The sequence below is a fragment of the Falsiroseomonas sp. HC035 genome (assembly GCF_050563525.1).
GTDB lineage: Bacteria > Pseudomonadota > Alphaproteobacteria > Acetobacterales > Acetobacteraceae > Falsiroseomonas.
This window is the reverse complement of record NZ_JBNXUN010000003.1, coordinates 1-54157: the sequence shown is the minus strand read 5'-3', so window position 1 is coordinate 54157 and position 54157 is coordinate 1. Positions and strand designations below refer to the sequence as shown.

Below are 54157 nucleotides of genomic sequence, written 5' to 3'. Positions count from 1 at the left end.
GCCCACCGCCCAGGATGCCGATGGTGGAGCCTGGCGGCAGCATCGCGCTCAAGCGGGCCGCTCCGCCACCGCATCGGTCTGCGACTGCCGCAGCACGGCCAGGCGCTGGCCCAGCGCCGGATCGGCCAGCGCCAGGATGGCGGCGGCCAGCAGCCCGGCATTGATGGCGCCGGCGCGGCCGATGGCCAGCGTGCCGACTGGGATGCCGCCCGGCATCTGGACGATGGACATCAGGCTGTCCATGCCCTTCAGCGCATGGCTTTCGACCGGCACCCCGAGTACCGGCAGCGGGGTGAGGGAGGCGACCATCCCCGGCAGCGCCGCGGCCCCCCCGGCGCCGGCGATCAGCACCTGCAACCCGCGCCCGGCGGCCGCCTGGGCGTAATCGTACATCCGCCCCGGCGTCCGGTGCGCGGAGACGATGCGGCATTCATGCGCCACGCCGAGCTTGTCCAGGACTTCCGCGGCGTGCCGCATGGTCTCCCAGTCCGACTGGCTGCCCATGATGACGCCGACGCGCGGCATGGCTTCGGGCGCCATCAGGCGATGATGTCCGGGACCAACTGGCTCTCCAGCCAGGCGATCTCGTCCTTCAGCTTCAGCTTGCGTTTCTTGAGCCGCTGCAACTGCAGCGCATCGGTGCCGGCCTCGTCGAGGCGAGCGATCACCGTGTCGAGGTCCCGATGCTCGCTGCGCAATTCGTGCAGGCGGCGGAGAAGGCTGTCGCGGTCGGCCTGCATGCGCCCCCGGGATGTTACGGTGAGGTGTCTCAAACTTGGCGCTGGAAAGCGCCACCCAGCCGCATAACATGACAAGGGCGGGTGCAGAAGGGACGGTTGCGCGCCCGGGGTCGGTTCAGCCGCCTGTCGATGTCCTGCGGCGCCCGCCCCGGCGTGGATCGTGCCGCCGCTGCCCCGCAAGGCAACGGACAAGGATGATTGCGCATGGCCGAGGCTGCCCGTATCCGCTCCCTTGAGGCGCGGCACGCGACGCTCGAGACGCGACTGGCCGAGGAGGCCGGACGCCCCCGCCCCGACGATCTGGAAGTCATCCGCCTGAAACGTGAGAAGCTTCGACTGAAGGAAGAGATGGAGAAGCTGCGCAGCCGCCCGAACTAGCGGCACCGCGACGAAGTCCGGCGTGGGGGGGCAGACCCCCCCGCCACCTCAAGCCGCCCGACCTTCAGGCTGCCGCATCATCCCGCGGCTGCGCCTGGGCCGCAGAGCCTCCCCCCTGGCGATCATTCGCCGTTCCCACCGCTTCATTCAGTGCCGTCTGGGTGCACAGCCCCAGCGTGACAGGGTCGCGCGGCTTGATGTTCGCCGTGTTCGGATGCGTCTTGTCCCGCACCTTGGCAATGGTCTCCTTGGTGGTCGCCAGCAGCTTGACGATCTGCGGGTCCGACAACTGCGGGTAGTTGCGCAACAGCCAGGCGATGGCATCGGGCCGCTCCGTCCGCTTCGCCACCGGGATATAGCGCGCGCCCTTGCTGCGCTGCTTCGGCAGGGGGATGGAGCGTTCCGTCAGCACCAGGCGGGCGGCCGGATCTGCCTCGCATCGGGCGATCTCCTCCCGCGTCAACTGGTCGTTGGCGACCGGGTCATAGCCGACGATGCCCTGCGCCACCTCGCCATCGGCGATGGCCTGGACCTCGAGCGGGTGCATCCCGACGAAATCGGCGACCTGCTCGAAGCTGAGCGAGGTCTTTTCGATCAGCCACACGGCGGTGGCCTTCGGCATCAGGGGCGTCTTCATCATGGACCCTTTGGTGGTTCGGGCCGCGGCCCGAGCAAGCACGCCTGCTCACCGGGGCGCCCGCGCCTCGTCATGATCGGATATAGAGAGCGCACCGGGTCGGGTCAAAGCCCCAGGCCGGGTCGGCAAATGATGGAGGAGTGCATGGAGGAGGAGGGTCCACGCCCGAAGGGGCATTTCCAGCCGGCGGTGCTGGACCGCTGGGACGTGACGGATCTGCGCGCCTACATCGCCCAGCTTCGGGCCGAGATAGCCCGGGCCGAGGCCGAGATCGGCAAGCGAGACGCGCATCGCAGCGCGGCGGACGCATTCTTCCGCAAGGCTGAATAACGGAAGGGCCGGCGGATCGCTCCGCCGGCCCAGTCGATCGTGCGTCAGGCCGCCTGGGCCTGCGGCGCCTCGTTCTCCAGCACCTTCTGGCCCTGACCCTGGGCCGCCTGGATCGCGATGCGGCGCGGCTTCAGCGCCTCCGGCACCTGCCGGCGCAGCGCCACGTGCAGCAGGCCGTGCTCGAGCTGCGCACCCTCGATGACGATGTGGTCGGCGAGGACGAAGCGACGCTCGAAGGCCCGTCCGGCGATGCCGCGATACAGCACGCGGCCATTCTCGGCCGGGGCCGGGGCGGCCTTGCCGGACACGGTCAGCGTGTTGTCATGCGCCGTGACCTCGATGTCGTCCGGGCCGAAGCCGGCAACGGCCATGGTCAGGACGTAGTTGTCCTCGCCGGTCTTCTCGATGTTGTAGGGCGGGTAGCTGGGCCCATCGGCCGCCGCCCGGGCGGTTTCCACCAGGCGGGCCATGCGGTCGAAGCCGATGGCGGAGCGGAACAAGGGCGAGAAATCAAGCGCGTTCATGAAGACCTCCTGCGATAGCAAGGTCGATTGTGCCGCGGATGCCCGGTCCGGTGCCCCCGCGAACGGGCGGCATCTTCTCGGCCTCCGCGCCTCCGGCCCCGATCGGGCACCGTTGGCAACGCAGCAGTTAGTCAGCGCCGAAGCGCGCTTCAAGAGGGCCCGAACAACGCAAAAAGCGCGCTTCCGGCAACCCGGAAACGCGCCCTGCGACCCACGATCCGGACGGGATCAGGCGGCCGGCTTGCGCACGCCGAGACCGGCGAACTTCTTGTTGAACTTGGCGATCTGGCCGCCAGTGTCCATCACGCGCTGCTGGCCGGTCCAGGCCGGGTGCGACTTCGGGTCGATGTCGAGGCGCATGGTGTCGCCTTCCTTGCCGTAGCAGGACCGGGTGGTGAAGGTCGTACCATCCGTCATGATGATGTTGATGGTGTGGTATTCCGGGTGGATGTCGGGCTTCATCGCAGGGTGCTCGCGCAAAGGGCCCGCCGACAGCGACCGGCAGGCGCGGGAAGGCGGGCTATAGAGGACGCACCCCGCACACGCAACCGGCGCTTCAGGGCGGCGGCAGGGACAGGAACTCCCGCAACGCAACGTCGTCGGTCAGGCTCAGCGCCGTGCTGAGCGCCAACTCGGCCTCCGCGGCTTGGCCTTCGGCGCGAAGCAGGCGTGCAAGGGCGACCCAGTAGGGCTGGTAGCCCGCCATGTCCTGGCCCTCCAGCGCATCCAGCGCAACCCGCGCCGCCGCCGCATCGCCCGCTTCCAGCAGCAGTGCCGCGCGCGCCACCAGCACGCCGAGGCTGGGCTCATGCGCCGCCAGCAGGTCATACAGCAGCCGCAGCGCGCGGTAGTCCGTGCGGCCGGTGACCGGGCGCTGGATGTGGACGGACTGGATGGCCGCCTCGCACAGGTAGCGGCCGAAGCGCCCGGCGCGCGCACCCACGGCCAGCAGCGCCTCGGCCTCCGCGATCATGGCGCCGGACCACAACCTGGCATCCTGGCGCGCCAGCGGTACGAAGCGGCCGGCGGCATCGCGCCGGGCCTCCCGCCGCGCTTCGCAATACAGCATCAGGGCGAGCAGGCCGCGCGCCTCGGGCTCGGCCGGCAGCAATTCCACCACCAGCCGGCCCAGGTAGATTGCCTCCTCCGCCAGCCCGACCTGCCGGGCCTCCCACCCCGTGCCATAGGCGGCGTAGATGGCGGCCAGCACCTCGGCCAAGCGGCCCGGCATGTCTTCCGGCTCCGGCACCGCGAAGCGCAGGCCGGCGTCGCGGATCTTCGCCTTCGCCCGCACCAGGCGCTGGCCCATCGCGGCGGGCGCGACGAGGAAGGCCGCGGCGATCCGGGCGGCATCGAGGCCCAGCACCGCCTGCAGCATCAGTGGCGTGCGCACCGCGGCATCGATGGCCGGGTGCGCGCAGACGAACAGCAGCTTCAGGCGCTCGTCCGGGAAGCTTGCATCGCGCGCCTCGCGCTCCGCCTGCCGCCGTTCGATTTCGGCGGCGGCCGCGTCGCGCACCCGGCGGTGACGGCCGGCGTTCGTCTGTGCGTTGCGCGCCGCGGTCAGCAGCCAAGCCTCCGGCGCGGTCGGCACGCCACGCTCCGGCCAGGTGCGGAGCGCGGCGGCGAAGGCCTCCGCCAGGGCGTCCTCGGCGCCGGCGATGTCGCGCGACCGCGCGGCGAGCCGTGCGACGAGCCGGCCGTAGCAGCTTCGTGCCGCCAGCTCCGCCGCGCGGATGGCCGCCTGCCGCGCGCCGTCCATCACTTCGGCATGGGTGGCAGCACCGGCCGGACCTCGACAGAGCCGCAGAGCGCGGAGGGCGAGCGCGCCGCCCAGGCCAGCGCCGTATCGAGGTCCGGCACGTCGATGATGAAGTAGCCGCCGAGTTGTTCCTTGCTGTCGGCAAAGGGCCCGTCCTGCACCACCGGACGGCCGTCGCGGATCCGGACCGTCGTTGCCGTGTGCGGCGGCTGCAGCCCATCGCCATTCACGATGATGCCGGCCTGCCGCATGGCACCGATGAAGGAGGTCCAGCCACCCCAATAGGCGCCGGCCTTCTCCGGTTGGTCCCGGGATGCGAATTCGGCCTCGGTCTCGGTCATGATGAGCATGTACTGCATCGGGCTGTCCTTTCTCGTCGGGCAGATGACCTGCCCGGTACGATGACACCCCACGCCCCGTCATTTCGACCGGCTTCCGAAAAAATCTACCTCTTCCAGACCCGGTCCAGCGGCATCAGCCGGTTGACCAGCACCAGCAGCGCCACCGTCACCAGGATGAAGATGGTGCTGATGGCATTCACCGTGTTCTCCAGGCTGAAAGTTGCCTCCGCGTAGATCCGCACTGGCAGGGTCTGCAGCCGCGCCGTGGTCAGGAAGGCGGTGACAGTGACCTCGCCGAAGGACAGCAGGAAGCCAATGACGCAGGCCACCGCGATGCCCGGCGCCAACTGCGGCAGGATGACGCGCCGGAACACGCGCGTGGGGGTTGCGCCGAGGCCCTGCGCCGCTTCCTCCAGCCCGCGGTCGAGTTGTGCGACGGAGGCGCGCAGCAGCGCCAGCATGAAGGGCGCCACCAGCACCACATGCACCGCGAGCACGCCCAGGAAGGGCGGCACCTGGTTGAACCATTGCAGCAGCCGCAGCATGCCGAGCCCGACGGCAATGCCCGGCAGCGCCAGCGGCAGCATCAGGAAGGCACCCAGCGTCTCCTTCCCCCGGAACCCTGCTCGCACCAGGGCAAAGGCCGCCGGCAAGGCCAGGGAAAGGGAGATCACTACGCAGCACAGCGCCAGTTGCAGGCTGGTCCATGCGTCGGAGAGGTACCGCTCGTTCTGCAGGACCGCGGCGTACCATTTCCAGGTGAAGCCGATGAACTGCGCGACCGTCGCCTGCGGGCTGTCGTTCACGGAGGCGACGGCGACCAGCAGCAGCGGGAACATCAGGATGCCGATGCCGGCCGCCAGCAGCACCGGGTAGACCACCGGCGCCGAAGCCTCCGCCAGCCAGACCAGGGCGCGGCGCAGGGCGGGCGGCAGCGCCGGCATCCGGCTTGGCGCCCGCGCCAGGACCCACGGCGTGAAGGCGCCGATGACCCGGGCGAAGACGAAGGTGACAACGATGGAAATCACCAGCATCAGCACCGCGAGCGCTGAGGCGAGGGGGTAGTTCAGGTTTTCCAGACCCTCTCGCAGCACCAGCATGCCGGTGACCAGCACCTGCCGCCCGCCGACCAGCATGGCGGAGACATAGGCGGTGGAGGCAAGCAGGAAGACCAGCGTCAGCCCGCCGCGCAGCCCGGGCAGGGACAGCGGAAACGTCACCCGCCAGAAGCGCATTGCCGGACCCGCGCCGAGCCCCGCCGCGGCTTCCTCCAGCCGCTTTTCCTGCGATTCCAGCACGTCGTACAGCGCCAGCACCATGAAGGGCAGGAATACCTGCACCAGCGCGAGCCCGACCGCGAACCAGCTGAACAGAAGGTTGACCGGCGGGAAGCCGAGCGATTGGGCGATGCCGGACACCACACCGCGCGGCGCCAGCAGCAGAATGATGCCGAGTGAGCGCACCACCACGTTGGTCAGCAGCGGCACCAGGATTATGGCGAAGCCGAAGGGCTTGGCACCCGGCGAAAGCCGGGTCAGCCACAGCGCCATGGGATAGCCGAGCAGCGTTGCCGCGGCCGCGACGCCGAGGCCGAGCAGCGTGGTGTTCAGCAGCAGCCGCCGGAAGAAGGCGTCGCCGAGAATCTCCTGGTACTGCGTGCCGGCCGGCAGCAGCGACAGCGGCGCGAACATCTCGCTGCTGTCCTGCACGGACAGCAGCAGCACGGCCCCCAGCGGTGCGGCGAAGGCCGCCAGCAGCCACAGCACGTAGGGCGCGGCAAGGAAGCCCGCGCCAGGTCGGAACCTCACCCGGCGATCTCGCGCGTGAAGCGGCTGGACCAGCGCGGCTGGTTGCGGATCACCACATCCCAGTCGAAGTCGATCAGCTTCTCCACCGCCGCCTCGCCCATGATGAGCTTCGCGGCCAGCTCCGGCGGCAGCGTGAGGTTGCGGATGGTCGGGCTGTAGTAGGTGCGCTCGGCATAGGCCTGCTGGCATTCCGGGCTGAGGTGCAGGTTGACGAAGGCCTCGGCCAGCGCCTGGTTGCGGGTGCCGGCGGTGATGCAGGCGAAGTTGGCGGCGACGGCCTGGCCTTCCTCGGGCTCCGCGATGACGATGTTCGGGTTGCGGGTCTCGGCATAGGTGCGGGTGAAACTGCCGAATTCGATGGAAGCCGCGCCGACCTGCTGGTCGAACATGCCGTAGAGCTGGTCCTGGCTGCCCTGGATCGCGGCGAAGGGCTTCAACTCGGCGATCTTGCTGAAGGCCGGGTCGATGTTGTTCTCGGACCCGCCCCAGACCTTGGCCGACATCAGCAGCCCCGCGGTGCCCTGCGCGCCCGGATAGGTCGGCCAGATCACCTTGCCCTTCAGATCCTCGCGCCAGAAATGCTTCCAGGAGGTCATCGGCGCCGCGACCATCCGCCGGTCATAGACGATGGTGACGGGATTGAACGCCACGGCGTAGCCGCCGATGCGGGCCAGCGGATACAGGTTGGCGAAGTTCGGCACGTTGGCGGTTGGCGCCTGCGTGACGCTGTCCTTCACCGCCTGCCGGCTTTCGAAGATGTTCAGGTACAGCAGGTCGAAAGACGGGCGGCCGCGTTCGGCATAGGCGCGGGCTCGGCGTTCCGGCGTGCCGCCCAGAACGTAGTTGATCTTCACGCCATGCTGGCGCTCCAGCGGCGTCGCGCAGAATTCCCGCGTGATACGTTCCTGCAGCCCGCCCCAGATGCCGACGGTCAGCTCGTCGCCGCGGCGGATCTGCGCCACGGCATCGCGGCCCCAGATGGCCGGTACGGCAAGTGCGGCGCCGGCCAGTAGGCCACGGCGGGTGGTGGTGATCGTCATGGCAGGGCTCCGGTTGCGGCTGAGAAATCTTCGATCCAGGCGATGGCATCGGGCGGCGCGGCCAGGGTCACGGGCGTGCCGGGGGCGAAGGCCGGCTCGGCGCTCGGCCGGTGCACGCGCAGGCGATGCGGGCCGACCGAGACCTCGTAGTGGATGCTGTCGTCGAGCCGGGTCGCGGCCTCGACCATGGCGGGCAGCGTCAAACCTGCCCCGCCACTGCCGGCCGGCCCCAGTACGAGGCGGGCGGCGCGCAGCACCAGGTGGCTCGGCCGCGCCGGCGCATCGGCGGGCAATGGCAACGCCAGGCCCTCCGCCTGGAAAACCCCGCCCTCGACCCGCCCGGCGATGACGCTGCGGGCGCCGAGGAAGCCGGCCGTGAACAGGTGGCGCGGCCGTTCCGTCAGCTCCCCCGGCGCGGCGCATTCGACGATGCGGCCGCGGTCCATCACCGCCACGCGGTCGGCCAGCGCCAGCGCTTCCTCCTGGTCATGCGTCACGAACAGGGTGGTGATGCCGGCGGCATCGCGCAGGCGCGCGATCTCCTCCCGCATCTCGACGCGCAGCCCGGCGTCGAGGTTGGACAGCGGCTCGTCCAGCAGCAGCAGGTCGGGGCGGATCACCAGCGCGCGGGCCAGGGCCACGCGCTGCTGCTGCCCGCCGGACATGCGCGCGGGGTAGCGGTCCGCCAGGTGGCCGAGGCCCACCATCGCCAGCGCCTCCGCCACCCGGCGGTCGCGCTCGGCCCGGCCGACGTCGCGCATCTCAAGCCCGAAGGCGACGTTGCCGCCGGCGGTCAGATGCGGGAACAGCGCGTAGTTCTGGAACACCATGCCGATCTTCCGGCGGTGCGGCGGCGCCCGCTCGATCGCGACGCCATCCAGCAGGATGCGGCCCTCATCGGGCAGGATGAAGCCGGCAACCAGCCGCAGCGTCGTGGTCTTGCCGCAGCCGGAGGGGCCGAGCAGGGCGATGCATTCGCCGCGCGCCACCGCCAGCGAAACGCCATCCACTGCGGTCTGCGCGCCATAGCGCTTGCTGAGCCGGTCGAGGAGCAGGTGGGGGGAGGATGTGTCGGGCACGGAAGCAGTCTAGGCAAAGCCGGTGCCACCGCGCCAGGACGGGGCGGGCCTCCGACAGCGCCTGCCAGGCAACAGGCGGCCGGGGAATTGCCTGTTTGCTGTGCGGGTGCCTAAAAGACGCGCCGGAAGGGATGCTGGCCGCGATTCGAAATTCGCGCCGGGGCTGGCACGACCCTTGCTGAGTTTGGGGCATTGCCCTGATAGGGTGGCATCGCGGCCAGAGTGCCGCCGGCAAGGGACGAGGGGGGATCAGGCGCATGCGCACGCGGTATCGGATGGAGCGGCGGACTCTGCTGACGGGCGGCACGGCCCTGGTGTTGTCCGCGGTGGCAGGCGCGCGGGTGCCGCTGGCGCAGACGCTGGACAAGGTTTCATTCCAGACCAACTGGCGCGCCCAAGCCGAACATGGCGGCTACTACCAGGCGGTCGCAGCCGGCATCTACCGCCGCCACGGGATCGAGTGCGAGGTCCGCATGGGCGGCCCCCAGCAGAACCCGGCGCAACTCCTGCTGGCCGGCCGCGTGGACTTCATCATGTCCAACGGCTTCCAGGCACTGAACTACGTGCGGGAGAACCTGCCCTTCCTCACCATAGGCGCCATCATGCAGAAGGACCCGCAAGTCCTGATGACGCATGAGGGCAACGGCATCAATTCCTTCGAGGACATGAAGGGCCGCCCGATCCTGATCGGCGCCGCCGGCCGCGTCACCTACTGGCCGTTCCTGCGCGCGAAGTTCGGCTTCACGGATGAACAGATCCGGCCCTACACCTTCAATGTCGGCCCCTTCATGGCGGATCGCATGGCGATCCAGCAGGGTTTCATCAGCTCCGAGCCCTACGCGGCCGAACAGGCCGGCGCGAAGCCGAAGGTGTTCCTGATCGCCGATGCCGGCTACCAGAACTACCAGACCACCATCGACGTCTCCCGCCGCATGGTGACGGAGAAGAAGGAGGTTGTGCAGCGCTTCATCAACGCGACGATGGAAGGCTGGACCGCCTACATGAAGGGCGAGGATGTCGGCGCCGCGAATGCCGCCATCAAGCGTGACAACCCGGAGATGGACGACGCCAAGATCGCCTACGCCGTGCGGGTGCTGAACTCGGCCGGCATCGTGACCTCCGGCGATGCGCAGCAGCTCGGCATCGGCGCGATGACCGATGCGCGCTGGCAGTCCTTCTACGAGAGCATGCGCGATGTCAGCCTGTATCCCGCGGGCCTCGACTTCAAGCGCGCCTACAGCCTGGAGTTCGTCAACAAGCGCGTCGGTCTTGCCTGAGGGCATGGTCGGCCAGGCCGTCGTCGCGCTCGCGGGCGTCACCAAGCGCTACGCGAACGGGACGCTGGCGGTGCGCGGCGTGGACCTCGTGGTCGGGCAGGGGGATTTCGTCTCCCTGCTCGGGCCGTCGGGCTGCGGCAAATCCACCGTGCTGCGGATGATGGCGGGCCTGATCCCGCCGAGTTCGGGGCGCATCGAGATGGCCGGTGGCAGCGCGACCGGCGATGTCGGCTTCGTCTTCCAGGAACCGACGCTGGCGCCATGGTCCAACGCGCTGCGCAACGTGATGCTGCCGCTGCGGCTCGCCGGCGTGGCGAAGGCCGAGGCCGAGCAGCGCGCCGCCGCGGCGCTGGCGTCCGTCGGCCTGGCGGGCTTCGAGAAATCCTATCCCCGCGGGCTGTCCGGCGGCATGAAGATGCGGGTTTCCATCGCCCGCGCCCTGGTGACGAAACCGCGGCTGCTGCTGATGGACGAGCCCTTCGCGGCGCTCGATGAGATCACCCGCCACAAGCTGAACAACGATTTGCTGACGCTGTGGGAGGCGGAACGCTTCACCGCCATCTTCGTCACCCATTCGGTGTTTGAGAGCGTCTACCTGTCCCGCCGCATCGTCGTCATGGCTGCCCGCCCCGGGCGGGTGGTGGAGGACCTGCCGGTCGACGCGCCCTATCCCCGCGGCGAGGTCTTCCGTACCTCCGCCGACTATGCGGCGCATTGCCGCGACATCTCGGCCGCGCTGACGAGGGCGATGGAATGAGCGTCACGCTATCCGCCAACGAAGCCGCCGATGCGCCGGAGGAGAACCGGGAGGCGCGCTATGCCGGGCTGACCGCCGAATCCTGGCTGCGCATCCTGGCGCCTACCATCATCGGCATCCTGGCACTCGGCGCATGGGAAGCCGTGGTGCGGATCAACGAGATCCCGCCCTACCTGCTGCCCGGCCCGGTCACCGTGTTCCAGACACTGATCCGCGAATGGTCCAGCCTCTCGGTCTCGCTGCTCATCACCCTGCAGATCACCTTCGCCGCACTGTTCGTGGCGGCGGGGCTGGGCCTGCTGCTTTCGGTGCTGTTCGCGCAGTCGCGCATCATCGAACTGTCGCTGTTTCCCTACGCCGTGATCCTGCAGGTCACGCCCGTTGTCGCCATCGCGCCGCTGATCATCATCTGGGTCGACGATATCCGCATCGCGCTGCTGATCTGCGCCTGGATCGTCGCCTTCTTCCCGATCCTGTCGAATACCACCCTCGGCCTGAACAGCGCCGACAGCAACCTGGTGGACCTGTTCCGCCTGTATCGCGCCAGCCGCTGGCAGGTGCTGCGCTACCTGCGCCTGCCGACGGCGATGCCCTATTTCCTCGCCGGCCTGCGCATCTCCGGCGGCCTCGCGCTGATCGGCGCCATCGTCGCGGAATTCGTCGCCGGCACAGGCGGGCGGGCGTCCGGCCTCGCCTACCGCATTCTGGAAGCCGGCTACCAGTTGCAGATCCCGAAGATGTTCGCGGCCCTGGTGCTGGTCTCCCTGACCGGCATCGCGATCTTCCTGGCGATGAGCCTGATCTCTCACCTCGCGCTGCGCCACTGGCATGAATCCGCCATGAAGGAACGTCGATGACGCCTGCCCTCGCCGCCGCCGGTCCCGACTACTGGCTGCGCAACGCCCGCAGCCCGGCGGCCCTGGTGCAGGGCCTGGACGCGGCGCCGGATCTCGAGGGGCTGGTGCGGCTCGACCTGCGCGTCTCCCACGGCCAGATCGCGGCCATCGCTCCTGCGGGCACGGCGCCCGAGGGCATCGACCTGCGCGGCGGGCAGGTATGGCCAGGCTTCCTCGATGCCCACACGCATCTCGACAAGGGTCACATCTGGCCGCGCACCCGCAATCCGACCGGCGACTTCGCCGGCGCCATCACCGCCGTGATGGGCGACCGCGGCGCCGCCTGGTCCGAGGCCGATATCGCCGCCCGCGCCGACTTCGCCCTGCGTTGTGCCTACGCCCACGGCACCGTCGCCATCCGAACCCACCTCGACACCTACCTGCCGCATGGCCTGACAACCTGGCGGGTGTTCCGCCGACTGCGGGAGGCATGGGCCGGGCGCATCACGCTGCAGATGTCCTCGATCTGCCCGCTGGATCGCCTGACGGGACCCGATGGAGAGACGCTGGCCAATGCGGTGGCGGAGGCCGGCGGGGTGCTCGGCATGGTCACCCGCCACACCGGCGGCATCCATGATGCGCTGCCCGCCAGCTTCCAGGCCGAACTCGACCATTTCTTCGGCCTCGCCGAAGCGCGCGGGCTCGACCTGGACCTGCATGTGGATGAATCGGGCGAATCCGGAGCCCGCGCCCTGCGCGAGATCGCGCTGACGGCGCTGAAGCGCGGCTTCAAGGGAAAGATCCAGTGCGGCCATTGCTGCTCGCTGTCGATCCAGCCGGAGGAATTCGCCAAGGAGACCACCGCCCGCGTCGCCGAGGCCGGCATCGACATCGTCGTCCTGCCAATGTGCAACATGTACCTCCAGGACCGCGTCGCCGGCCGCACGCCCCGCTGGCGCGGCGTGACGCTGGTGCATGAGATGCGCGCGGCCGGCATCCGCGTCTCGCTCGCTTCCGACAACACGCGGGACCCGTTCTACGCCTATGGCGACCTCGACATGGCCGAGGTGTTCCGGGAGTCCGCGCGCATCCTGCACCTCGACCATCCCTTCGGTGCCTGGCCCGCCGCGGTGGGCGCGACGCCGGCGGAGGCGATGGGGGTGGCGGACCGGCACGGCACCATCCGCGTCGGCGCCAGTGGGGACCTCGTTCTGTTCTCCGCCCGCTTCATGACGGAACTGCTGTCCCGCCCGCAGTCGGATCGCATCGTACTGCGCGCCGGGAAGGTGCTGGACGCGGCGCTGCCGGACTATCGCGAATTGGACGCGACGGTGGGGGTCGCCGGCTAGGTCCTGATCCCAGCACGCTGCACCACCTCCCGCCACTGCGGCACCTCCGCGGCCAGGCGCTCTGTCAGGCGCGCGGGTCCGTCCAGCAGCAGCGTCGCGCCGCTTTCCTCCATCCGCGTGGCCAGCGCATTGCCGCGGGCAAGCGGCGCCACCTCCCGCGCCAGGCGCGCCACCACCTCCGGCGGCGTGCCGCGAGGGCCGAACATGGCGTACCAGATCGTCATGGCATAGCCGGGCACGGCCTCCGCGATGGCGGGCGTATCTGGCAGCGCCGGGGTTCGTTCGGCGCCGGTCACGGCGATGGCCTTCAGCCGGCGCTCCCGCACATGGGTCAGCGCCTCGATCGTGCCGGTCACCAGAAGGTCGGTATCCCCCGCATACAGCGCTGTCACCGCCTGCCCGGCGCCGCGATAGGGCACGTGCAGCAACTCGATGCCCGCCCGCACGCCAAGCAAGGCGCCGCCCAAATGTGTGGTGGAGCCAACGCCGGAGGTGCCGTAGGTGATGCCGCCGGGCCGCGCCTTGGCGCGCGCGATCAGATCCGCCAGGTCGCGGATCGGGTTGTCCGGCTTGGCCAGGATCACCATTGGCGCCTCGCTGACCATGGTGATCGGTACCAGATCGCGGAACGGGTCGTAGCCCGGGTTCTCCATGAGCGCCGGCAGGATGGCGACAGAGGAGGTGGTGACCAGCAGCGTGTGCGGGTCGTTCGCCTGCACCACCGCCTGGACGCCGAGCGATCCGCCGGCGCCCGGCCGCGGTTCCACCACCACCGGCTGGCCCAGCTTCTGGCCCAGCGCCTCCGCGATGAAGCGGGCCGGAACCTCGACGGGGCCACCGGCGGCGAAGGGGACGATGAAGCGGATGGGCCGGTTGGGCCAAGGCGTCTGGGCGCGTGCGGGAAGAGCCAGCAGGCCGGCACCGAGCAAGGTGCCGCGGCGGGTGATGCGCATGTTCCTGGTCTCCATCCCTTACCGTTGACAGCATCAACCATCCGCGCCCACAAGCGCAAGCACGGGATGAGGGAGACGAGATGAAGCCGCTCGAGGGCCTGCGCATCCTGGACCTGTCCCGCGTCCTGGCCTGCCCCTTCGCCACCATGCTGCTGGCGGAATTGGGTGCGGAGGTGGTGAAGGTGGAACAACCCGGCGCGGGGGACGAAACGCGCGGCTTCGAGCCGTTCTTCGATTTCGGCGTCAGCGGCTATTTCCTGGCCTGCAACCGCGCCAAGCGCAGCATCACGGTGGATTTGCGCAAGCCCGGCGGCCGCCAGGTGATACGCGACCTGGCGGCCCGGTCCGATGCGCTGGTGGAGAATTTCCCGACCGGCGCCCTGGCCCGCCGTGGACTGGATTTCGCGGCCCTGCGCCAGGTGAACCCGCGCCTGGTCTACCTGTCCTGCACCGGCTTCGGGCAGACCGGGCCCTATGCCGGCCGCAAGGGCTACGACACGGTGTTCCAGGCGATGGGCGGGCTGATGGGCCTGACCGGGGAGCGTGGCGGCGGGCCGGTGAAGCCGGGGCTGCCGGTGGCGGACCTCACCAGCGGGCTCTGGGTCGCCATCGCCCTGCTGGCGGCGCTGCGCGGGCGGGATGCCACGGGGCAGGGCGCACATGTCGATTTCAGCATGCTGGACGGGCAGGTGGCGCTGCTGACCATCGCGGCCGCCCGGCTTTTCGCGCTGGGGGAGGTGCCGCCGCGCCTCGGCACCGAACATCCCGGTCGCGTGCCCACCGCCAGTTTCCGCTGCGCCGATGGCCGCTTCCTGCACATCACGGCGAGCGACCAGCACTGGGCGCCGCTGTGCCGGGCGCTGGGCCTCGGCGAGTTGGCCGCGCTGTGCACCAACGCCGCGCGGCTGGACCAGCGCGACCGCATCATGGCGGCGATGACGGCTGCCCTGGGCGGTATGACCCGCGCCCAGGCCGTCGCCGTGCTGGATGCGGCCGATGTGCCGAACGGCCCCGTGCTGGCGCTGGACGAGGTGGTGGCGGACCCGCATGTGCAGGCGCGCGGCTGCGTCGCGGAGGTCGCGCATGGCGAGTCCCGCCATCCGGCCCTGCGCCTGCCCTTCCGCTTCGAGGGCCTCGCCGACCCGGCTCCGCTGCCGGCCCCAGTACTCGGTGCGGATACGGATACGGTGCTGGCCAGCCTGGGCTACAACTCGGAAAAAATTGCCGCGTTGCGGGAGGAGGGCGCGATATGACCGAGCCACTGCTGTATGCCGAGGCCGATGGCCTGGTGACGCTGACGCTGAACCGCCCGCAGGCGCGCAACGCGCTGAACATCGCCCTCGCCGAGGCGCTGGCCGCCGCCTGCCGCCGCGCCGTGGCCGAAGCGGCGCGTTGCGTCGTGATCCGCGCCAACGGCCCGGTGTTCTGCGCCGGCGCGGACCTCAAGGAACGCCAGGGCATGGATGACGACGCGGTGCGCGCCCGCCGCGTGAAGGGCTTCTGGGCCTATGAGTCCATCGAGCGCCTGCCGATGCCGAGCATCGCCCTCGTCGAGGGACCCGCGGTGGGTTCCGGTGTGGAGATCGCCGCGGCCTGCGACCTGATCCTTGCAACGCCTGCGGCCAGTTTCCGGACGCCGGAGGCGCTTTGGGGCACCGTCGGCGCAACGCAACGCCTGCCACGCATCCTCGGCAAGCGGCTGGCGAAAGACATGATGTTCACCGGCCGCACCCTGTCCGCCGAGGAAGCGCTTTCCGCCGGGCTGGTGGCGCGGCTGGTGCCGGCGGAGGCGCTGGAGGCGACGCTGGACGCCATGCTCGCCCCGCTTCTCAAGGCCCCGGCCACCGCGCTGGCGCTGGCGAAGCGCTGCATCGACGAGGGGCTAGAACGCGACCCGCGCGGCGCGCTGGCCACCGAATTGCTGGCCATCGAGGAAAGCCTCGCCGCTGCCGATTGGAAGCGTGCCATGTCGGGGTTTGGCGCATGAGTTGGACCACGCGCCTCGCCGACCTGCTCGATGCCAATGCCAGCGCGCGCCCGGACGCCGAGGCGCTGGTGGCGGAAGGCGCGCGTCTCACCCATGCGCAGCTGCGGGACGAAGCGCGCGGCGTGGCGCGCAGCCTGCTGGCGCTCGGCATAGGCCGCGGCGATTTCGTCGGGCTGCTGATGGGCAACGACGCGAACTGGGTCGCCAGCTTCTACGGCGCGGCGCTGATTGGTGCCGTCACCGTGCCGATCAACACGCGCTTCAAGCCGCCCGAGATCGCCTTCGCCCTGGCCCGTGCCCGCTGCAAGTCAGTGCTGCTGGCGGGCCGGTTCCTCGGCATCGACTTCGCCGGGGCGGTGGCGGAGGTGCGGGACGGACTGCCGGATCTGCTTCATGTGGTCGTCGCCGGCGAGCCGTCCTGGGACGAATTCCGCGCCAGGCAGGCGAGCGAGGCGGCGCTGGAGGCGGCCATGGCGACCGTCACGGCGGAGGACATCCTGCTGGTGCAGTACACCTCCGGCACCACGGCGCATCCCAAGGGGGTGCTGCTGACCCACCACAACATGCTACGCAACGCGACGGCCTGCGCCGGCAAGCTGGGCGTGCGGCCGGAAGATCGCTACCTGAACTGCCGGCCCTTCTTCCATGTCGCGGGCTCCACCCTGTCTCTGCTGGTCTGCCTTGCCACCGGCGCCACGATGGTGACGCCGCCCACCTTCGAGGCCGGCGCGGCGCTGGACCTGCTGGAGCGGGAGCGCTGCACGCTGACCTCGGGCAATGACGCAATCTTCCAGTTGATGCTGTCGCACCCCGCCTTCGACCGGGCGCGGCTGCATCTGCGCGGCGGCTGGGCGGCGGCGGGGCCGGAGACGATGCGGCGGATCGTCGAGGAGATGGGCGTGCCGGACCTCTGCTGGGCCTATGGCCTGTCGGAAGCCTCGCCCAACGTCGCGCTGTCCGACCACCGGGAGCCGGTGGCCGACCGCATCGCCGGCGGCGCCGTGCCACATGCGGGGCTGCAGGTGCGCATCGCCGACCCCGCCAGCAACGCCCCGCTGCCTCCCGGCGCATCCGGTGAGATCCAGCTTCGCGGCTGGTCCATCATGCGCGGCTATCTCAACGACCCGGAGACGACGGCGAAGACGTTCACGCCGGATGGCTTCCTGCGCACCGGCGACCTCGGCACGCTGGATCCGGCGGGCCGGCTGCGCATGGTCGGCCGGATCAAGGACGTGATCCGCGTCGGCGGCGAAAACGTGGCGCCGGCCGAGGTGGAGGAAGTGCTGTCCGCGCATCCCGCCATCGCGCTGGCCCAGGTGGTCGGCGTGCCGGATGCGCGGCTCGGCGAGGTCTGCGCCGCCTTCGTGCAGTTGCGGGAGGGTGCGGCGGTGACGGAGGCGGAGCTGCTGGCCTGGCTGAAGCCGCGAATCGCAAATTTCCGCCTGCCGCGCCACCTGCGAATCGTGCCGGGCTTCGACGCCATCGGCATGACGGCCAGCGGCAAGGTGCAGAAGGTGAAGCTGCGGGCCCACGCGCTGGAATCGCTGGGCCTGCCGGGCTGAACCCTCCATCAGACGACCAGTTGTCTAGGCAAATTAAGCCCGGATCAAGAAAGTGCCTTTCCATTCCCGGCGCGTTTGTCCATCACCATGGGCATGAAATTCCGGGGTCGGTTCCTCCGCCTCGCCAGATTCGGAAACGGGCGCAGGATGCCGGATGGCAATGTGGCGGGTGCTGTTCGGGGGCAGGGCAACCTGCGCCGGCAATGCGCCGCCCTGCCGCTGACCGGCACCGGCCCGGCGCTGCGCGTCGTGCTCGTCACCAGCCGGGAGACGCGGCGCTGGGTGATCCCGAAGGGCTGGATCGAGCCGGGCGAGGCGCCGCACCGCAGCGCCGCCCGCGAGGCCTTCGAGGAAGCCGGCATCGTCGGCGAGGCCGACCCGGACCCGATCGGCCGCTTCGCCTACACCAAGCGAAAATCCGGCGGCGTGCTGCTGCCCTGCGATGTGCTGGTGTATCGCCTGCGCGTGGTGCGCCTGCTGCATGACTGGCCGGAACGCCGCGAACGCGACCGGCGCCTGGTCACGCCCGCCACCGCGGCCGGGTTGGTGGCGGAGCCGGAACTGGCGGCACTGCTACGGGCGATCTCGGCCTAGAGCCTGTTAGGCGCTGATAGAAGCGCAAGACAGACTCTAGCTTATTTTGTTCGTGCGATTCACGTCTTTCGGCGAATCCACCTCGGACGATCACACTCTAGGTCTCGTCGACACCCATACCAGATCTCAATGATCGTGGCCGATCACAGGCCTTGATCGCCGGCGGCGGCACCCGCCGGCTGGCTGCGCGCCACCTGGCACGGCGGCCATTCAGCAGCCCGCCCGCCCTCGCGGGGCGCAGGTTTCAACAACGGGATTTCGTAGTGCCTGCGCCATGCGACCGTCGCGGCGATGACAACCGGGACGCTCTTTGGCGCCGGAATGCTCGGCCATGAGCCATTCGAGCGCGTGCTGTCGGACGACAAGGCCAGTCGGGAGGACCCTGCCGAACCAAAATATGTTACGGTATCGAACACTAAGCTCTGGCTCGCACCGCAAGGAAAGTGCTCGATGGATGTCAAAGACAACGGACAGGACTGGGGCGGATTCCGCGCCCGCGGCTTCGAGGAGCGCGACATGGCCACCCCACTCGGCCGCATGCGCTGCAGGGTGGCGGGGGAAGGCCCGCCCATGCTGTTCATCCATGGCATCGGAGGCGGCGCATCGGGTCAGGCCTTTGCCCGACTTGCGCCCACCTTCACCTCCAGCCACCGCGTCATCGTGCCCGACCTGGTCGGCTGGGGGCTGTCCGAGCATCCGGCGCGGATGATCCTGTTCGATGACTACGTGGCGATGATCGTAGCCCTGCTCGATGCCTTCCCAGGTGATTCGGTCGTGGTGGCGCAGTCGCTCGCCGCGGGCTTCTGCATGGCGGCTGCTGAGCAGCGGCCGGGCGGGTGGGGCGCTTGATCCTGACCAATCCGACCGGGCTGAAGGATTTCGGCGAGAATTCCTTCCCGCTGCTCGCCCGGGCAATCCTCAAGCCGCTGACGGAGACGCCAGGGCTGCGGCTCGCCTTCTACCGCGCACTGTTCCATCGCCGCGGCTTCATCGCCAACTGGTACCGGCAGCAAGGCTTTGCCGACCCCGGCGCGGTGCCGGAGGAGGTGATCGATGGCGCGCTGTACTCGGCCACCAGGCCCAACGCCGCCTATTCGGCCCTGCCCTTCCTGACCGGTGCGCTGCACTACGACATCGTGCCGCTGCTGCGCCGCGTGGCTGTGCCAACGCGCCTGATCCTGGGCGGCGATCCGCGCTTCGTGGGGGTGGCCAATGCGCGGCGCCTCGCGCAACTCCGCGCCGATATTGCCACCATCACGATCGAAGGCGCCAAGGCCTGCCCGGAACTCGAGCAACCAGAAGCGGTGCGTCAAGCGATCGAGGCGGCGCTCGCGCCTTGAGGCGTGTCGGCCTTTACCGTCCCGTCGTCGCTTGCGTCGCCGCCGTCCTCTGACTCAGCGCCGGTCCGCCGCCGTGTTGGCATAGGCCCGGCCGTAGCGCTTCTCCAACTGGCGCTGCACCATGTCCCACACCGTCGTCATCACCAGGTACCAGAAGGCTGCGGCGAGGAACAATTCCAGCACCAGGAATTTCTCCTGGATCAGGATCTGCGTCCGTCGCAGCAATTCCTCCATGGAAATCACACTGGCGACGGAGGTGGTCTTCAACAGCCCGTTCACCGAATTGCCCAGCGGCGGGATGATGATGCGGAAGGCCTGCGGCCAGGTGATGTTGCGAAACACCTGGATCTTCTTCAGGCCAAGTGCCAGCCCGGCCTCCCGCTGCCCCGGCCCCACGGCGGAGATGCCGGACCGCACGATCTCGCTCAGATAGGCCGCCTCGTTCAGCGACAGGCCGAGCAGCGCCGCTTCCGTCACGCCGAGTCGGATGCCGAACAGCGGCAGGCCAGTATAGATCAGCAGCAACTGCACCAGCAGCGGCGTGCCGCGGAAGATCCAGCAATAGAAGCCGGCGACGCCCGCCAGCCACCGGTTGCCCGACAGCCGCAGCAGCGCCACCAGCACGCCGAGCACCAGGCCGAAGAACAGGGAGGCGGCGGTCAGCCACAGCGTGGTGACCGCGCCTTCCAGCAGAAAGGGATTGAACAGGTATTCGAAGAACCCCTGCCAGGACCAGATGTGCATTCAAAGGCCCTCAAACGCCGGGCGCGGCCTCCGGCCGCTTGGCTTCGCGCCGTGCACTTGTGTGCCTGGCAAGACGGATGGTCTGGGCGCGGACCGCATTCGCGGCCTCGGCCCGCGCAAGATGCGCGGGCCGCCAGAACGTCCAGGCGACTATTGCGGGCCGACGACCTCGAACCCGGCCTCGTACTTGCTGACGCCGTAGCGGTCGAACAGGCGGTCGTAGGTCCCGTCCGCCTTCATCTCGGTCAGCACCTTGGCGACTTCCTGCGCCAGAACGCGGGACCGCAGGGCGAGGCTGGCCGGCGTCGGGAACAGGCCGTGCAGCACGCGCGGGAAATCACCGCGCTGGTCGTATTCGGCGGCGACGGCGTCCACGCTGGTCACCGCCTCCACCTGGCCGACCCGCAGCGCCTGGAAGGCGACGGCGAAGTTGTCGAAGGTGCGGATGTTGATCGGCGCCTTGCCGCGCGCGACCAGGTCGGCGCTGAGTGCGCGGGTGCGACCTTCCTCGAAGCCACCGATCTCGACGCCCACGGTGCGGCCGGCGAGGTCGTCCACGCCGCGGATGTTCAGCGGGTTGCCGCGCGCGGCGGAAAACGCCACGGCGGCGTTCTCATACCGCAGCATCTGCATGATCTCGGCGCGCGCCGGGGTGAAGAAGGTGCCGCTGTTGATCATGTCCCAGCGCCGCGCCGCGAGGCCCGGGATCATCGCGCTGAACTCGATCCGCACCCATTCCGGCGTCAGGCACAGCCGCTTCGCGATCTCGACGCCGAGATCGAAGCGCAGTCCCTGCAACTGGCCCTGCGCGTTGACGAACTGCAGCGGCGGCAGGGTCGGGTTGATCGACATCACCAGCGTGCCGGGCTTGACCAGCTCGCTGTTGGCCACGCGCGGCGTGCAGCCGGCTGGTGATTGCGCAAAGGCCGGCGAGGCGACCGCGGCAAGCACCGCGGCAAGCAGAAGACGACGCATGTTTGAAACTCCCTGTTTGTTGAGGCAGAACTCAGGCGGCCTGGCGCGCACCCTCGGACAGCAGGCCCAGGCCTTGCAGCACGGCGGCAAGTTGCGGCACGTCCGTGCCCGGCAATGGCAGGCGCGGCGGCCGCGGGTCGCCCATCGGCATGCCCATCAGCTTGAACCCCGCCTTGGTGCCGGAGACGTAGCGCGGTCCGCCGACGAAGGGCAGCAGCGGCATCAGCCGGTGGTACAGCGGCAGCGCGCGGTCCATGTCGCGGTCGAAGGCCGCCGCATGGAACATGTCCGTCGACAGCTTCGGTGCCAGGTTCGAACACACCGCGACCCAGCCGATGGCGCCGAGCCAGGCGCTTTCGTAGCCCAGCACGCCCGCGAAGACCTCCATCCGGTCGCCGCAGAGATCGATGATGTCGCGAACCCGCGTCACCTCCAGCGTGCTCTCCTTCACGTAGAGGCAGCTTTCGATGGTGGCGAGCCGCGCCAGGATCTTCGGCGTCAGGTCGACATTCGCGGTGGCGGGATTGTTGTAGACCATGACCGGGATGCCGATGGCATCCGCCACGGTCTTGTAGTGCAGGTACAGCTCGTCCTCGGTCGGCACGGAATAGAAGGGCGGGATGATCATCACGCCATCCGCACCGAGCGCCTCCGCCTCCCGCGAGGTACGCACCACCTCCCGCGTATCCTCCGCACCAGTGCCGATCAACACCGGCACGCGGCCGCGCGCGGTGTTGACCACCGTCTCCACGATGGCCGTCCGCTCCTCCGGCGACACGGACAAGAATTCGCCGGTGGAGCCGAGCGGGATCAGGCCGCGTATACCCTCCCGGATCTGGAATTCCACCAGGCGTTCCAGCGCCTTCAGATCCACCGCCTCGCCGCCTTCGGTGAAGGGCGTGATCAGTACCGTGTAGCAGCCGCGGAATTTCTCGCCGGCCATCGACTTGCCCCCATGTCACGAACCGTCATCATCCATGCGCCTTTCCCTGAAAGCATCAAGCCCACCCCATGCGCCTGACCCATGCCGCCATCCATCCGAGTGCCGAACCGGTGGGCATCACCTTCGATGGCCGCCCGATTTCCGCGCTGCCCGGGGAAACCCTGGCAGCCGCGCTGACCGCGTCCGGTGAGATGGTGCTGCGGCACACGCGCAGCGGCGCGCCGCGCGGCCTGCACTGCGGCATGGGCGCCTGCTTCGATTGCCTGGTGACGATCGATGGCCGCCCGAACCAGCGCGCCTGCCTCGCCAAGGTCATGCCCGGCATGGTGGTGGAAAGCGCGGTGCCGGCGCAGCCCGCGCCGCTGGCCGCGCCGCCGCCGGCCCAGGCGGAGGAAGTCGCCTGCGACGTGCTGGTGGTGGGTGCCGGTCCCGCGGGGCTTTCGGCTGCCATCGCGGCGGCGGAGGCCGGATGCTCCGTCGTCGCGCTCGATGAGCGCGACGCGCCAGGTGGGCAATACCTGAAACCGCTCGCCACCAGCCACGCCCATGCGGCGCCGGACCGGCAGTTCCGCCAGGGCGCGGAGCTGCGTCAACGCGCCCTGGCCGCCGGCGTGCGCTTCCGCTTCGGCGCCACCGTCTGGGGCGGGTTCGCGGCGGATGAGATCGCGGCGCTGGTCGAAGGCGCCAATGTGGTGTTCCGGCCGCGACGCCTGGTGATTGCGGCAGGGTCCCACGAACGCCCGGTGCCGATTCCCGGCTGGACGCTGCCGGGCGTGATGACCACCGGCTGCCTGCAGACGCTGGCCCGCGCCAATCGCGTCTCGCCGGGCCAGCGTGTGGTGATCGCCGGAAACGGGCCGCTGAACCTGCAACTGGCCTGCGAGCTGGTGGAAGGCGGCGTGCAGGTGGCGGCGGTGCTGGAGGCCGCACCGAACCCCGGTTTCGCCGGGCTGCGCCAGGCCCTGCGCCTGGCCGCCGCCGCGCCGGACCTCGCCTGGGACGGGGCGCGCTACCTGGCGGTGCTGCGGCGCGCCGCGGTGCCGGTGATGTGGGGCACCCGGCCGCTTGCGGCGGAAGGCGAGGGCCGCTTCGCCGCGCTGCGGGCCAGCACGCCGCGCGGCGAAATCCGAATCGAGGCCGACGCGCTGGCGCTGAACCTCGGCTTTCAGCCGGAGACCGGGCTGGCCCGTGCGCTCGGCTGCGCCCACCGCTTCGTCGATTCGGGCCTGGGGCGGCTGGAGACGGTAACGGAGGCCGATGGCCGCACCAGCCTGCCCACCGTCTTCGCCGTGGGCGACGGGGCTCAGGTGGGCGGCGCGCGCATCGCCTTCGCGCGCGGGCGGCTGGCGGGGCTGGCGGCGGCGCGGGATCTGCACCCGGGTCTGCCCGACGATACCGCGACGCGCCGCGCCCTGGCGCGGGCGGTGGGCTTCCAGGACGCGCTGTGGCGCTTCTTCGCCGTGCCGGAATTCGACGCCTCAGCCATCGCCGATGCCACCATCGTCTGCCGCTGCGAGGAAGTGACGGCCGGCACGCTGCGCGGCGCGCTGGCGGAGGGGGCCGGCTCGCTAGGCGCAGTCAAGAAGGCGACGCGCGCCGGCATGGGCCGCTGCCAGGGCCGCATGTGCGGCGCGACCGTCGCCCGCATCACCGGCGCCTCGGAGGAAGCCGGCTGGGCCGCGCCGCGCGCGCCGCTGAAGCCGGTGCCCGCGCTGGCGCTGGCAATGGAAAAGCCGGAATGGGCGGAAGGCCCCGCCGCCGATCCCCGCCCGGTGCTGCCCACCACCCGCCGCCCGGCCCATGGCCCGGCCGAGACCTGCGACGTGCTGGTTGTCGGCGGCGGCGCGCTCGGCCTGTCCACCGCGCTGTACTGCGCGCGGGAGGGTCTTTCGGTGATCCTGGCGGAGCGCGGCGAGCCGGGGCAGGGCGCCACCACCGCCAATGCCGGCAGCCTGCATGTGCAACTCCACGCCTATGACAGCGCCGGCGCGGAGGAGGGGCCGGACAGCGCCGCGGCACAGGTGCTGGCGATCGGCCCGGCCTCCATCGCGCTGTGGCGCGAGATCGCGGCCGAGGCCGGCGAAAGCCTCGGCATCCGCACCGAGGGCGGCATCATGCTGGCCGAGACCGCGGAGCAGATGGAACGCCTGGCCGCCAAGACCGCCATGGAGCGTGATTTCGGCGTCGACAGTCGCATGCTCGGCGCCAATGAGTTGATGGACGTCGCGCCCTACCTCGCGCCGGGCTTCGCGGGGGCGGCGTTCTGCGCGGCGGAAGGCCAGATGGACCCGCTGCGCGGCCTGTCCGCGCTGCTGGCGCTGGTGCGGCGCGCCGGCGCCTCGGTACGCGGCGGCACGACCATCGCGGCGGTGGCGCGGGACGGCACCGGCTTCCGGGCGGAGACGGCGGCGGGCGGCGTGATCCGCGCCGGCCATGTGGTCAACGCCTGCGGCCCCTGGGCGGGCGAATTCGCAAAAATGCTTGGCGCGCCGCTCCCGGTGCGCGCCGCCGTGCAGCAGGTGATGACGACGGAGGCGGCCGGCGGTGAAATCATGCGCCACTTGGTTCTGCATTCCGGCCGGCACCTCTCGGTGAAGCAGGGGGAGGCCGGGCACCTTGTCCTCGGCGGCGCCTGGCCCGGGGTGCTGGATGCGGAGGGCCGCCCGCGCAACCTGCGCGCCTCGATCGAGGGCAATCTGTTCGTCGCCGGCACGGTGCTGCCGGCGCTGGCCGGCCTGCACGTGATCCGCGCCTGGACCGGGCTGAACGTGCAGGTGCCGGGGCCGATCCTCGGCGCTGATGCGCGGGTGCCGGGGCTGCACCATGCGGTGACGTTCAACGGGTGGACGCTGGGTCCGGTGGCGGGGCGGCTGGTGGCGGATGGCATCCGGGGGCGGGCCGGAGCGAATGCGGCCTTTGCCGCGGCACGGTTCTGAAGGAGCTTCGCGCGCGCCTTGGCGTGTGCCGGCGGCCCAATGTTACGCCACCAACCATCGCTGGACGTGTTCCGGTGGGCACGCGCAGGCTCGGACCAGGAGAGGGAGAAGCGCCATGCTCTTTGCCAATCGCCGGGCCCGGCCCGCCTTGCAGGCGGAAGCCGTATCGCCGACCCGCCGCGGCCTGTTCGCCCTGGGCTGCGCCTGCTGCCTGGGCCTGCTGCCGATCAGCCCCGCCGCCGCGCAATCGCCCGAGGTCGCGGGCCACCTGGCCGCCGCGCGCGCAGCCGCCGGCGAGGACCTGCGCCCCTGGCTCGCCCTTGGCAACGCCGCGACGCCCAGCAGCGGGGCCTCGACCCCCATCGAGGCGCTGATGGCGCAGCCGGCGCCGCCGCCCGCCAAGGCCTTCGACAACCTGGCCTTCGTCGGCGCCAAATGGGTCAGCGCCTGGGCCCTCACGACCAGCGACGGCATTATCCTGCTCGACGCGCTGAACAACGAGGAGGAGGCGGAGCGCCTGATCGAGGGTGGCTTGCGCCAACTCGGCCTCGACCCGGCACAGGTCCGCCACATCGTCGTCACCCACGGCCATGGCGACCACTATGGCGGCGCCGCTTTCCTGAAGCAGCGCCACGGCGCCCAGGTGGAGATGAGCGCAGCCGACTGGAACATGCTGGAGACCGGGCTGGAATTCGATGTCCCGCAATGGGGCCGTCCGCCGCAGCGCGACGTGGTGGTGGAGGACGGAGACACCGTCCGCCTCGGCAGCACCCAGGTGAAAATCCTGTCGACGCCAGGCCACAGCCCCGGGACGATCTCGCTGCTGTTCGACGTGAGCCAGGGTGCGCAGACGCATCGCGCCCTGCTGTGGGGCGGCACTGCCTTCAATTTCGGCCGGCGCCCGGACCGCATGCAGCGCATCGAATCCTACATCGCCGGCACCCGCCGCGCGAAGGAGGTCGCGGCGCGGGAGAACGTCACGGTGCTGCTCTCCAACCACTCGGGCTATGACGAGGCCGACAAGAAGTTGCAGTCGGTGCAGGGTGCGGCGACCAACCCCTTCGTGATCGGCCAGCAGGCCGTGCAGCGCGCGCTGACGGTCATCGAGGAATGCGCACTGGCGACCCAGGCGGCCTGGCGGGCCTGACGGCCCCCCCCCCCTCAATGCAGCCGCGGCGCCTTCAGGAACTTGCTCCGGTCCCCGCTCACCACCGGCAGCACAAGCCGGCGCCCGTCCCGCTCCGCCGCCACATTCACGCTCACGCCCGCAGCCCCGCGTGACCACAGGCTGCGCCACAGCCCCGCCAGGTCCTGCGCCTCGCTGTCGTCCAGCCCGATAATGCGGTCGCCCGGCTTGATCCCGGCCCGGTCGGCCGGCCCTTTCGCCGCGACGGAGGCCACCACCACGCCCTCATCCTGGTCCGCGCAGTACAGCCCGAGCCACGGCCGCGGCGGCTTGTTGACGCGGCCGTAGCTCAGCAGGTCGTCCAGGATCGGGTGCAGCAGCCCCACCGGCACCACCAGGTTCAGGTCCAGCTTGCGCCCCTTCGAATCCCGGTGCTGCAGCACCAGCGACCCGATGCCAAGCAGCGTCCCGTCCGGCCCGATCAACCCTGCGCCGCCCCATGAAGGGTGCGCGGGCGCGGTGAACAGCGCCTCCTCCAGCAGGTATTCCCAGTAGCCCGCGAAAGGCTCCTTCGCGACCACGGAACAGGCCAGCGCGCCGCCGCCTGCCGCCGCGCGGCCGGGTTGCGGGGCCGCGGCCAGGATGGTCTGCACACCGGCATCCGGCAGCGCCGCATCGGCCAGTTGCATCGCCGGCGCCTCCAGCCGGCCCAGCGCCTGCACCAAGCCGAACCCGGTCTCGAAATCATAGGCCAGCGCATGGCCCGGCACGACGCGTCCCGCCGCCGTCTTGATCCAGATGCTGTCGGCTTCCCCGATCAGGTAGCCGATGGTCAGCACCAGCCCGTCCTCCCGGATCACCACCCCGCTGCCCTCGCGCTCCGTGCCGAGCGTGCGGGCGGAAAAGGCATCCGACGGCACGCGGGACTTGAGGCTGACCACGGAGGCCAGGGCGCGCGTCAGGTCGAAGCTGTAGTCGGCCGGGTCGGGCCGCATGTCCTCGGGGATGTTCCAGTCCTCGTCCGCCATCAATCCACCCTGCCTGATGGATGAAGTCTAGAAGGTCTCCGCGGTTCCGGAAACGCCGCCTGCCGAGGGAAGGCTGCCGCGGCCACCGGCCGGGCGAGCCTCCGGCAGCGGCGCCAGGAAGGGCATGGCCGCGCCGGCCACGGCGGTAGGCTCTGCCCGCGGGCAGCGGAAGGCGATGGTGTAGTCCCGCGCGCCGATGTCGCTGCGCGTCACCTCGAAATCACGCCCCATCGCCGTGCAATGCTGCTGCGCCCGCGCCACCCCGAGCCGGGCCGCCGCCGCCGGCGTGTTGCCATGCGCGGTCAGGCCGAAAACGTCCGGCGCCAGTTCCGCCACGGTGCTTGAGGTGGAGCACCCGGCGAGACACAGCAGCAGCAGGGCGACAAGGCGGGTCAGGGACGCAACCTCCGGGATGGTTCCGCCAGACTAATCCGCCTGACGGTTCCATGCCAACTCAGGAAGCGGCCTTGGCTTCGCGGCGGCGGCGGTGCAGCACGAATTCGGTGTAGCCGTTCGGCTGCGCCGCCCCCTCGAACACCAGGTCGCAGGCCGCCTTGAAGGCGGGGCCGTCAAAGCCCGGTGCCATCGGCGTGTAGGCCGGGTCGCCGGCATTCTGGCCATCCACCACCGCGGCCATGCGCCGCATCGTCTCCTCCACCTGGTCCCGGGAAACGATGCCGTGCCGCAGCCAGTTGGCGATGTGCTGGGCGGAGATCCGCAGCGTGGCGCGGTCTTCCATCAGCCCGACATTGCTGATGTCCGGCACCTTGGAGCAGCCGACCCCCTGGTCCACCCAGCGCACGACATAGCCCAGGATACCCTGTGCGTTGTTGTCGAGCTCCGCCTGCACATCCTTCGGCTCCCAGTTGGTGTCCTGGGCCAGCGGGATGGTCAGGATGTCGTCCAGCTTGCCGCGACGCCCCTCGGCCGCGATCTCCACCTGGCGCGCCGCCACATCCACCTGGTGGTAGTGCAGCGCGTGCAGTGTCGCGGCGGTGGGGGAGGGGACCCAGGCGGTGTTGGCGCCGGCCTTCGGGTGGCCCACCTTCTGTTCCAGCATCGCCGCCATCAGGTCCGGCATCGCCCACATGCCCTTGCCGATCTGCGCCCGGCCGCGCAGCCCGCACAGCAGGCCGACATCGACGTTCCAGGCCTCGTAGGCGCCGATCCAGGGCAGCGCCTTCATGTCGTTCTTGCGCACCACCGCGCCGGCTTCCATCGCGGTGTGGATCTCGTCGCCGGTGCGGTCCAGGAAGCCGGTGTTGATGAACACGACGCGGTCGCGGGCGGCCTTGATGCAGGCCTTGAGGTTCACCGTGGTGCGGCGCTCCTCGTCCATGATGCCCATCTTCACCGTGGCGCGCGGCAGGCCGAGTGCATCCTCCACCCGCGCGAACAGCGCATCGGCGGCGGCGACTTCCTCCGGCCCGTGCATCTTCGGCTTCACGATGTAGACGCTGCCGGTGCGGGAATTCATCCGCTTGCCGCGGCCCGGCGGCTGGATGTCGTGCAGCGCGATCGCCACCGTCACCATCGCGTCCAGCGCGGTTTCCGGCACCTCCGCCCCGTCCAGCGTCACCACATCCGTCATCATGTGGTGGCCGACATTGCGCACCAGCATCACGGACCGGCCATGCAGCGTCACGGCAGACCCCGCCGGGGTCTTCCAGATGCGGTCCGGGTTCAGCCGGCGAGTGATGGTGCGCCCGCCCTTCTCCAGCGCCGCCGTCAGGTCGCCCTTCATCAGGCCGAGCCAGTTGCGGTAGACGTCGATCTTGTCGGCGGCGTCCACCGCCGCGACGCTGTCCTCGCAGTCCATGATGGTGGTCAGCGCCGCTTCCATCACCAGGTCGGACACGCCGGCGCCATCCGCGCGGCCGATGGCGCTGGTGCGGTCGATGTGAAGTTCCATGTGCAGGCCGTTGTTGACCAGCAGGATGGCGGTGGGCGCCCAGGGCTCGCCCTGGAAGCCGACGCACTGCCCGGGGCGCGCGAGGCCGACCTTGCGGCCATCCGCCAGCGTCACCACCAGCGTGCCGCCCTCGATCACGTAGCCGGTGGACCCGGCATGGCTGGCGCCACCGGCCAGCGGCGCCGCCTGGTCCAGCACGCGGCGGGCGAAGGCAATCACCTTGGCGCCGCGCTTCGGGTTGTAGCCGCGGCCCCGCTCGGCGCCATCCGCCTCGTCGATCGCGTCGGTGCCGTACAGCGCATCGTACAGGCTGCCCCAGCGGGCATTGGCGGCATTCAGCGCGTAGCGGGCGTTGGAAACCGGGACCACGAGCTGCGGGCCGGCCATCTGGCCGATCTCGGCATCCACATCGGTGGTGCCGACACTGAAATCCTCCGGCTCCGGCAGCAGGTAGCCGATCTCGGCCAGGTGCGCCTTGTAGGCGGCGAGGTCGATCGGCCGTGCCGGGTTGGCGCGGTGCCAGGCATCGATCTTCGCCTGAAGCTCGTCCCGCTTTGCCAACAGCGCCGCGTTGCGGGGCGACCAGTCGCGCAGCAGGGCCTCGAGGCTCGACCAGAAGCGGCCCGGCTCGACCCCGGTGCCGGGCAGCGCCTCGGCTTCGATGAAGTGGCGGAAGGCCGCGTCCACGCCAAGTCCACCGATTCGCGCCGTGTCTGCCACCATCCGACTCCCCAAGGTACTGGTTGCGGGCCGGCAAACAACGCCCCGGCGGCCCGCGCCGGCTCCTTAGGCGTAATCCGCCGGGCGTCCAAGGGGGGGCGTCCAAGGGGGGACCGGCAAAGGGGGCGGGGGGTACTCCGCCTGCGATCGCGACTCATCTATCTTTATGGACAGACGAAATGATCCTACAACCGTATGCTCTCTCACAGGGCTGCCGAATGTGAACGCCATGACCGCAGAGGCCAACGAACCGCCCGTGCCTGAGGATCCGTACCTGGAACCACGACGCCTCGCCCAGGTACATCCCCGCACCATGGTCGAACAGGCGGCGGAGGCCGTGGTCGCGGCCGCGGCGCGCGGCGTGTTCCTGCCCGGCGACCGCCTGGTGGAGGCCGAGATCGCCCGCGAACTCGGCATCAGCCGGGTTCCGGTGCGGGAGGCGCTGCGTCTGCTGGAAAGCCAGGGCATCGTTGTCAGCACGCCCTACAAGGGCATGCGGCTGATGCAGGTAACCAACCGCATGGTTGCCGAGTTGATGCGGGTGCGCACCGCCCTGGAATCCCTGGCGCTGAAGGAAATCCTGGCGGACGGGGCGCTCTCGCCGGAGCGTCTGATGCCGTTGCGCCGCGCCGCGCAGCGCTACGAGGAAGCCGCCGAGGGCCGCGATACGGCGGTCCTGGTCGCGGCCGATGAATCCTTCCACGGCGAATTGTGCCGCCTGTCCGGCAACCGGGTGTTGCACGGCCTGTGGCTCAGCGTGGCGCGGCAGCTTTCGGTGGTCTGGGGCCTGGGCCACGACGTGCGGCCGAAATCCCGCACCGGCGGGGAACATCGCGAACTGATCGAATGCCTCGCGCAGGGTGACGAGCCGGGGGCGCAGGACGCGCTGAACCGGCACCTCGACTGGCATGGCGAGCTGGATTTCGAGGCGGCGGTGGAAAAGCGGCGGCAGGCGAAGCAGCGCGTCTGACGCGGCCAGGCGGGCTTGCGGCCCGGCGCGGCTGGTCCGATCCTCCGGGCAACCGGAGACCGATGCATGACCTACCAGCCCGCCGACCACACCAGCCAGCATTGGCAGGTCACCAAGCCCGCCGCCTCTGGGCGCCGTGGCATGGTCGCCAGCCAATCCCGCGCCGCCGCCGAGGCCGGACTTGCCATCCTGGACGCAGGCGGCAGCGCGGCGGATGCGGCGGTCGGCGCCGCCTTCGCCCTGGCGGTGACGGAGCCCTGGAACAGCGGCCTCGGCGGCATCGGCTTCACCCAGGTGGCGAAGCCGGGCGGCGCGGCAGAGACCTTTGATTTCGGCCCGGTCTCCCCCGCCGGCCTGGACCCCGCGGATTTCCCGACCACCGGCCGCTGGAAGCAGGACCTGTTCGCCTGGCCGGAGGTCGTGGGCGACCGCAACATCCATGGCCCGATGAGCTTCGCCATCCCGTCCTCCGTCGCCGGCTACGCGCTGCTGCATGAACGGCACGGAAGGCTGCCGGTGCGCGATGTGCTGGCGCCTGCCGTGGCGCTGGCCAATCGCGGACTGGCGCAGGATTGGTACACGCTGCTGAAGGTGGCCAATGCGGCCTCCACCCTGCGGCTTTATCCTGAATCGGCCTGCATCTACCTGCCGAACGGCCTGCCGCCCGTGCCGCCCTACCAGGGCAAGCCCGGCTTCTTCCGCCAGGGCAACCTGTCGGCAACGCTGGAACGGCTGCAGCATGCCGGCTTCCGCGACTTCTACGAGGGCGACGTCGCCGCCGCCATCGCGGCGGATGTGAAGGAAGCCGGCGGCATCCTGTCCGCCAAGGACCTTGCGAATTGCCGGGCGCGGGTCGTGCCGGCGGTCTCCGTGCCCTGGCGCGGGCGCACGCTGCATCTCTCGGCCGGCCTGACCGCGGCGCCGACCTTCCGGCGTGTCATGGCCCTTATGGAATCCGCCGACTGGTCCGGCGACGCGCCCGGCACCGCCTGGCATCTGGCCTTCGCGAAGGCGATGCAGGAAGCCTATGCCGAGCGCCTCGCAGGCCTCGGCGACGCCGAACCCGCCGGGGCCGATACCTGCACGACCCACCTGAATGTCTGTGACGCGGACGGCATGATGGTCTCGATGACCACCACGCTGCTGTCCTCCATGGGCTCGCGGGTCGTCCTGCCGCGCTCCGGCGTGCTGATGAACAACGGCGTCATGTGGTTCGATCCACAGCCGGGCAGCGCCAATGCGATCGGCCCGAACAAGCGGCCGCTGACCAACATGTCCCCGGTCATCGTCGCCGATGCGGCCGGCACGCCGGAAATGGCGCTGGGTGCCTCCGGCGGCCGGCGCATCCTCGCAGCGGTGTTCCAGATGCTGTCGCTGGTCTCGGGCTTCGGCCTGTCGCCGGAGGATGCCGCGCATTTCCCGCGCATCGACGTCAGCGGGCCGGAAGGCGCCACCGCGGATCGCCGCCTGCCGCAGGCGACGCTCGATGGGCTGGCGGCGGCCGGCAAGCTGGAGGTTGTCGAACACGCGGTGCTGCCGGTGAACTTCGCCTGCCCGAACCTGATCCTGATCGGCCCGGACGGTACGCGCACCGGCATTACCGATGTCATGTCACCCTGGTCCGCCGCCCTCGCGCAGGCCTGAGCGTGCCATGACGGCGCTGACGCTGGCCGAGGAGATCGTGCTCCTCGCGCTCGATGACGAAAGCGGCCGGCCCGTCGGCCGCACCGGCATGGCGCCGGACCGCGCGCTGGCCGGCGCGCTGCTGATGCAGCTCGCGCTGTCCGGGCGCGTGGATACAGACCGGGACCACCTGATGGTGGTCGACCCCACGCCCACCGGCGACCCGACCCTTGATGCCGCGCTGGCCCGGCTCGCCGCGCCCGGCGCCCCTGCCGATGCCCGCGGCGCCATTCCGCTGCTGGCGCGCGATGCGCCGGAAGCCCGCGCCGTGATCCTGGAACGGCTGGTAGCGCGCGGCATCCTCCGCCGGGTCGAAGACCGGCTGCTGTGGATCCTGCCCGACCGTCGCTATCCGAAGCCCGCCGGCCGTCCCGAGGCCACCGAGGCCCGCGCCCGCCTGCGCGCCCTGCTGCTGGAGGAAGACATCCCCAGCCCGCATGACGCCCTGCTGCTCGGCCTGGTGCGCGCCGCCGGGCTGCTGCCGCTGATCCTCTCGGCGGAGGAGCTTGCCCGGGTGCAGGCCTGGCTTGCCGTGGTGACGCGGATCGAAAGCCTGAACCGGTCGCTCGGCGTCGCGGTTGCCGATATCCGCGGCGTCGGCCTGGGTACCGCCAGCCGCGAGACCTGATCGCCCGGCACGCCGTTTGCCTATTCCATGGCCAGAGGGCGCAAGGCGCGCCTCCGGCCACGGCATATGCCCAAGGCTTGTGCGCCTGTCGCCCGGAACACGAACCGGGAGCGTAGGAATGTTGCAACGTCGCCACCTGCTGGGCCTGACCGCCGCCACCATTGGCGGCTTGGCCGCGCCTTCGCTCGTGCGGGCGCAGCCCGCCTGGCCGAACCGCTCGATCCGCCTTGTCGCCCAGTTCCCGCCAGGCGGACTGGTGGACACCGTCGCCCGCCTGATGGCGCCGATGATGGCGCAGGTGCTGGGCCAGTCCGTCGTGGTCGAGAACCGCGCCGGGGCTGGTGGCATCATCGGCACCGATGTCGTCGCCAAGGCGCCGGCGGATGGCTACACGCTGCTGGTCAGCCATGCCTCCGTGCATGTCTTCTCGACCGCAACGCGTCCGACACTGCCCTTCGACCCGATCAACGACTTCACCCATATGATGCACCTGGTGGAGGCGCCGAACATCATCCTGGTGCGCGCCGATTCGCCCTACCAGACCCTGGAACAGTTGCTGACGGCCGCACGCACCCGCCCGGTGCGCTACGGCTCCTCCGGCATCGGTTCCGCGCCGCACCTGCTCGGCGCGATGCTGTCCTCCGAGGCGCAGGCGCCGAACCTCGACCACATCCCCTACGCCGGCAGCGCGCCGGCCATGCAGGACCTGCTGGCGCGGAACATCGAATCCATGGTGGACCCGATCACCACCAACGTGCAGCAGATGCGCGACGGATCGCTGAAGGCGCTCGCCGTCTCCACGCCGCAGCGCCTGGCGGCCTTCCCGAACGTGCCGACCTTCGCCGAACTCGGCTTCCCCAAGCTGACCTCGGCGCAGTGGCTCGGCCTGTCGGCGCCGAAGGGCTTGCCAGCGCCGATCGCGGAGCGTCTCACCGCCATCATGCCGACGATCCTGGCGCGGCCCGAGTTGGCGGCCCGCTTCACGGACCTGCAGACCATGCCGCGCAACCCGCCGCCGGCCGGCGATGCCTTCGTGTCGATCATGCGGCGCGAGATCACCGAATGGACGGCGGTGGCGCGTCAGTTCAACATCGTCGTCGGGTAGGGCACCGCCTGCCCCACCACCGAGGGGGCCATGATGGTGCTGACGATGCCGGAGGAGATCCTGCTGCTTCTCCTCGATGACGAGACGGGCAAGCCGGTTGGCCTGCCCGGCCCGGCCGGCGACCTCGCCTTGGCCGGCGCCATCCTGATGGAACTGGCGCTGGCCGGGCGGATCGATACCGACCTCGACCGGCTGTTGGTGGTGCAGCAACGCCCGACCGGCGATGCGCTGCTGGATGGCGTGCTGGCGCGGCTCGCCACCGGTGCGCCGGCCAGCCTGTCGCCGGAACGCACCAGCCGCTGGTGGATCCAGGATCTGGCGAAGTCCGGGCCTGAGTTCCGCACCGCGATACTGGACCGGCTGGTGGCGGCCGGCGTGCTGCGGCGGATCGAGGACCGCTTCCTGTGGGTGTTCCCCGAACGCCGCTATCCCAAGGCCGAAGGCCGCGCGGAGACAGCGGAGGTCCGCCGCCGCCTGCGTGGCGTGCTGCTCGAGGACGAGATCCCCGACCCGCGCGACGCCCTGCTGATCGGCCTGGCCCGCGCCGCCGGCCTGGTGCCGCTGGTGCTGGACGAGGCTGAGGCCGCCCAGGCCGCCGCCCGGGTGGACCAGGTGGCGGGGCTCGAGGAGTTGTCGCGTTCGCTCAGCGCCGCGACGCGGGATGTCTATGCGACGCTGCTGCGCCAGGGCGCGGTGCACTGAGCCGGCGACCCTCGAAGCAGGGCCGCGGTGCCGGTTCCTTGTTTTGCCTCGCCGAGCCCGAAGCCATCACCCTGACCGCCGGAAGGGTGGAGATGACAGCGGGTGAGGACAGCAGCAGCATCAGGATCGGCCCGTAGCGCGAAGCGCTGGCCGGTTCCCGGCCTCGCGGCCCTGGCGCTGCTCGCCGGCTGCACCGCGGCGCCGGGGCTGGGCCGGGACGATCGGCGCGTCGCAGTGGACCCCACTGAGGCGCCATGGAACGCCGTCGGCGTGGTCACCACCAGCAGCGGCGCCCGTTGCACCGGCGTGCTGGTCAGCCAGCGCGCCGTGCTGACCGCCGCGCATTGCCTGTTCGACCCGCGCAGCGCCCGCCGGATCGAGCCCAGTCGGGTCCGCTTCCGGCTGTCGCCACTGCTGGCAGGCACGGGTTCTGAGGCGCGGGTGAGCCACATCATCATGGGGCCGGGCTATTCGGTCCGGCCGGGACCGCGGCTCGACCCGGCGGCGCCGCCGGATGCCGATTGGGCCGTGCTGGCGCTGGACGCGCCGCTGGGCGCCTCGGGGCCGCCGCTGCAATTGGCGGCGGGCTACATCCGGCCGGGAACCGCCCTGGTCTTCGGCGGCTACCAGGCGGATCGGCGGGAACTGGTTGCCGACATGGATTGCGCCGTGGTGGCGCTCGGCCACGATACCGCCGGCCGCATCATGATGCGGCATTCCTGCGTCGCGACCAGCGGCTCCAGTGGCGGGCCGCTATTCGCCCGCGGAACCTCCGGCGAATGGGTGGTGGCCGGGGTCGGCTCCATGGCCGATGCGGGCGTGGCGGGCGGCTGGGCGGTGCCCACGGCGGCCATCGCGCGCGCCGTGCTGACGGCGGCCCCCGCTTCGCGCTGAAGCCCCGCCGTCAGAACGCCCGCAGCACCTCCGCCACCCGGCGCGCCGCCGGGTCCAGCGCCTCCGCCCAGTCGCGCGGCAGGTTCAGCACGCCGTCGCGCGGCCGGCCGGCATTGACCAGGCCGGCGGCGCGCACCAGGCCCGCCGCCATGCCCTCCACCGTTGCCTCCGTCGCCACGATGTTGGGCGACAGGCCTTCCAGCACCTCGATGGTCTTGACCGAGAAGGCATTGGTCACCGCCACGCCGCCGCAGGCCGCCATTTCCAGCGCCGGGTAGCCGGTGTGCGGCGACAGCATCGGCGCCAGCAGCACATCGGCCTCCCGCAACTGGTCGGCATAGGCGAGGTAGCCGCGCCACGGCGCCGGGCGCAGCACGTGGCCATTGGCCAGAGGCAGGTCCGGCACGCCGCCGCGACCGCCGATCGCCAGCATCCGCCAGCCGGCGAAAGCCGGGTCGGCGGCGGCACGGCGCAGCGCCTCCAGCCCCAGGCCGAACAGGTTCCGGTGGTTGGATGGCCGCGCATAGAACAGCAGCGTCTTCGGCCCCGGCGGCCAGGGGGCGGTGGGCGGGTGGAAGACGCGGTCCTCGATCGCCGGGTCGAAGGCGATGGAGCGTTCGCGAAAGCCAGGGTCGGCGAAGCGGCCATGGCCGGTGCGAAAGAAATACTCGGCCAGCAGGTTCTCGTTGGTGACCGGCCAGAAATCCATCCCGTAGGTTTCCAGCGCCAGCGCGTGGTTGCTGGACCAGGCGTAGAAGCCGGCCTCGAATTCCTGCAGCATGTAGATGAACTTTGCCGAGTTCATCCGCGGCAGGATGGGCTTCAACTGCTGCGCGGTGGTCCAGTGCGTAGCCATGAAGGCCTCGCCGGGGCCGACGACCAGCGGCGACGCCTCGACCGCGGCGGTCTCCACCGCGATCTCCGGGATCTCACCGCCGACCAGCTCCGCCAGGTGGTGCCGCAGCCAATCCGCGGACACGCCGCCCGGCTTCACCGTGGTGATCAGGCGCACCGGGATGCCCTGCCGCGCCACGCGCACCGCCAGGTTCAGGATGGTGTTCGGCCCGCCGGTCATGCCTTCCTTGGACAGCGCCGGGTTCAGCACGTTCAGCCGCATCGCCCCGCCGAGCGACGGGTCGACCCGCACATGCATCGGCACCGGATTCATGATGTCGACCAGCCGTTCCCGGAACAGGGAAGGGTGCGTCACCTGCATCATGTTGACGGCGAAGGCCTGCGGGTCCCGCCGCAGCAACGCCGCCTGGGCCCGCAGCTTGCCGCCCATGCCCAGGATGCGGTTCATCATGCCGGTTCGTTCTCCATCAGGAGTCCCGCTCCTACACCTTCACCGTGGCCCGACCAGGGCCAGCCTGCGCACGAGAGGCGCCTTGGCGAAGTGTTGAAGTCAGCCGGCCGGCGCGGCGTTGTCCTTGCACCACTGCGCCGCCTGCGCATGGGTTGCGAACCAGACCCCCTCGCACGTCTTGATCCGCGTCACCAGCCGGTCCAGCAGCGCGATGCGGCTGCGATGGCCGATGACATGCGGGTGCATCGTCAGCAGGAACATGCCGCCCTCGGCATAGGCACCGTCGAATTCTGCCGTGAAGATTTCTTCCACCGCGGAAGGCGGCGTGTAGGGGCGCAGGCCGGAGAAGCGCAGCATGTTGAAATACACGGCGTCGTCGCGGATCCACTCCGGCGGGAGTTCCACGATGCCGGTCGGTTCGCCCTGGTCGAGCAGCTCATAGGCATCGTCATCCGCCATCAGGGAGCTGTCGTACAGCAGCCCCATCTCCCGGATGATCGACAGCGTGTCGACCGAGAAATCCCAGGATGCGGTGCGGATGCCGACCGGGCGCTGGCCGCTGGTCTTCTCCAGCGTGTCCGCCGCGCGCAGCGTCAATTCCCGCTCGACGCCGGGCGGCAGCTTCGTGTTCGCCTCGTGGATCCAGCTATGCACACCGATCTCGTGGCCTTCCTCGGCCACCGCACGAATCTCCTCCGGGTGCAGCAGGGCCGAGACGGCCGGGTAGAAGAAGGTGGCCGGGATGCCGTGCTTCGCCAGCAGGGCGCGAATGCGGGGAATTCCCTGGCGGCTGCCATACTGCCCCTGGCTGATCCGCATCGGGCTTTCATCTGAATCGCGCAGCGGAATCGTCTCATGGTCCGCATCGAAGCTCAGCGTCACGCAGCATTGCGCGCCGCCGGGCCAGGCGGTCGGGCGCAGGCTACGGCCGGCGCGCGCGCGGCCGACGATCTGCCGCCATTCCGGCTCGCTCCATTCCCACGGATTGGCGCTGGTCATGCTGCGGGGTTTCCCTGGCGTTGGTGAGCCGCCATGCTGCGCCCCGATGCCCCGCTCCGGAAGCCCCGCATGACCACCGATCCCGCGCTGATGACAGCCGAACAACTGCTCGGCCTGTATGCCCGCCGCGCGCTGTCGCCGGTCGAGGCGCTGAAGGCGGTGACGGAGCGGGTGGCGCGCTACAACCCCTGGGTGAACGCCTTCGCCGCCATGAACCCGCACGCGCTGCGCCAGGCCGGCGAATCGGAAGCGCGCTGGGCCGCAGGCCGCCCGATGGGAATGCTGGACGGCGTGCCTTGCACGGTGAAGGACCTTCTGAACATCGCCGGCTTCCCGACACGACGCGGCAGCCTGACGACGGACCCGAAGCCGGCGACGGAGGACGCGCCGGCGGTGCTGGGCCTGAAGGCCGCCGGCGCCGTCATCCTCGGCAAGACCACCACCACCGAGTTCGGCTGGAAGACGCCCGGCGACTGTCCGCTGCACGGCGTCACCCGCAATCCCTGGAACCCGCAGCGCACCACCGGCGGCAGTTCCTCCGGCGCCGGCGCGGCGGGGGCGGCTTGCTTCGGGCCGCTGCATATCGGCACCGATGCCGGCGGTTCCATCCGCATCCCTGCAGCCTATTGCGGTCTGGTCGGCGTGAAGCCGAGCTACGGCCGCATCCCGCAATGGCCACACGGCGCCTTCTCCGGCGTCGCCTGCGCCGGGCCGATGACGCGCAGCGTCGGCGATGCGGCGCTGATGTTCTCCGCCATGGCGCGGCACGACCTGCGCGATCCCGTGAGCCTGCCGGATGATCCGCGCGACTGGCGCACAGGGATCGATGACGGTGTCGCCGGCCTGCGCGTCGCCGTGGTGCGCCGCCTCGGCTTCGAGCCGCCGCTGGACGAGGAAGGCGAGGCGGCGCTCCAGGTCGCGGCGAAGCTGCTGGCCGAGCAGGGCGCCATTGTCGAGGAAGCCGATCCGCACTTGCCGGATACGCGCGCGATCTTCTCCCGCGTCTGGGGAGTCGCGATCGCCCGCATCTGGAATGGCGCGAGCGAGGCCGGGCGTGCGCAGCTCGATGCCGGGATCGACGAGGTGGCGCGCCGGATGGGCGACATGACGGCGGCGGATTTTCTTGGTGCCGACATGCTGCGCGTGGAATGCGGCCACGCCATGGCCCGCTTCCACCAGCGCTACGACCTGATCCTGACCGCCGCCACGCCGACCGCGGCCTTCGACGCCGATGCCCCCACCATCAAGCCGGTGGAGGCCCTGTGGCGCGACTGGGCGCCTTGGACCTTCGCCTTCAACCTGACCCGCCAGCCGGCTATCGCCGTGCCGATCGGCCTGGACGAGGGCGGCATGCCGCGCGGCGTTCAGGTGGCCGCCGCGCTGTACCGCGACGACCTGGCGTTCCGCGCTGCCCGCGCGCTGGAACGGGCCGCCAGCCTGCCCCTGGCCAACCCGGAGGAAACCGGGCAGATGCGCGCCAAGCTCAACTGAGGGATTTCTGCGCCATGCGCCTCGTCACCTTCACGCGCCACGGAAAACTGCAACAGGAACTCGGCGCGCTGGATGCCTCCGGCGCCGTACTGGACCTCGGCGCGGCGGAACCCTTGCTGCGCGGGCAAAGCATGCTGGACCTGGCAGGCGCCTCGTCCGCCCTGCTGGCCAAGGCGCGCGCTGCTGCGGCGAAGGCCCCGGTGGTGCCGGACGCGAAACTCTGCGCGCCGATCCCGCGCACACCGAAGAACATCTTCTGCGTCGGCAAGAACTATCACGAGCACGCCAAGGAGTTCGCCGGGTCGGGCTTCGATGGTGGCGCGAAGGACGTGGTGCCGCCGTTTCCCGTGGTGTTCAGCAAGCCGCACACCAGCATCATCGCCAATGGCGAGCCAATCCTGGGCCACCTCGATCCGACCGGCGGCCTGGACTACGAGGGTGAACTCGGCGTCGTCATCGGCGCCGGCGGCCGCGGCATCGCCAAGGCGGACGCGCTGCGCCACGTCTTCGGCTACACCATCATCAACGACGTCACCGCGCGCCACCTGCAGAAGCGCCACAGCCAGTGGATCCTGGGCAAGGGCCTCGACAGCTTCTGCCCCATGGGCCCGGCCATCCTGACGGCGGACGAGGCACCGGACCCGACCAAGCTTCTGGTCACCACCTGGGTGAACGGCGAACAGCGCCAGCACGCGCCCGTCGCCGACCTGATCTTCGACATCCCGACCCTGATCGAGGCGATCAGCGCCGCCATCACGCTGGAGCCGGGCGACATCATCGCGACCGGCACGCCCGCCGGCGTCGGCATCGGCTTCAACCCGCCGGTCTTCCTGAAGTCCGGCGACGTGGTGCGCATCGAGATCACCGGCATCGGCGTGCTGGAGAATCCGGTCGCCTGACCGAACCAAGGGAGGAAACATCAATGAACCGTCGCACCCTGCTCGGCGCCGCCGCCGCGCTACCCTTTGCCGGTCAAGCTCGCGCGCAGTCGGATTTCCCGCAGCGCCCGCTGAACATGGTCGTGGCCTTCCCGCCCGGAGGACAGGCGGACCTTGCGGCACGGCCGACCGCCGCGGCGATGGAGAAGATCCTCGGCCAGGCGGTGGTGGTGCAGAACCGCGGTGGCGCCGCGGGCGCCATCGGCAACGCCTTCGTCGCGCGCAGCCCGGCCGATGGCTACACGCTGCTGATGGCGCTGTCCTCGCTCGCCGTGATCCCGGAGGCGGAGAAGCTGTTCGGCCGCACGCCGCCCTACACGGTGGACCAGTTCGCGCCGATCGCCCTGGTCAACGCGGACCCCACCATGCTCGCCGTGCCGGCCAGCGCGCCGTGGCAGACGATGGAGGAGTTCATCGCCGCGGCGAAGGCGCGCCCGGGTGACATTCCCTACGGCTCCTCCGGCACCTACGGCACGCTGCATGTCGCGATGGAGATGCTCTCCGCCGCGGCCGGCTTCAGGGCGCTGCATGTGCCCTTCAGCGGCGCCGGGCCCGCCATCACCGCATTGCTCGGCGGCCAGGTGCAGGCGCTGGCCTCCGCGCCCGGTACGCTGACGCAGCATGTGCGGTCCGGCCGGGTGCGCGTCCTGGGCTGCTGGGGCAAGGACCGCGTGGCGGCCTTCCCGGACGTGCCCACCTTCATGGAAAAGGGCTTCCGGGACGTCGAGTTCTACATCTGGGCCGGCCTGTTCGCGCCGGCCGCGACGCCGGCACCCGTGATGACGAAGCTGCGTGACGCGGTGCGCCAGGCGGTGCAGGACCCGGCGCTGGTCAATGCCTTCACCGCGGCCGGTGCGCCCGTGGCGTATCTCGACGCGCCGGAATTCGCGAAGTTCTTCGAAGAAGACAGCGCGCGGCTGCTGCGCGCCGTCGCCCGCATCGGAAAGGTTGAATAGCAATGAAGTCGGAGGTCATCGACTGGCTGGCGACGCAGCAGGGCGCCATGCTCGAGACGCTGCGGGAGATGGTGGACACCGACGGCGGCAGCTACGACAAGGAAGGCGTCGACAAGGTCGGCGCCCAGGTCGCGCGCTTCATGACGCAGCACGGCATCCCCGTGGAGACCCTGCCGCAGCAGAAGCACGGCGACTGCATCCGCGCCACGGTGGAGGGCGGGCAGGCGACACGCGGCGGCAATGCGCGGGAGAACATCCTGCTGATGGGGCATCGGGACACGGTGTTCCCGAAGGGCGAGCCGACGCGCCGGCCCTTCACCATCGAAGGCACCCGCGCCTTCGGCCCCGGCGTCGCCGACATGAAGGCGGGGCTGGTGATGAACATGTTCGTCCTGGCCGGCTTCCAGAAATTCGGCGGCGCGCCCGGCCCGCTGGTGGCGCTGTTCACGGGCGATGAGGAAATCGGCTCGCCGGAGGGCCGGCCGGTGATCGAGGCGGAGGCCAAGGCGGCGCGCGTAGTATTTAATTCCGAACCCGGCCGCCCCAATGGCGGCATCGTCACCGGCCGCAAGGGCGGCGTGTTCATGGCCTTCGACGTGGAGGGCAAGGCGGCGCATTCCGGCGGCAACTTCGAGGCCGGCATCAGCGCCATCGGTGAACTGGCCGCCAAGGTCACCGCCATCCACGCGCTGACCGACCTGGCGCGCGGCATCACCCTGAATGTCGGACTGATTTCCGGCGGGCAGAGCGTCAACACCGTAGCGCCCTGGGCGCAGGGCCAGATCGACCTGCGCTATGTCGAACCGCCGGACCGCGAGGAGGTGATGGCGAAGATCCACGCCATCATCGAGAAATCCTTCGTCCCCGGCACGCGCAGCACCCTGACGATCCGCGGCGAGTTCCGGCCGCTGACACAATCCCCCGAATCGGCCCGGCTGTTCGCCAGCTATCGGGAAGCCGCGAAGGCCTCCGGCTTCGATCCGTCCGGCGAATTCTCCGGCGGCTGCGCCGACAGCGGCTTCACCGCGGCGATGGGCGCGCCGACGCTGTGCGCGGTGGGTCCGGTCGGCGGCAAGGCCCACACGCCGGAGGAATATCTGGAGATCGAGAGCCTGGTGCCGCGGGCGCAGGCCATGGCGCGCGCCATCCTGGCGCTCGGCCCGGCTTAATCCTCGATCCTGCGCCAGCCGTGCAGCAAGGCACGGCTGGCGCGGTCGAAGGTGAAGAGGTTGCCGCCGCCCTCGCCGGGCTGATCCTCCGCCCGGCTGATCGGTACGCGCTTCAGGTGGCACAGCAGCAGCGCGCCGACGCCGCCATGCGCGACGACCGCGACGTTACCCGGCGGCGCCTGCGCCAGCACCGCCTCCACAGCGGCCACGATCCGCGCCTGCGCGTCCACGGCACGCTCCCAGCCGCGCACGCTGTGCCCGGGCCGGGCGAAGAATTCATCCGCCGTTGCCTCGAATTCCTCGCGCACCAGATAGCCCGTGGCGCTGCGGTCATTCTCGCCGAGCGCCGCCACCTGCGTGAAGCCGAGGTCGAGATGCGCGGCCAGGATCGCTGCCATGTCGGTCGCCTTGCGCTCCGTGCTGCTGAACACGGCGCCGATCCCGGCGACCCTGGGTCGCGCCAGCATCGCCCGCGTCCGGGCCAGGCCACGCGCCGACAGGGGCCAGTCCGGCACCGGAACGGACGGGTCGATCGCGACCTCCGGATGCGTGATGAAGTGGACTTCCGCCATGGTGCCCGCGAAACTAGGTCCACCATTCCTACAAGGACGAAAGCGTGTCGCGAAGCCCTGACAGGATGCCCCCGGCCGATGCGCCGAAGCTGCGCACCATCGCCATGCCCGCCGATGCCAATCCCTCCGGCGACATCTTCGGCGGCTGGCTGATGGGCCTGATGGACCTGGCCGCCGGCAATGCCGCCGGGCGCCGCGCCCGGGGCCGGGTCGCGACCATCGCAGTGGAAGGCATGAAATTCCACATGCCGGTGCTGGTCGGCGACGAAGTCAGCATCTTCGCCGAGGTCATCTCGGTCGGCCGCACCTCCATGCGCATCGATGTCGAGGCCTGGCGCCGCGAGCGGTCGGAGGAGCAGATGTGCCTGGTGACGGAGGGCGTCTTCACCTTCATCGCCATCGACGAACACCGAAAGCCGCGCCCGGTGCCCACACAATGATCCGGCACCACGTCATCCGCTGGTCCGAATGCGATGCCTACGGCCACGTCAACCACGCCGCCTACCTGACCCTGTTCGAGGATCTGCGCGTCTCGCACTGGCAGGACCTGACCGGGGCAAAGCTCGCGGCGACCACGCCCGGCCCGGTCGTGGCGCAGATCGAGGCGCGCTACCTGCGCGGCGTCGGCTTCAACGAGGCTGTCACGCTGACCTGCCGCACCGTCTCCTTCCGCCGCACGTCCTACATCCAGGAATATGCGCTGCTGCGGGACGGTGTCGAATGCTGCACCGCGCGCGCCGTCTGCGTCGTCACGCGCCAGGAGAGCGGCGAGAAGGTGCCGCTGACCCCGGAATGGCGCGCTGCACTGGAAGCGCAGGGCGCCGTGGCGGAGTAGGCGTTCAGCCCCGCCAGGGCCGCCGCTGCCACAGCCCCTGCAGCGTCGCGTGGTCCGCCCGCATCATGGCGCGGTAGTCCTGACCCACCAGCGGCCGCAGCGGCAGGCCGGTGCGCTCGGCGTCGGCGAGCAGGGCCGGGTCGGCCAGCGCATCGCGGAACGCGGCTTCCAGCGCCAGGCGGATTTCATCCGGCAGGCCAGGCGGCGCGCCGATGCCGCGGGCGGATCCGCCGAGCACGTCGTAGCCCTGTTCCTTGAAGGTCGGCACCTCCCCGGTCGGGGCCCAGCGCTGCGGGCCGCCCTGCGCCAGGCAGCGGATGCGGCCCTCCTTCAGCAGGGTCACGCCCTCGCTCATGTTGAAGCTGCCGATCTTCAGGCTGCCGCCCAGCACGTCCCGCTGCACCGGCGCGGTGCCGTTGTAGGGCACGTGGAGCAGCCGCACGCCGGCCGCTTCCTCGAAGCCGAGTTGCAGCAGGTGGTCGTCGGAGCCGATGCCGGCGGTGCCGACGCCGATGCCTTCCGGGTCGCGCCTCGCGGCTTCCTTCAGATCGTCAAGCGTGCGCCAGGGGCTGTCGGCGCGCACCCAGAAGCCACCCGGGTCATCCACCACATTGGCAATGTAGGTGAACTCCTCCGGCTTGTAGCGCGGCGTGCGCTCCACCGCGATCGCGTGCATCGCCGTGTTGGTCAGGGCGCCAAGCGTGTAGCCATCCGGCGCCGCGTTGAACAACGCCTCGAAGCCGATCTGCCCGGCGGCACCGGCGCGGTTGACGATGGCGAAGCGCGCGCCGCGCAGCCGGGGCGTCACGAAGTGCACGATGGGGCGCACCATGTTGTCCACGCCGCCGCCGGGCGGGAAGGGGACGATGACCTCGATGGCGCGGTCGGCGGGCCAGGCGGCCTTCGCGACGCGCGGTGCGGCCAGCGTGGCTACGGCGGCACCCAGCAGGATGCGGCGGGTGGTCATGACGGGTCCCTCCCAGGACGATTTAGGGCAGCATGACGCCCGCCGTGGATCGGCGCAAGTGGTTGATGTGGAAGAAGAAATCGTTCCATCAGGCGGAACGCCGGTGATGCCGCCCGCCACCCATCAATGAAGGATTTACCAATCGGCGTGACAGACTGGGCGTCTTGGCCAAGTGCCGAGCGTCGGCCGCATCATGGCAGCAACGCAGGAGAAACCCCGATGCCGCGCCGATCCGCCACCCTTTTCGTGCTGCTGGCCCTGGCCATCTCAGGCCCCGCTGCCGCAGCCACGCCCTTCGCCTGTCGCATCGGGCCAAGGGCCGATGACAGCTTCCTGCTCGCTGAGCGCTTCGAGATGGCGGTGCGGCCGGAGGCCAGGCGCACGGAATACCGGCTGCTGGTGCAGAACCCGCACCCCTATCCCGCCGCCGTGCTCACCGGCATCGAGTTGTACGGCCTGGTCCAATCGCCGGCGGAGCCGGTGCTGGTGCCGCCGGGCGGGCAGGCCAGCGTCCTGATCGGCTGGTTCCCGCACGACATGTCCGCCGGCCGCCGCGCGCCCCCGATGATCGAGGAGGTGCGCGCCGGCATGACCATCCCGTTCTGCGAGGTGCTGGCGCCGGATCATGGCCAGGTGGCGATGCCCATGGCCGGACGACGGGCGCCACGGCTGGGCTAGCCTGCCTCGCGGTCCCGGCGGGTCGCCTCCAGATCGTCGGCGATGAAGGCGCGTACGATTTCGACCAGGGGTTCGGAGCGGGTGAAGCCGAGGCCTGGGGCGCGGGTGGCAGCGAAGGCGGCCGGCCAGCCGGCGACGATCGCCTCGACCTCCGCATCCGGCACGCGGCGGGCGAGCGCCCGGGCCTCCGGCCCCGCCACCTCCTCCAGCGCCCGCAGCATCTCGGCGATGCTGGCCGAAAGCCCGGGCGGGTTGATGCCGCGGTCGCGGCCGAGCGTCGCGCTGTCCAGTGCAGCGGCGTGCGCCAGCCACTCCACGGCGCGGCGGGGAGAGCAGATCCAGACCCGGAAATCCTCCGCCACCGGATACTGCGCCGGCAGGCCCAGCAGCGGCTCGCGCACCACGGCGGAGACGAAGGAGCTGGCGGCGCGGTTCGGTCGGCCAGGGCGCACCATCACCGTCGGCAGGCGGATCGACACCGCATCGAGAAAGCCGCGCCGCGTCGCATCCGCCAGCAGCAGCTCGCCGATCGCCTTCTGCGCGCCGTAGCTGTTGGTCGGCATCTGCCGCCCGTCGTCCGGCACCATCGCGTCCTGCCCGCCATCGAAGGAGGCGACGGAGGAGGTGAACACCACGCGGGGCGGCGCGGGCAGGGCACGGCAGGCTGCGATGACGGCCTGCGTGCCGGCGATGTTGACCCGGATGCCGAGGTCGTAATCCGCTTCCGCGGCCGCGCTGACCACGGCGGCCAGGTGCACCACCAGGCCGGTGCCGGGCGGAATCGCCTCGGCCAGGGTCGCCGCATCGGCCACGTCGCCGGCCAGGCAACGCACCGGGAAGGGCGCCTCCAGCGGGGCCGGCTGGTGCAGGTCGAACAGGGTCAGGGCCGAGATCGGCCGCCCGCCGACCGCGCCATCGGCCGCGAAACGCGCCGCCAGCCGCCGGCCGAGAAACCCGCCGCCGCCCAGGATCGTGACCTGCATGCCCCATGTCCTCCACTTCGCGGCGGCAATCTGCCTGCCTGGCGGTTGCGCGCCAAGCCGCGCCGATTGCCGCCGGACAGCCGCCGCGCCAATCTCCGTCGCATGATCCCTGAACGCCCCTTCCGCATGATGCTGAACCGCCGCCACGGCACGCCCGGCGTGGTGGTGCTGCCCGAGGGAGGCTTCCGCCGCGCCCGCGCTGAAATCACCAGTTGGCCCGGCTACGCGCCGACACCCCTGGTGCCGCTGCCGGAGGTCGCCCTCGCCGGCCGAGTGGCGGAGGTGCAGTGGAAGGATGAGGCCGAACGCTTCGGCCTCGGCAGTTTCAAGGCGCTCGGCGGCGCCTATGCGGTGGCGCGGCTGCTGGTCGGCGAACTCGCGCGCCGCGGCGTCGCCAATGCCGTCACCACGGAGGAACTGGCGCAGGGCGCTCATCGGGATGCCGCCCGCGCCATCACCGTCACCTGCGCCACCGATGGCAACCATGGCCGCTCCGTCGCCAGGGGCGCACAGCGGTTCGGCGCGCGCTGCGTCATCTTCGTGCACGAAACGGTCAGCCAAGGCCGCCGCGACGCCATCGCGAAATACGGCGCCGAAATCCGCGTCGTGCCCGGCACCTATGACGACGCGGTGCGGGAGGCTGCGCGCACCGCGGAGGCGGAGAACTGGTTCGTCGTCTCCGACACCTCCTACGAGGGCTACACGGAAATCCCGCGCGACGTCATGCAGGGCTACCGCCTGATGGCGGAGGAGGCGGCGGAACAATTGCAAGGCCGCGCGCCCACCCACGCCTTCATCCAGGCCGGGGTCGGCGGCGTTGCCGCTGCCGTCGCCATCCAGCTTCGCGCCAGCTTCGGGCCGGATGTGAAGGTGGTGGTGGTGGAGCCCGAGAAGGCCGCCTGCCTGCTGGCCAGCGCCGAGGCCGGGGAGGCGGTTTCCGTGCCCGGCGAGCTGGATACGCTGATGGCCGGCCTGGCCTGCGGCGAGCCAAGCCTGCTGGCATGGCAGGAGCTGGAGCGCAGCGCCTACGCCTTCATCTCCGTGCCGGACGAGAGCGCGGTCGACGTGATGCGCCTGCTGGCTCGCCGCTCGCCGAAGCTGGTGGCGGGCGAAAGCGCCACCGCCGGCCTCGCCGCGTTGCTGCTGGTGGCGGCCGAGCCGATGTCGCGCGCCATGCTGGGGCTGGACGCGCAGAGCCGGGTGCTGCTGTTCGGGACGGAGGGAGCAACGGACGCGGACCTCTACGCGGAGTTGGTAGACAAACCGGATTGACGTCGCATTGTTGCGTTGCAACACGGGAACCCCGGACAGCCTGCCGCGCTGGCCAGGAAGGCACCTTCCCGATTGCAACGGAGACTTCCGCATGAACCGTCGCCAACTTCTCGGCGCAACGGCCGCCGCCCTTGCCGCCCCCCTCGCACGGCCCGCCCTGGCGCAGGCCAACTGGCCGTCCCAGCCCATCCGCATGGTGGTGCCCTTCGCCGCTGGCGGCCCGACCGACATCCCCGCCCGCCTGTTCGCGGAGGAACTGGGCCGGGTGCTGCCGCAGCGCATCGTCGTGGAAAACCGCACCGGCGCCGGCGTGGTGGTCGGCACCGATGTCGTCGCCAAGGCGAATGACAACCACACCTTCCTCTACACCACCGTGGCGCATGCCTCGCTCCGCGCGCTGTTCCCGCGCCTGCCCTTCGACCCGGTGGCGGACTTCGTGCCGGTGGCGCTGGTGGGTGTCATCCCCATGCTGATCACCGTCGGCAAGGATGTGCGGGCGACCAATCTGAGGGAGTTGCAGGCGGCGCTGAAGGCCGATCCGGGTGGCATGACCTATGCCTCCTCCGGCAACGGCGGCGCGCTGCATCTGGCGACGGAGCTGATGCTGCGCAGCATGGAGGCCCGCGCCCTGCATGTGCCCTACCGCGGCACCGCGGCCGCCATGCCGGACGTGCTGAACGGCACGATCCCAATCATCGTGGATGTCTCCACCAGCGCGCTGCCCTACGCACAGCGCGGCGAAACCCGCGCCCTGGCCGTGATGGACAACACCCGCCTGCCTCAGCTGCCCGACGTGCCGACTACGGCCGAGGCCGGCTTCCCGGGTCTGGAGGCCTATACCTGGCACATGGTGATGGCGCCGCGGAACACGCCGGCGCAGGTGGTGCAGACGGTGAACCGCGCCTTCATGCAGGTGGCGGCCCAGGCTTCCGTGCAGCAGCGCCTGTCCGACCTCGCCATGCGGCTGGTCACTGACAGCACGCCGGACTCCGCCGCCGCCTGGCTGCGGGAGGAAACGGCGAAGTGGACCGGCCTGATCCAGGAAGCCAACATCCGGATCAACTGAGCCAAGGGGCCGGCGTCCGCCTCCGAGGTTGACGCCGGCCCTCGCTCTCCCAACACTGGTCCCATCCAGGAACGTAACGGGCCGCCAAGGCCCGGGGGAGAGCATCATCATGACCAACCCGCCCTTCAGCCGCCGCACCCTTCTCGCTGCCGGCACCGGCTTGCTCGCGGCACCCGGCCTGATGCTGCGTCCTGCCGCGGCGCAGGGCGTATGGCCGACCCAGCCGGTGCGCATGGTCGTGCCCTTCGCCGCTGGCGGCCCCACGGACGTGCCGGCCCGCCTGGTGGCGGAGGAGATGTCGAAGGCGCTGCCGAACCGGGTAGTGGTGGAAAACCGCACCGGCTCGGGCGTCGTCATCGGCACGGACACCGTGGCGAAGGGGCCGCAGGATGGCTCCATGCTGCTGTACACGACGGTCGCGCATTCGGTGACGCGGGCGATGTTCCCAAGCCTGCCCTTCGACCCGATCGCCGACTTCACGCCGATCGCGCTGGTCGGCCAGGTGCCGGTGATCCTGCTGGTGAACCCGAACTTCCCGGCGCAGAACCTGCAGCAGTTCATCGCCGAGTTGCGCGCCAACCCCGGCAAGTACGACTACGCCTCCTCCGGCCAGGGCGGCGCGGTGCACCTGGCGACGGAGCTGTTCCTGCACGCCGCCGGCGGGCTGAAGGCGAACCACGTGCCCTATCGCGGTTCCTCCGCCGCGCTGCCGGATGTGCTGTCGGGCCGCGTGCCGATGATCTTCGACATCGCCGCCTCCGCGCTGCCCTATGTGCGGTCCGGGCAGTTGCGGGCGCTCGGCATCAGCACCAAGACGCGCTCCAGCCTGGCGCCGCAGATCCCGACCATGATCGAGCAGGGCGTTGCCGGCTACGAGGCCTACACCTGGCACATGGTGATGGCGCGCAGCGGCACGCCGGCGCCGGTGATCCAGGCGGTGAACCGTGCGGTGAACGCCGCGGTGAACCTGCCACATGTGAAGGAACGCCTGACCGGCTTCGCCATGCAGGTGGTCACCGACAGCACCCCGGACTCCGCCGCCGCCTACCTGCGCAGCGAGATCGCGGTGTGGGAGCCGCTGGTGCGCGCGGCCGGCATCACGGGCGGCTGAGCCGGCTGCCGGGCCGGGTCATTCGACCCAGTCCGGCGCCACCAGCAATCCGAGCAACTCGGCCAGCGCCCGCCGTTCCGGGTCCACGACCGGCTCCGGCCACAGCAGGTTCAGCGTGCCGACGCAGCCGCCGCGCAGCAGCACCGGCACGTTGACGACGCTGCGCAGGCCGAGGCTCAGGATCAGCGCGTGGTCATCGAAATGCTGGCGGATGGCGTTTTCGCCCTCGCCGACGAAGACCTCGCGCTCCAGCAGCACGATCCGACCCCATGGCGTGTCGCGCTTCGGCTTCGCGCCGCCCACGGGGTAGGCGCCAGGATTGGAACTGAACAGCCGCCGCACCGTCATCGCCGCCGCATCGAAGCGCATGGCGGTGCAGAGGCCCGGCCCGGTCGCCTGCCGCGCCACTTCCGCCGCCGCATGCAGCAGCGGCAGCGGGCCGTTCTCCCGCGCCGCCGCCGCGAAACGGGCGGTCAGCGCCGCCACCGGATCAGGCACTGGTCATGCCGATGTTCAACTCGCGGATCACCCGGCTCCACTTCGCCGCATCTGCCGCGAGCACGCGGCCGAACTCCGCCGGCGTCTGGTTCACCACCTCGACGCCGATCGCGGCCATGCGGTCGCGCACCTCCGGCTGCATCAGTGCCTTGTTGATCTCGCCGTTGATCTGCGTGACCAACTCGGCCGGCATGCCCTTCGGGCCGAGCGCGCCGTACCACACCGCCATCTCGTAGCCGGGCAGCGATTCCGCCACCGTCGGCACCTCCGGCAGCAGGGTGGAACGCCGACCCTCGGTCACCGCCAGCAGCTTCAGGCGGCCGTCGCGGACATGCGGCAGGGTCTGGGTGCCGGCGCTGAAGAACAGCTGCGTCTGGCCGCCCACCGTGTCCTGCACCGCCGGCGCGCCGCCGCGATAGGGCACGTGCACCATCTCGATTCCCGCCATGCGCGCGAACATCTCCGCGCACAGATGGTTGGTGGAACCGGGGCCGGCGGAGGCATAGGCGATCTTGCCGGGGTTCGCCTTGGCATAGGCAATGAACTCCGGGACCGTGTTCGCCGGCACGCCGGGGTGGATCACCATGGTGTTCAGCACGAAGGCGAGTAGCGCGATCGGCGTGAAGTCGTCGACGCCGTGGAACGGCATGTTGTTGAACAGCGCGTCGTTCATCGCATGCGTGCTCATCGAGCCGAACAGCAGCGTGTAGCCATCCGGCCGCGCCCGCGCCACCGCGTTGGAGCCGATGTTGCCTGAGGCGCCGGAGCGGTTCTCGACCACGAAGGGCTGGCCGGTGGCGCGGCGCAGCGGCTCCGCGACCACGCGGGCCAGGATGTCCGTGGTTCCGCCGGCGGCCCAGGGCACCGTGATGGTCACCGGCCGGCTCGGATAGCGGTCCTGCGCCCGCGCGGCGGGGATGCCGAGGGAGGCGGCCACGGCGGCGGTCAGGGCCGTGCGGCGGGTGGTGGTGAAGCGCTCGGTCATGGAGTGGATCCTTATGCGGGAATCAGGCGGCGTGGCGCGGGGCGGCGGTGCGGCCGCCGGCATCGGCGCTGGTGGCCTGGATCGCCTGGTGGACGGTCTGCAGATGGTCCCACATCGCCCGGTGCGCGGCGGCGGCGTCGCGGTCGGCGATAGCTGCCGCGATGGCCAGGTGTTGCGCGGTGGAGTGCTGGCGCAGCGCGGCCGTGGCGACCAGGCTGCGCAGCCGGCCCCATTCGGTGCCGGCGCGGCAGGCCTCCAACTGCTCGAAGCACTGGCGCAGCAGTGGATTGTGGCAGGCGAAGGCGATCGCGCGATGGAAGGCGGCGTCCCAGCGGCCCCAGCTTTCCTGGTCATGCGTCTCAGCACCGCGCCGGGCACAGCGGCGGATCGCCTCGGTGTCCGTGGGCGAGGCCTTGATGGCGGCGAGCCCCGCCAGCGCCGGCTCCAGCGTTCGCCGCGCCTCCATCACCGCCTGCGGATCGGCGCCGCCGGCGCGGAGGCTGGCGGCGGGCGCCTCGCCAAGCCAGGTGCCCTGGCCGACGCCGCGCCACAGCCGACCTTCCAGTTCCAGCGCCTGGAGTGCATTCCGCAGGGCACGGCGGCTGAGGCCGAGCCTGGGGGCCAGATCGCGCTCCGGCGGCACCCGGTCGCCGTCCCGCAAGCCCTCCGCCCGCAGGTAGTCCTCCAGCCTGGCGCGTGCCGCGCTATCCGTCTCCATGGGACCAGACTAGTATTGGTACGCGCCGCTGTGAAGCATGTAACGCCTGTGGTGCTCAATGTGTGGAACCAATGTAGAATTGGTTCGGTAGGGAGCGCCATGTTCACCACCCGCCCGGAACTGCGCGGCACCTTTGGTGCCATCGCCACCACCCACTGGATCGCCAGTGCCGTCGGAATGTCCGTGCTGGAGCGGGGCGGCAATGCCTTCGATGCCGCCGCCGCCGCAGGCTTCGTGCTGCAGGTGGTGGAGCCGCATCTGAACGGGCCCGGGGGCGAGGTGCCCATCATCCTGAAGCGGCCGGACCAGGACCTCCCCCTGGTGATCTGCGGCCAGGGCCCGATGCCGATGGCGGCCACGCCGGAACGCTTCGCCGCTCTCGGCCTGGCGCAGGTGCCGGGCACCGGGCTGCTGCCCTCCGTCGTGCCGGGCGCCTTCGACGCCTGGATGCTGCTGCTGCGCGACCATGGCACCTGGACCCCGCGGGCCGTGCTGGAGGCCGCCATCGGCTATGCCGAGAACGGCTTCCCCGTGCTGCCCCGCGTCGCCGCCAGCATTCTGCCGGCGCGCGAGTTCTTCCCGGCCGAATGGCCCAGTTCGGCGGAAATCTGGCTGCCGGGCGGGGAGGTGCCGCGGCCGCGCGCCCTGCTGCGCACCCCCGGCCTCGCCGCCACCTACCGCCGCATCCTCGCCGAGGCAGAGGCCGCCGGCGCCAACCGGGAGGCGCAGATCGAGGCGGCGCGCGGCGCCTTCTACCGCGGCTTCGTGGCGGAGGCGGTGGACCGCTTCTATCGCACGGCGGAACTCATGGATTCCTCCGGTCGCCGCCATGGCGGGCTGCTCACCGGCGACGACATGGCCCGCTACGCCGCCCGCACGGAAGCCACCACCAGCCGCGACTACCACGGGCTCACCGTGCACAAGACCGGCCCCTGGGGCCAGGGCCCGGTGCTGTTGCAGGCGCTGGCGCTGCTGGAGGGTTTCGACCTGGCCGCCATGGACCCGGCGGGCGAGCGCTTCGTGCACACCATCGTCGAGTGCATGAAGCTGGCCTATGCGGACCGGGAGGTGTTCTACGGCGACCCGGATGCGGTGGATGTGCCGCTCGATGTCCTGCTCTCCGACGCCTACGCCGCGACGCGGCGTCGCCTGGTGAGCGATGAGGCCAGCCTTGACCTGATTCCAGGTGACCTGCCCGGCGCCATGGCGCGGATGGCGGAGGTGATGGCGATGTCGGGGGCGGAAACTCCGATCGGCCTCGGCCATGGCGAGCCGACCTTCGCGCCGCTGCCGGTGGAATGGGGCGACACCGTGCATCTCGACGTGGTGGACCGCTGGGGCAACATGGTCTCCGCCACGCCCTCCGGCGGCTGGCTGCAAAGCTCCCCGGCCGTGCCGGGGCTGGGCTTCTCGATCTCGACGCGCGGGCAGATGTGCTGGCTCGCCCCGGGGCATCCCAGCACGCTGCGCCCGGGGATGCGCCCGCGCACCACGCTGACGCCGACCCTGGTGACCCGCGACGGCGAGGGCTACCTGGCCATGGGCACGCCGGGTGGCGACCAGCAGGACCAGTGGACGCTGGCCGTGCTGCTGCGCCATTTGCATCACGGGATGGACCTGCAGGCCGCGATCGACCAGCCGCTGTTCACCAGCCGCCATTTCCCGCAATCCTTCTACCCGCGCATCGCCGAGCCAGGCCGCCTGCTGGTGGAGGAGCGCTTCGGGCCGGAGGTGATCGGCGCGCTGCAACGCCGTGGCCACCTGGTGAAGGTGGAAGGGCCCTGGTCGCTCGGCCGCGTCTGCGCCACCGGGCGCCGCGACGGGCAGGTGCTGGCGGCCGCCACGCCGCGGCTGATGCAGGCCTATGCCATCGCCCGATGAATGGTGGGGCTTTCTTCCTGCCCACCGTAACCATCTGCGTCCAGCCGGCGAACGACGCCGGAGGAGTGCCGC

57 protein-coding genes (1 of these 57 cut by a window edge) are annotated in these 54157 nt (G+C 70.6%); 31 read left to right on the top strand and 26 right to left on the bottom strand.

The window, feature by feature from the left end; genetic code table 11:
- The 3 genes in view from ACLF3G_RS07940 to ACLF3G_RS07930 are tightly spaced (at most 5 nt apart) and all read right to left on the bottom strand, a layout consistent with a single transcriptional unit that may run on beyond the window.
- Positions 1-43 carry the 5' portion of a 5-(carboxyamino)imidazole ribonucleotide synthase gene (locus ACLF3G_RS07940; protein ID WP_430669274.1) on the bottom strand. Its footprint begins 1070 nt before the window's first position, so only the first 43 of its 1113 coding nucleotides appear in the window; the start codon lies at positions 41-43; its stop codon lies off the left edge, out of view.
- Positions 44-48: 5 nt separating this feature from the next.
- Positions 49-540 carry a 5-(carboxyamino)imidazole ribonucleotide mutase gene (gene purE / locus ACLF3G_RS07935; protein WP_430668823.1) on the bottom strand — a complete coding sequence of 164 codons (492 nt, stop codon included), beginning with the start codon at positions 538-540 and terminating at the stop codon, positions 49-51.
- Entirely contained in the window at positions 540-740 is a 201-nt protein-coding gene (locus tag ACLF3G_RS07930; protein ID WP_216840108.1) for a YdcH family protein, read from the bottom strand. The genes purE and ACLF3G_RS07930 overlap by 1 nt, the downstream gene beginning before the upstream one ends.
- A gap of 204 nt (positions 741-944) precedes the next feature.
- Here ACLF3G_RS07930 and ACLF3G_RS07925 point away from each other — a divergent pair, with 204 nt between their 5' ends.
- Positions 945-1118, top strand: a complete 174-nt coding sequence (locus ACLF3G_RS07925) for a YdcH family protein (protein ID WP_430668822.1) — start codon at positions 945-947, stop codon at positions 1116-1118.
- A 64-nt stretch (positions 1119-1182) separates the two neighbouring features.
- Here the strand turns inward: ACLF3G_RS07925 and ACLF3G_RS07920 are convergent, their stop codons facing one another.
- Positions 1183-1758 (bottom strand): cell cycle transcriptional regulator TrcR, encoded by a 576-nt coding sequence (locus ACLF3G_RS07920; protein ID WP_430668821.1) that lies wholly within the window; start codon positions 1756-1758, stop codon positions 1183-1185.
- A 141-nt stretch (positions 1759-1899) separates the two neighbouring features.
- On the opposite strand from ACLF3G_RS07920, the gene ACLF3G_RS07915 reads away from it, so the two are divergent.
- Positions 1900-2085, top strand: coding sequence for a DUF1192 domain-containing protein (locus tag ACLF3G_RS07915; protein WP_430668820.1), 186 nt, complete (start codon positions 1900-1902; stop codon positions 2083-2085).
- Positions 2086-2129: 44 nt separating this feature from the next.
- Here ACLF3G_RS07915 and ACLF3G_RS07910 read toward each other — a convergent pair whose 3' ends face one another.
- The 7 genes from ACLF3G_RS07910 to ACLF3G_RS07880 all read right to left on the bottom strand — a co-directional run bounded on the left by ACLF3G_RS07910 (position 2130) and on the right by ACLF3G_RS07880 (position 8639).
- Positions 2130-2609, bottom strand: a complete 480-nt coding sequence (locus tag ACLF3G_RS07910) for an Hsp20 family protein (RefSeq protein ID WP_430668819.1) — start codon at positions 2607-2609, stop codon at positions 2130-2132.
- 228 nt (positions 2610-2837) lie between these two features.
- Entirely contained in the window at positions 2838-3071 is a 234-nt protein-coding gene (gene rpmE / locus ACLF3G_RS07905; protein WP_430668818.1) for a 50S ribosomal protein L31, read from the bottom strand.
- 94 nt (positions 3072-3165) lie between these two features.
- Positions 3166-4371, bottom strand: coding sequence for an RNA polymerase sigma factor (locus ACLF3G_RS07900; protein WP_430668817.1), 1206 nt, complete (start codon positions 4369-4371; stop codon positions 3166-3168).
- Positions 4371-4730: a YciI family protein gene (locus ACLF3G_RS07895; protein ID WP_430668816.1), complete on the bottom strand. Its 360-nt coding sequence runs from the start codon at positions 4728-4730 to the stop codon at positions 4371-4373. Before ACLF3G_RS07895 ends, ACLF3G_RS07900 begins: the two co-directional genes overlap by 1 nt.
- A gap of 86 nt (positions 4731-4816) precedes the next feature.
- The gene (locus ACLF3G_RS07890) at positions 4817-6520 is read right to left on the bottom strand and encodes an ABC transporter permease subunit (protein WP_430668815.1); all 1704 of its coding nucleotides are present in this window, start codon (positions 6518-6520) and stop codon (positions 4817-4819) included.
- Complete coding sequence (locus ACLF3G_RS07885) at positions 6517-7560, bottom strand: extracellular solute-binding protein (RefSeq protein ID WP_430668814.1); 1044 nt, start codon at positions 7558-7560, stop codon at positions 6517-6519. The genes ACLF3G_RS07890 and ACLF3G_RS07885 overlap by 4 nt, the downstream gene beginning before the upstream one ends.
- On the bottom strand, positions 7557-8639 hold the full coding sequence (locus tag ACLF3G_RS07880) for an ABC transporter ATP-binding protein (RefSeq protein WP_430668813.1): 1083 nt from the start codon (positions 8637-8639) through the stop codon (positions 7557-7559). The genes ACLF3G_RS07885 and ACLF3G_RS07880 overlap by 4 nt, the downstream gene beginning before the upstream one ends.
- 257 nt (positions 8640-8896) lie before the next feature.
- Here ACLF3G_RS07880 and ACLF3G_RS07875 point away from each other — a divergent pair, with 257 nt between their 5' ends.
- The 4 genes from ACLF3G_RS07875 to ACLF3G_RS07860 are packed head-to-tail and all read left to right on the top strand — an operon-like array spanning position 8897 to position 12858.
- Positions 8897-9916, top strand: a complete 1020-nt coding sequence (locus tag ACLF3G_RS07875) for an ABC transporter substrate-binding protein (RefSeq protein ID WP_430668812.1) — start codon at positions 8897-8899, stop codon at positions 9914-9916.
- A 4-nt stretch (positions 9917-9920) separates the two neighbouring features.
- Positions 9921-10673: an ABC transporter ATP-binding protein gene (locus tag ACLF3G_RS07870; protein ID WP_430668811.1), complete on the top strand. Its 753-nt coding sequence runs from the start codon at positions 9921-9923 to the stop codon at positions 10671-10673.
- Positions 10670-11530, top strand: coding sequence for an ABC transporter permease (locus ACLF3G_RS07865; RefSeq protein WP_430668810.1), 861 nt, complete (start codon positions 10670-10672; stop codon positions 11528-11530). The genes ACLF3G_RS07870 and ACLF3G_RS07865 overlap by 4 nt, the downstream gene beginning before the upstream one ends.
- Complete coding sequence (locus ACLF3G_RS07860; RefSeq protein ID WP_430668809.1) at positions 11527-12858, top strand: cytosine deaminase; 1332 nt, start codon at positions 11527-11529, stop codon at positions 12856-12858. The genes ACLF3G_RS07865 and ACLF3G_RS07860 overlap by 4 nt, the downstream gene beginning before the upstream one ends.
- Here the strand turns inward: ACLF3G_RS07860 and ACLF3G_RS07855 are convergent.
- On the bottom strand, positions 12855-13811 hold the full coding sequence (locus ACLF3G_RS07855; protein WP_430668808.1) for a Bug family tripartite tricarboxylate transporter substrate binding protein: 957 nt from the start codon (positions 13809-13811) through the stop codon (positions 12855-12857). The two genes, ACLF3G_RS07860 and ACLF3G_RS07855, sit on opposite strands and share 4 nt — an antisense overlap.
- A gap of 80 nt (positions 13812-13891) precedes the next feature.
- Here ACLF3G_RS07855 and ACLF3G_RS07850 point away from each other — a divergent pair, with 80 nt between their 5' ends.
- The 6 genes from ACLF3G_RS07850 to ACLF3G_RS07825 all read left to right on the top strand — a co-directional run bounded on the left by ACLF3G_RS07850 (position 13892) and on the right by ACLF3G_RS07825 (position 19294).
- Positions 13892-15064 carry a CaiB/BaiF CoA transferase family protein gene (locus tag ACLF3G_RS07850; protein ID WP_430668807.1) on the top strand — a complete coding sequence of 391 codons (1173 nt, stop codon included), beginning with the start codon at positions 13892-13894 and terminating at the stop codon, positions 15062-15064.
- Positions 15061-15798 (top strand): enoyl-CoA hydratase/isomerase family protein, encoded by a 738-nt coding sequence (locus tag ACLF3G_RS07845; protein ID WP_430668806.1) that lies wholly within the window; start codon positions 15061-15063, stop codon positions 15796-15798. The genes ACLF3G_RS07850 and ACLF3G_RS07845 overlap by 4 nt, the downstream gene beginning before the upstream one ends.
- Complete coding sequence (locus tag ACLF3G_RS07840; RefSeq protein ID WP_430668805.1) at positions 15795-17360, top strand: AMP-binding protein; 1566 nt, start codon at positions 15795-15797, stop codon at positions 17358-17360. The genes ACLF3G_RS07845 and ACLF3G_RS07840 overlap by 4 nt, the downstream gene beginning before the upstream one ends.
- 147 nt (positions 17361-17507) lie before the next feature.
- A complete protein-coding gene (locus ACLF3G_RS07835; RefSeq protein WP_430668804.1) occupies positions 17508-17954 on the top strand; it encodes an NUDIX hydrolase in 447 nt (148 codons plus the stop codon).
- A 291-nt stretch (positions 17955-18245) separates the two neighbouring features.
- Positions 18246-18803 (top strand): alpha/beta fold hydrolase, encoded by a 558-nt coding sequence (locus tag ACLF3G_RS07830; protein WP_430668803.1) that lies wholly within the window; start codon positions 18246-18248, stop codon positions 18801-18803.
- Positions 18791-19294, top strand: coding sequence for an alpha/beta fold hydrolase (locus tag ACLF3G_RS07825; protein WP_430668802.1), 504 nt, complete (start codon positions 18791-18793; stop codon positions 19292-19294). Before ACLF3G_RS07830 ends, ACLF3G_RS07825 begins: the two co-directional genes overlap by 13 nt.
- Before the next feature lie 54 nt (positions 19295-19348).
- Here the strand turns inward: ACLF3G_RS07825 and ACLF3G_RS07820 are convergent, their stop codons facing one another.
- The 3 genes from ACLF3G_RS07820 to ACLF3G_RS07810 form a co-directional block, all read right to left on the bottom strand.
- Positions 19349-20038 carry an amino acid ABC transporter permease gene (locus tag ACLF3G_RS07820; RefSeq protein WP_430668801.1) on the bottom strand — a complete coding sequence of 230 codons (690 nt, stop codon included), beginning with the start codon at positions 20036-20038 and terminating at the stop codon, positions 19349-19351.
- A gap of 150 nt (positions 20039-20188) precedes the next feature.
- Positions 20189-21013 carry an ABC transporter substrate-binding protein gene (locus ACLF3G_RS07815; RefSeq protein ID WP_430668800.1) on the bottom strand — a complete coding sequence of 275 codons (825 nt, stop codon included), beginning with the start codon at positions 21011-21013 and terminating at the stop codon, positions 20189-20191.
- Between the two features lie 31 nt (positions 21014-21044).
- Entirely contained in the window at positions 21045-21956 is a 912-nt protein-coding gene (locus ACLF3G_RS07810) for a dihydrodipicolinate synthase family protein (RefSeq protein ID WP_430668799.1), read from the bottom strand.
- A gap of 68 nt (positions 21957-22024) precedes the next feature.
- Between ACLF3G_RS07810 and ACLF3G_RS07805 the strand changes: the two genes are divergently transcribed.
- Complete coding sequence (locus tag ACLF3G_RS07805; RefSeq protein ID WP_430668798.1) at positions 22025-24892, top strand: FAD-dependent oxidoreductase; 2868 nt, start codon at positions 22025-22027, stop codon at positions 24890-24892.
- A gap of 115 nt (positions 24893-25007) precedes the next feature.
- Positions 25008-26039, top strand: coding sequence for an MBL fold metallo-hydrolase (locus ACLF3G_RS07800; protein ID WP_430668797.1), 1032 nt, complete (start codon positions 25008-25010; stop codon positions 26037-26039).
- Between the two features lie 14 nt (positions 26040-26053).
- Here ACLF3G_RS07800 and ACLF3G_RS07795 read toward each other — a convergent pair whose 3' ends face one another.
- From ACLF3G_RS07795 to ACLF3G_RS07785, 3 genes are all read right to left on the bottom strand, one after another.
- Positions 26054-27046, bottom strand: a complete 993-nt coding sequence (locus tag ACLF3G_RS07795) for a S1C family serine protease (protein WP_430668796.1) — start codon at positions 27044-27046, stop codon at positions 26054-26056.
- A 27-nt stretch (positions 27047-27073) separates the two neighbouring features.
- Entirely contained in the window at positions 27074-27382 is a 309-nt protein-coding gene (locus ACLF3G_RS07790) for a hypothetical protein (RefSeq protein WP_430668795.1), read from the bottom strand.
- Between the two features lie 118 nt (positions 27383-27500).
- Positions 27501-29681, bottom strand: coding sequence for a malate synthase G (locus tag ACLF3G_RS07785; protein ID WP_430668794.1), 2181 nt, complete (start codon positions 29679-29681; stop codon positions 27501-27503).
- Positions 29682-29934: 253 nt separating this feature from the next.
- On the opposite strand from ACLF3G_RS07785, the gene ACLF3G_RS07780 reads away from it, so the two are divergent.
- From ACLF3G_RS07780 to ACLF3G_RS07755, 6 genes are all read left to right on the top strand, one after another.
- Positions 29935-30648, top strand: coding sequence for a GntR family transcriptional regulator (locus ACLF3G_RS07780; protein ID WP_430668793.1), 714 nt, complete (start codon positions 29935-29937; stop codon positions 30646-30648).
- A gap of 66 nt (positions 30649-30714) precedes the next feature.
- Positions 30715-32292 (top strand): gamma-glutamyltransferase, encoded by a 1578-nt coding sequence (locus tag ACLF3G_RS07775; RefSeq protein ID WP_430668792.1) that lies wholly within the window; start codon positions 30715-30717, stop codon positions 32290-32292.
- A 7-nt stretch (positions 32293-32299) separates the two neighbouring features.
- Complete coding sequence (locus ACLF3G_RS07770) at positions 32300-32959, top strand: GOLPH3/VPS74 family protein (protein ID WP_430668791.1); 660 nt, start codon at positions 32300-32302, stop codon at positions 32957-32959.
- A 118-nt stretch (positions 32960-33077) separates the two neighbouring features.
- A complete protein-coding gene (locus ACLF3G_RS07765; protein ID WP_430668790.1) occupies positions 33078-34064 on the top strand; it encodes a Bug family tripartite tricarboxylate transporter substrate binding protein in 987 nt (328 codons plus the stop codon).
- A gap of 30 nt (positions 34065-34094) precedes the next feature.
- Positions 34095-34766, top strand: coding sequence for a GOLPH3/VPS74 family protein (locus ACLF3G_RS07760; protein WP_430668789.1), 672 nt, complete (start codon positions 34095-34097; stop codon positions 34764-34766).
- Positions 34767-34868: 102 nt separating this feature from the next.
- Positions 34869-35660, top strand: a complete 792-nt coding sequence (locus ACLF3G_RS07755) for a trypsin-like serine peptidase (protein ID WP_430668788.1) — start codon at positions 34869-34871, stop codon at positions 35658-35660.
- Between the two features lie 10 nt (positions 35661-35670).
- On the opposite strand, the gene ACLF3G_RS07750 is transcribed toward ACLF3G_RS07755, so the two are convergent.
- On the bottom strand, positions 35671-36966 hold the full coding sequence (locus tag ACLF3G_RS07750) for a hypothetical protein (RefSeq protein WP_430668787.1): 1296 nt from the start codon (positions 36964-36966) through the stop codon (positions 35671-35673).
- Between the two features lie 99 nt (positions 36967-37065).
- The gene (locus ACLF3G_RS07745) at positions 37066-37965 is read right to left on the bottom strand and encodes a polysaccharide deacetylase family protein (protein ID WP_430668786.1); all 900 of its coding nucleotides are present in this window, start codon (positions 37963-37965) and stop codon (positions 37066-37068) included.
- Positions 37966-38034: 69 nt separating this feature from the next.
- Between ACLF3G_RS07745 and ACLF3G_RS07740 the strand changes: the two genes are divergently transcribed.
- Genes ACLF3G_RS07740 through ACLF3G_RS07725 form a run of 4 tightly spaced genes read left to right on the top strand, consistent with a single transcriptional unit; the run spans position 38035 to position 42519 of the window.
- Complete coding sequence (locus ACLF3G_RS07740) at positions 38035-39456, top strand: amidase family protein (RefSeq protein WP_430668785.1); 1422 nt, start codon at positions 38035-38037, stop codon at positions 39454-39456.
- A gap of 14 nt (positions 39457-39470) precedes the next feature.
- Positions 39471-40355: a fumarylacetoacetate hydrolase family protein gene (locus ACLF3G_RS07735; RefSeq protein WP_430668784.1), complete on the top strand. Its 885-nt coding sequence runs from the start codon at positions 39471-39473 to the stop codon at positions 40353-40355.
- Positions 40356-40378: 23 nt separating this feature from the next.
- Positions 40379-41350: a Bug family tripartite tricarboxylate transporter substrate binding protein gene (locus ACLF3G_RS07730; protein WP_430668783.1), complete on the top strand. Its 972-nt coding sequence runs from the start codon at positions 40379-40381 to the stop codon at positions 41348-41350.
- A gap of 2 nt (positions 41351-41352) precedes the next feature.
- The gene (locus ACLF3G_RS07725; protein ID WP_430668782.1) at positions 41353-42519 is read left to right on the top strand and encodes a M20 family metallopeptidase; all 1167 of its coding nucleotides are present in this window, start codon (positions 41353-41355) and stop codon (positions 42517-42519) included.
- On the opposite strand, the gene ACLF3G_RS07720 is transcribed toward ACLF3G_RS07725, so the two are convergent.
- Complete coding sequence (locus ACLF3G_RS07720; RefSeq protein WP_430668781.1) at positions 42516-43091, bottom strand: histidine phosphatase family protein; 576 nt, start codon at positions 43089-43091, stop codon at positions 42516-42518. The genes ACLF3G_RS07725 and ACLF3G_RS07720 overlap by 4 nt on opposite strands.
- A gap of 65 nt (positions 43092-43156) precedes the next feature.
- On the opposite strand from ACLF3G_RS07720, the gene ACLF3G_RS07715 reads away from it, so the two are divergent.
- Both ACLF3G_RS07715 and ACLF3G_RS07710 read left to right on the top strand, forming a co-directional pair.
- Entirely contained in the window at positions 43157-43531 is a 375-nt protein-coding gene (locus tag ACLF3G_RS07715) for an acyl-CoA thioesterase (protein ID WP_430668780.1), read from the top strand.
- Entirely contained in the window at positions 43528-43926 is a 399-nt protein-coding gene (locus ACLF3G_RS07710; protein ID WP_430668779.1) for an acyl-CoA thioesterase, read from the top strand. The genes ACLF3G_RS07715 and ACLF3G_RS07710 overlap by 4 nt, the downstream gene beginning before the upstream one ends.
- 4 nt (positions 43927-43930) lie before the next feature.
- Here ACLF3G_RS07710 and ACLF3G_RS07705 read toward each other — a convergent pair whose 3' ends face one another.
- Positions 43931-44893: a Bug family tripartite tricarboxylate transporter substrate binding protein gene (locus ACLF3G_RS07705; protein WP_430668778.1), complete on the bottom strand. Its 963-nt coding sequence runs from the start codon at positions 44891-44893 to the stop codon at positions 43931-43933.
- 219 nt (positions 44894-45112) lie between these two features.
- On the opposite strand from ACLF3G_RS07705, the gene ACLF3G_RS07700 reads away from it, so the two are divergent.
- Positions 45113-45571 (top strand): hypothetical protein, encoded by a 459-nt coding sequence (locus ACLF3G_RS07700; RefSeq protein WP_430668777.1) that lies wholly within the window; start codon positions 45113-45115, stop codon positions 45569-45571.
- On the opposite strand, the gene denD is transcribed toward ACLF3G_RS07700, so the two are convergent.
- Positions 45568-46554 (bottom strand): D-erythronate dehydrogenase, encoded by a 987-nt coding sequence (gene denD, locus ACLF3G_RS07695; protein WP_430668776.1) that lies wholly within the window; start codon positions 46552-46554, stop codon positions 45568-45570. The two genes, ACLF3G_RS07700 and denD, sit on opposite strands and share 4 nt — an antisense overlap.
- Positions 46555-46656: 102 nt before the next feature.
- Here denD and ACLF3G_RS07690 point away from each other — a divergent pair, with 102 nt between their 5' ends.
- The 3 genes from ACLF3G_RS07690 to ACLF3G_RS07680 all read left to right on the top strand — a co-directional run bounded on the left by ACLF3G_RS07690 (position 46657) and on the right by ACLF3G_RS07680 (position 50003).
- Positions 46657-47826, top strand: coding sequence for a diaminopropionate ammonia-lyase (locus ACLF3G_RS07690; protein ID WP_430668775.1), 1170 nt, complete (start codon positions 46657-46659; stop codon positions 47824-47826).
- 91 nt (positions 47827-47917) lie between these two features.
- A complete protein-coding gene (locus ACLF3G_RS07685; RefSeq protein WP_430668774.1) occupies positions 47918-48892 on the top strand; it encodes a Bug family tripartite tricarboxylate transporter substrate binding protein in 975 nt (324 codons plus the stop codon).
- 109 nt (positions 48893-49001) lie between these two features.
- Positions 49002-50003 carry a Bug family tripartite tricarboxylate transporter substrate binding protein gene (locus ACLF3G_RS07680; protein ID WP_430668773.1) on the top strand — a complete coding sequence of 334 codons (1002 nt, stop codon included), beginning with the start codon at positions 49002-49004 and terminating at the stop codon, positions 50001-50003.
- 18 nt (positions 50004-50021) lie between these two features.
- On the opposite strand, the gene ACLF3G_RS07675 is transcribed toward ACLF3G_RS07680, so the two are convergent.
- Genes ACLF3G_RS07675 through ACLF3G_RS07665 form a run of 3 tightly spaced genes read right to left on the bottom strand, consistent with a single transcriptional unit; the run spans position 50022 to position 52204 of the window.
- Positions 50022-50489 (bottom strand): GAF domain-containing protein, encoded by a 468-nt coding sequence (locus ACLF3G_RS07675; RefSeq protein ID WP_430668772.1) that lies wholly within the window; start codon positions 50487-50489, stop codon positions 50022-50024.
- A 4-nt stretch (positions 50490-50493) separates the two neighbouring features.
- On the bottom strand, positions 50494-51486 hold the full coding sequence (locus ACLF3G_RS07670) for a Bug family tripartite tricarboxylate transporter substrate binding protein (protein WP_430668771.1): 993 nt from the start codon (positions 51484-51486) through the stop codon (positions 50494-50496).
- Positions 51487-51508: 22 nt separating this feature from the next.
- Entirely contained in the window at positions 51509-52204 is a 696-nt protein-coding gene (locus ACLF3G_RS07665; RefSeq protein ID WP_430668770.1) for a FadR/GntR family transcriptional regulator, read from the bottom strand.
- Between the two features lie 99 nt (positions 52205-52303).
- Between ACLF3G_RS07665 and ACLF3G_RS07660 the strand changes: the two genes are divergently transcribed.
- A complete protein-coding gene (locus ACLF3G_RS07660) occupies positions 52304-54085 on the top strand; it encodes a gamma-glutamyltransferase family protein (protein ID WP_430668769.1) in 1782 nt (593 codons plus the stop codon).
- Positions 54086-54157 lie beyond the last annotated feature (72 nt).

Bases quoted from the DNA above. Each gene is read 5' to 3' on its own strand.
- ACLF3G_RS07930 (WP_216840108.1), bottom strand. From the start codon at position 740: ATGCAGGCCGACCGCGACAGCCTTCTCCGCCGCCTGCACGAATTGCGC.
- ACLF3G_RS07835 (WP_430668804.1), top strand. From the start codon at position 17,508: ATGCCGGATGGCAATGTGGCGGGTGCTGTTCGGGGGCAGGGCAACCTG.
- ACLF3G_RS07785 (WP_430668794.1), bottom strand. From the start codon at position 29,681: ATGGTGGCAGACACGGCGCGAATCGGTGGACTTGGCGTGGACGCGGCC.
- ACLF3G_RS07720 (WP_430668781.1), bottom strand. From the start codon at position 43,091: ATGGCGGAAGTCCACTTCATCACGCATCCGGAGGTCGCGATCGACCCG.
- ACLF3G_RS07845 (WP_430668806.1), top strand. From the start codon at position 15,061: ATGACCGAGCCACTGCTGTATGCCGAGGCCGATGGCCTGGTGACGCTG.
- ACLF3G_RS07870 (WP_430668811.1), top strand. From the start codon at position 9,921: ATGGTCGGCCAGGCCGTCGTCGCGCTCGCGGGCGTCACCAAGCGCTAC.
- ACLF3G_RS07725 (WP_430668782.1), top strand. From the start codon at position 41,353: ATGAAGTCGGAGGTCATCGACTGGCTGGCGACGCAGCAGGGCGCCATG.
- ACLF3G_RS07765 (WP_430668790.1), top strand. From the start codon at position 33,078: ATGTTGCAACGTCGCCACCTGCTGGGCCTGACCGCCGCCACCATTGGC.
- ACLF3G_RS07900 (WP_430668817.1), bottom strand. From the start codon at position 4,371: ATGGACGGCGCGCGGCAGGCGGCCATCCGCGCGGCGGAGCTGGCGGCA.
- ACLF3G_RS07910 (WP_430668819.1), bottom strand. From the start codon at position 2,609: ATGAACGCGCTTGATTTCTCGCCCTTGTTCCGCTCCGCCATCGGCTTC.
- ACLF3G_RS07800 (WP_430668797.1), top strand. From the start codon at position 25,008: ATGCTCTTTGCCAATCGCCGGGCCCGGCCCGCCTTGCAGGCGGAAGCC.
- rpmE (WP_430668818.1), bottom strand. From the start codon at position 3,071: ATGAAGCCCGACATCCACCCGGAATACCACACCATCAACATCATCATG.
- ACLF3G_RS07820 (WP_430668801.1), bottom strand. From the start codon at position 20,038: ATGCACATCTGGTCCTGGCAGGGGTTCTTCGAATACCTGTTCAATCCC.
- ACLF3G_RS07700 (WP_430668777.1), top strand. From the start codon at position 45,113: ATGCCGCGCCGATCCGCCACCCTTTTCGTGCTGCTGGCCCTGGCCATC.
- ACLF3G_RS07860 (WP_430668809.1), top strand. From the start codon at position 11,527: ATGACGCCTGCCCTCGCCGCCGCCGGTCCCGACTACTGGCTGCGCAAC.
- denD (WP_430668776.1), bottom strand. From the start codon at position 46,554: ATGCAGGTCACGATCCTGGGCGGCGGCGGGTTTCTCGGCCGGCGGCTG.
- ACLF3G_RS07795 (WP_430668796.1), bottom strand. From the start codon at position 27,046: ATGGCGGACGAGGACTGGAACATCCCCGAGGACATGCGGCCCGACCCG.
- ACLF3G_RS07840 (WP_430668805.1), top strand. From the start codon at position 15,795: ATGAGTTGGACCACGCGCCTCGCCGACCTGCTCGATGCCAATGCCAGC.
- ACLF3G_RS07915 (WP_430668820.1), top strand. From the start codon at position 1,900: ATGGAGGAGGAGGGTCCACGCCCGAAGGGGCATTTCCAGCCGGCGGTG.
- ACLF3G_RS07745 (WP_430668786.1), bottom strand. From the start codon at position 37,965: ATGACCAGCGCCAATCCGTGGGAATGGAGCGAGCCGGAATGGCGGCAG.
- ACLF3G_RS07775 (WP_430668792.1), top strand. From the start codon at position 30,715: ATGACCTACCAGCCCGCCGACCACACCAGCCAGCATTGGCAGGTCACC.
- purE (WP_430668823.1), bottom strand. From the start codon at position 540: ATGGCGCCCGAAGCCATGCCGCGCGTCGGCGTCATCATGGGCAGCCAG.
- ACLF3G_RS07885 (WP_430668814.1), bottom strand. From the start codon at position 7,560: ATGACGATCACCACCACCCGCCGTGGCCTACTGGCCGGCGCCGCACTT.
- ACLF3G_RS07770 (WP_430668791.1), top strand. From the start codon at position 32,300: ATGACGGCGCTGACGCTGGCCGAGGAGATCGTGCTCCTCGCGCTCGAT.
- ACLF3G_RS07740 (WP_430668785.1), top strand. From the start codon at position 38,035: ATGACCACCGATCCCGCGCTGATGACAGCCGAACAACTGCTCGGCCTG.
- ACLF3G_RS07680 (WP_430668773.1), top strand. From the start codon at position 49,002: ATGACCAACCCGCCCTTCAGCCGCCGCACCCTTCTCGCTGCCGGCACC.
- ACLF3G_RS07660 (WP_430668769.1), top strand. From the start codon at position 52,304: ATGTTCACCACCCGCCCGGAACTGCGCGGCACCTTTGGTGCCATCGCC.
- ACLF3G_RS07865 (WP_430668810.1), top strand. From the start codon at position 10,670: ATGAGCGTCACGCTATCCGCCAACGAAGCCGCCGATGCGCCGGAGGAG.
- ACLF3G_RS07925 (WP_430668822.1), top strand. From the start codon at position 945: ATGGCCGAGGCTGCCCGTATCCGCTCCCTTGAGGCGCGGCACGCGACG.
- ACLF3G_RS07810 (WP_430668799.1), bottom strand. From the start codon at position 21,956: ATGGCCGGCGAGAAATTCCGCGGCTGCTACACGGTACTGATCACGCCC.
- ACLF3G_RS07805 (WP_430668798.1), top strand. From the start codon at position 22,025: ATGCGCCTGACCCATGCCGCCATCCATCCGAGTGCCGAACCGGTGGGC.
- ACLF3G_RS07855 (WP_430668808.1), bottom strand. From the start codon at position 13,811: ATGCGCATCACCCGCCGCGGCACCTTGCTCGGTGCCGGCCTGCTGGCT.
- ACLF3G_RS07690 (WP_430668775.1), top strand. From the start codon at position 46,657: ATGATCCCTGAACGCCCCTTCCGCATGATGCTGAACCGCCGCCACGGC.
- ACLF3G_RS07710 (WP_430668779.1), top strand. From the start codon at position 43,528: ATGATCCGGCACCACGTCATCCGCTGGTCCGAATGCGATGCCTACGGC.
- ACLF3G_RS07685 (WP_430668774.1), top strand. From the start codon at position 47,918: ATGAACCGTCGCCAACTTCTCGGCGCAACGGCCGCCGCCCTTGCCGCC.
- ACLF3G_RS07850 (WP_430668807.1), top strand. From the start codon at position 13,892: ATGAAGCCGCTCGAGGGCCTGCGCATCCTGGACCTGTCCCGCGTCCTG.
- ACLF3G_RS07760 (WP_430668789.1), top strand. From the start codon at position 34,095: ATGATGGTGCTGACGATGCCGGAGGAGATCCTGCTGCTTCTCCTCGAT.
- ACLF3G_RS07875 (WP_430668812.1), top strand. From the start codon at position 8,897: ATGCGCACGCGGTATCGGATGGAGCGGCGGACTCTGCTGACGGGCGGC.
- ACLF3G_RS07920 (WP_430668821.1), bottom strand. From the start codon at position 1,758: ATGATGAAGACGCCCCTGATGCCGAAGGCCACCGCCGTGTGGCTGATC.
- ACLF3G_RS07730 (WP_430668783.1), top strand. From the start codon at position 40,379: ATGAACCGTCGCACCCTGCTCGGCGCCGCCGCCGCGCTACCCTTTGCC.
- ACLF3G_RS07895 (WP_430668816.1), bottom strand. From the start codon at position 4,730: ATGCAGTACATGCTCATCATGACCGAGACCGAGGCCGAATTCGCATCC.
- ACLF3G_RS07815 (WP_430668800.1), bottom strand. From the start codon at position 21,013: ATGCGTCGTCTTCTGCTTGCCGCGGTGCTTGCCGCGGTCGCCTCGCCG.
- ACLF3G_RS07715 (WP_430668780.1), top strand. From the start codon at position 43,157: ATGCCCCCGGCCGATGCGCCGAAGCTGCGCACCATCGCCATGCCCGCC.
- ACLF3G_RS07750 (WP_430668787.1), bottom strand. From the start codon at position 36,966: ATGATGAACCGCATCCTGGGCATGGGCGGCAAGCTGCGGGCCCAGGCG.
- ACLF3G_RS07665 (WP_430668770.1), bottom strand. From the start codon at position 52,204: ATGGAGACGGATAGCGCGGCACGCGCCAGGCTGGAGGACTACCTGCGG.
- ACLF3G_RS07705 (WP_430668778.1), bottom strand. From the start codon at position 44,893: ATGACCACCCGCCGCATCCTGCTGGGTGCCGCCGTAGCCACGCTGGCC.
- ACLF3G_RS07830 (WP_430668803.1), top strand. From the start codon at position 18,246: ATGACAACCGGGACGCTCTTTGGCGCCGGAATGCTCGGCCATGAGCCA.
- ACLF3G_RS07735 (WP_430668784.1), top strand. From the start codon at position 39,471: ATGCGCCTCGTCACCTTCACGCGCCACGGAAAACTGCAACAGGAACTC.
- ACLF3G_RS07670 (WP_430668771.1), bottom strand. From the start codon at position 51,486: ATGACCGAGCGCTTCACCACCACCCGCCGCACGGCCCTGACCGCCGCC.